Origin of the sequence: Pseudomonas sp. EL_65y_Pfl2_R96, assembly GCF_963970905.1 — a bacterium.
GTDB lineage: Bacteria > Pseudomonadota > Gammaproteobacteria > Pseudomonadales > Pseudomonadaceae > Aquipseudomonas.
The window spans coordinates 112,369-170,039 of the sequence record NZ_CAXAQH010000009.1 but is presented as its reverse complement, the minus strand read 5'-3'; the positions used below and the strand labels follow the sequence as shown (position 1 = coordinate 170,039).

46 protein-coding genes (1 of these 46 running past the window's edge) are annotated in these 57,671 nt (G+C 59.4%); 28 read left to right on the top strand and 18 right to left on the bottom strand.

Features of this window, described 5'->3' with window-relative positions:
• The 9 genes from AACY49_RS12585 to AACY49_RS12545 form a co-directional block, all read left to right on the top strand.
• On the top strand, window positions 1-182 hold the final stretch of the coding sequence (locus AACY49_RS12585; RefSeq protein ID WP_339524048.1) for a transporter substrate-binding domain-containing protein. 3,457 nt of this gene lie to the left of the window's left edge; 182 of the gene's 3,639 nt are visible here — the last part of the coding sequence; its start codon lies beyond the left edge, outside the window; the stop codon is at window positions 180-182.
• A 183-nt stretch (window positions 183-365) separates the two neighbouring features.
• Window positions 366-788 carry a hypothetical protein gene (locus tag AACY49_RS12580; RefSeq protein WP_339524046.1) on the top strand — a complete coding sequence of 141 codons (423 nt, stop codon included), beginning with the start codon at window positions 366-368 and terminating at the stop codon, window positions 786-788.
• Window positions 789-941: 153 nt separating this feature from the next.
• Window positions 942-1,358 (top strand): DUF4398 domain-containing protein, encoded by a 417-nt coding sequence (locus AACY49_RS12575; protein ID WP_339524044.1) that lies wholly within the window; start codon window positions 942-944, stop codon window positions 1,356-1,358.
• Between the two features lie 10 nt (window positions 1,359-1,368).
• Window positions 1,369-2,142, top strand: a complete 774-nt coding sequence (locus AACY49_RS12570) for an OmpA family protein (protein WP_339524042.1) — start codon at window positions 1,369-1,371, stop codon at window positions 2,140-2,142.
• Between the two features lie 293 nt (window positions 2,143-2,435).
• Complete coding sequence (locus AACY49_RS12565; RefSeq protein WP_339524040.1) at window positions 2,436-2,981, top strand: fimbrial protein; 546 nt, start codon at window positions 2,436-2,438, stop codon at window positions 2,979-2,981.
• A 111-nt stretch (window positions 2,982-3,092) separates the two neighbouring features.
• Window positions 3,093-3,794: a fimbria/pilus periplasmic chaperone gene (locus AACY49_RS12560; protein ID WP_339524039.1), complete on the top strand. Its 702-nt coding sequence runs from the start codon at window positions 3,093-3,095 to the stop codon at window positions 3,792-3,794.
• A gap of 34 nt (window positions 3,795-3,828) precedes the next feature.
• Window positions 3,829-6,426, top strand: a complete 2,598-nt coding sequence (locus tag AACY49_RS12555; RefSeq protein ID WP_339524038.1) for a fimbria/pilus outer membrane usher protein — start codon at window positions 3,829-3,831, stop codon at window positions 6,424-6,426.
• Window positions 6,426-7,526, top strand: a complete 1,101-nt coding sequence (locus tag AACY49_RS12550; protein ID WP_339524036.1) for a fimbrial protein — start codon at window positions 6,426-6,428, stop codon at window positions 7,524-7,526. The genes AACY49_RS12555 and AACY49_RS12550 overlap by 1 nt, the downstream gene beginning before the upstream one ends.
• A 953-nt stretch (window positions 7,527-8,479) precedes the next feature.
• On the top strand, window positions 8,480-9,673 hold the full coding sequence (locus tag AACY49_RS12545) for an EAL domain-containing response regulator (protein WP_339524065.1): 1,194 nt from the start codon (window positions 8,480-8,482) through the stop codon (window positions 9,671-9,673).
• On the opposite strand, the gene AACY49_RS12540 is transcribed toward AACY49_RS12545, so the two are convergent.
• A complete protein-coding gene (locus AACY49_RS12540) occupies window positions 9,604-9,960 on the bottom strand; it encodes an autotransporter outer membrane beta-barrel domain-containing protein (RefSeq protein WP_339524033.1) in 357 nt (118 codons plus the stop codon). The two genes, AACY49_RS12545 and AACY49_RS12540, sit on opposite strands and share 70 nt — an antisense overlap.
• Window positions 9,961-10,440: 480 nt before the next feature.
• On the opposite strand from AACY49_RS12540, the gene AACY49_RS12535 reads away from it, so the two are divergent.
• Window positions 10,441-11,364 carry a LysR family transcriptional regulator gene (locus AACY49_RS12535; protein ID WP_339524064.1) on the top strand — a complete coding sequence of 308 codons (924 nt, stop codon included), beginning with the start codon at window positions 10,441-10,443 and terminating at the stop codon, window positions 11,362-11,364.
• 109 nt (window positions 11,365-11,473) lie between these two features.
• Here AACY49_RS12535 and AACY49_RS12530 read toward each other — a convergent pair whose 3' ends face one another.
• From AACY49_RS12530 to AACY49_RS12520, 3 genes are all read right to left on the bottom strand, one after another.
• Window positions 11,474-12,202, bottom strand: a complete 729-nt coding sequence (locus AACY49_RS12530; protein WP_339524031.1) for an aspartate/glutamate racemase family protein — start codon at window positions 12,200-12,202, stop codon at window positions 11,474-11,476.
• Between the two features lie 13 nt (window positions 12,203-12,215).
• Window positions 12,216-13,757 (bottom strand): NCS1 family nucleobase:cation symporter-1, encoded by a 1,542-nt coding sequence (locus tag AACY49_RS12525; RefSeq protein ID WP_320391265.1) that lies wholly within the window; start codon window positions 13,755-13,757, stop codon window positions 12,216-12,218.
• A gap of 579 nt (window positions 13,758-14,336) precedes the next feature.
• Entirely contained in the window at window positions 14,337-15,077 is a 741-nt protein-coding gene (locus tag AACY49_RS12520) for a phosphoadenylyl-sulfate reductase (RefSeq protein ID WP_339524029.1), read from the bottom strand.
• A 173-nt stretch (window positions 15,078-15,250) separates the two neighbouring features.
• Here AACY49_RS12520 and thrH point away from each other — a divergent pair, with 173 nt between their 5' ends.
• Window positions 15,251-15,868, top strand: coding sequence for a bifunctional phosphoserine phosphatase/homoserine phosphotransferase ThrH (gene thrH, locus AACY49_RS12515; RefSeq protein WP_320391264.1), 618 nt, complete (start codon window positions 15,251-15,253; stop codon window positions 15,866-15,868).
• Between the two features lie 52 nt (window positions 15,869-15,920).
• On the opposite strand, the gene pabB is transcribed toward thrH, so the two are convergent.
• The 4 genes from pabB to rloA form a co-directional block, all read right to left on the bottom strand.
• Complete coding sequence (pabB, locus tag AACY49_RS12510; protein WP_339524027.1) at window positions 15,921-17,258, bottom strand: aminodeoxychorismate synthase component I; 1,338 nt, start codon at window positions 17,256-17,258, stop codon at window positions 15,921-15,923.
• A gap of 202 nt (window positions 17,259-17,460) precedes the next feature.
• Window positions 17,461-18,447 carry an alpha-L-glutamate ligase-like protein gene (locus tag AACY49_RS12505; RefSeq protein ID WP_339524025.1) on the bottom strand — a complete coding sequence of 329 codons (987 nt, stop codon included), beginning with the start codon at window positions 18,445-18,447 and terminating at the stop codon, window positions 17,461-17,463.
• Window positions 18,447-19,982, bottom strand: a complete 1,536-nt coding sequence (gene rloB / locus AACY49_RS12500) for an osmotic stress tolerance membrane protein RloB (RefSeq protein WP_339524023.1) — start codon at window positions 19,980-19,982, stop codon at window positions 18,447-18,449. Before rloB ends, AACY49_RS12505 begins: the two co-directional genes overlap by 1 nt.
• 5 nt (window positions 19,983-19,987) lie before the next feature.
• Window positions 19,988-20,524: a retropepsin-like aspartic peptidase RloA gene (gene rloA / locus AACY49_RS12495; protein ID WP_258696786.1), complete on the bottom strand. Its 537-nt coding sequence runs from the start codon at window positions 20,522-20,524 to the stop codon at window positions 19,988-19,990.
• A gap of 297 nt (window positions 20,525-20,821) precedes the next feature.
• Here rloA and AACY49_RS12490 point away from each other — a divergent pair, with 297 nt between their 5' ends.
• From AACY49_RS12490 to prpD, 6 genes are all read left to right on the top strand, one after another.
• Complete coding sequence (locus AACY49_RS12490) at window positions 20,822-21,544, top strand: GntR family transcriptional regulator (RefSeq protein ID WP_007902102.1); 723 nt, start codon at window positions 20,822-20,824, stop codon at window positions 21,542-21,544.
• Window positions 21,541-22,431 (top strand): methylisocitrate lyase, encoded by an 891-nt coding sequence (gene prpB / locus AACY49_RS12485; protein WP_339524021.1) that lies wholly within the window; start codon window positions 21,541-21,543, stop codon window positions 22,429-22,431. The genes AACY49_RS12490 and prpB overlap by 4 nt, the downstream gene beginning before the upstream one ends.
• Window positions 22,432-22,574: 143 nt before the next feature.
• Window positions 22,575-23,702 carry a bifunctional 2-methylcitrate synthase/citrate synthase gene (gene prpC, locus AACY49_RS12480; protein ID WP_320391259.1) on the top strand — a complete coding sequence of 376 codons (1,128 nt, stop codon included), beginning with the start codon at window positions 22,575-22,577 and terminating at the stop codon, window positions 23,700-23,702.
• A gap of 204 nt (window positions 23,703-23,906) precedes the next feature.
• Window positions 23,907-26,504, top strand: coding sequence for a Fe/S-dependent 2-methylisocitrate dehydratase AcnD (gene acnD / locus AACY49_RS12475; RefSeq protein ID WP_339524020.1), 2,598 nt, complete (start codon window positions 23,907-23,909; stop codon window positions 26,502-26,504).
• Window positions 26,505-26,555: 51 nt separating this feature from the next.
• Window positions 26,556-27,758: a 2-methylaconitate cis-trans isomerase PrpF gene (prpF, locus tag AACY49_RS12470; RefSeq protein ID WP_339524019.1), complete on the top strand. Its 1,203-nt coding sequence runs from the start codon at window positions 26,556-26,558 to the stop codon at window positions 27,756-27,758.
• A 203-nt stretch (window positions 27,759-27,961) separates the two neighbouring features.
• The gene (prpD, locus tag AACY49_RS12465) at window positions 27,962-29,446 is read left to right on the top strand and encodes a 2-methylcitrate dehydratase (protein ID WP_339524017.1); all 1,485 of its coding nucleotides are present in this window, start codon (window positions 27,962-27,964) and stop codon (window positions 29,444-29,446) included.
• 133 nt (window positions 29,447-29,579) lie between these two features.
• Here prpD and ppsR read toward each other — a convergent pair whose 3' ends face one another.
• On the bottom strand, window positions 29,580-30,398 hold the full coding sequence (gene ppsR, locus AACY49_RS12460; protein ID WP_258696780.1) for a posphoenolpyruvate synthetase regulatory kinase/phosphorylase PpsR: 819 nt from the start codon (window positions 30,396-30,398) through the stop codon (window positions 29,580-29,582).
• Window positions 30,399-30,572: 174 nt separating this feature from the next.
• Here ppsR and ppsA point away from each other — a divergent pair, with 174 nt between their 5' ends.
• The 8 genes from ppsA (at window position 30,573) to AACY49_RS12420 (ending at window position 38,710) form a co-directional block, all read left to right on the top strand.
• Window positions 30,573-32,948, top strand: coding sequence for a phosphoenolpyruvate synthase (gene ppsA / locus AACY49_RS12455; protein ID WP_339524014.1), 2,376 nt, complete (start codon window positions 30,573-30,575; stop codon window positions 32,946-32,948).
• 96 nt (window positions 32,949-33,044) lie between these two features.
• Window positions 33,045-34,034 (top strand): alpha/beta fold hydrolase, encoded by a 990-nt coding sequence (locus AACY49_RS12450; RefSeq protein WP_339524012.1) that lies wholly within the window; start codon window positions 33,045-33,047, stop codon window positions 34,032-34,034.
• Window positions 34,035-34,226: 192 nt separating this feature from the next.
• The gene (gene rraA, locus AACY49_RS12445) at window positions 34,227-34,718 is read left to right on the top strand and encodes a ribonuclease E activity regulator RraA (protein WP_258696777.1); all 492 of its coding nucleotides are present in this window, start codon (window positions 34,227-34,229) and stop codon (window positions 34,716-34,718) included.
• Window positions 34,719-34,756: 38 nt separating this feature from the next.
• Window positions 34,757-35,752 (top strand): zinc transporter ZntB, encoded by a 996-nt coding sequence (locus AACY49_RS12440; RefSeq protein ID WP_339524010.1) that lies wholly within the window; start codon window positions 34,757-34,759, stop codon window positions 35,750-35,752.
• Between the two features lie 63 nt (window positions 35,753-35,815).
• Window positions 35,816-36,064, top strand: coding sequence for a hypothetical protein (locus AACY49_RS12435; RefSeq protein WP_007940635.1), 249 nt, complete (start codon window positions 35,816-35,818; stop codon window positions 36,062-36,064).
• A 2-nt stretch (window positions 36,065-36,066) separates the two neighbouring features.
• A complete protein-coding gene (locus AACY49_RS12430; protein ID WP_007940637.1) occupies window positions 36,067-36,891 on the top strand; it encodes a mechanosensitive ion channel family protein in 825 nt (274 codons plus the stop codon).
• A gap of 86 nt (window positions 36,892-36,977) precedes the next feature.
• Window positions 36,978-37,568 carry an RNA polymerase sigma factor SigX gene (gene sigX / locus AACY49_RS12425; protein WP_017337463.1) on the top strand — a complete coding sequence of 197 codons (591 nt, stop codon included), beginning with the start codon at window positions 36,978-36,980 and terminating at the stop codon, window positions 37,566-37,568.
• 107 nt (window positions 37,569-37,675) lie between these two features.
• The gene (locus AACY49_RS12420) at window positions 37,676-38,710 is read left to right on the top strand and encodes an OmpA family protein (protein WP_258696775.1); all 1,035 of its coding nucleotides are present in this window, start codon (window positions 37,676-37,678) and stop codon (window positions 38,708-38,710) included.
• 168 nt (window positions 38,711-38,878) lie between these two features.
• On the opposite strand, the gene cobA is transcribed toward AACY49_RS12420, so the two are convergent.
• The 8 genes from cobA to AACY49_RS12380 all read right to left on the bottom strand — a co-directional run bounded on the left by cobA (window position 38,879) and on the right by AACY49_RS12380 (window position 50,617).
• Window positions 38,879-39,634 carry a uroporphyrinogen-III C-methyltransferase gene (gene cobA, locus AACY49_RS12415; protein WP_258696774.1) on the bottom strand — a complete coding sequence of 252 codons (756 nt, stop codon included), beginning with the start codon at window positions 39,632-39,634 and terminating at the stop codon, window positions 38,879-38,881.
• Window positions 39,635-39,644: 10 nt separating this feature from the next.
• Window positions 39,645-42,362, bottom strand: coding sequence for a nitrate reductase (locus tag AACY49_RS12410; RefSeq protein ID WP_339524005.1), 2,718 nt, complete (start codon window positions 42,360-42,362; stop codon window positions 39,645-39,647).
• Window positions 42,362-42,679: a nitrite reductase small subunit NirD gene (nirD, locus tag AACY49_RS12405; protein WP_339524003.1), complete on the bottom strand. Its 318-nt coding sequence runs from the start codon at window positions 42,677-42,679 to the stop codon at window positions 42,362-42,364. The genes AACY49_RS12410 and nirD overlap by 1 nt, the downstream gene beginning before the upstream one ends.
• Window positions 42,676-45,129 carry a nitrite reductase large subunit NirB gene (nirB, locus tag AACY49_RS12400; protein ID WP_339524001.1) on the bottom strand — a complete coding sequence of 818 codons (2,454 nt, stop codon included), beginning with the start codon at window positions 45,127-45,129 and terminating at the stop codon, window positions 42,676-42,678. Before nirB ends, nirD begins: the two co-directional genes overlap by 4 nt.
• Before the next feature lie 403 nt (window positions 45,130-45,532).
• Window positions 45,533-47,203 (bottom strand): bifunctional protein-serine/threonine kinase/phosphatase, encoded by a 1,671-nt coding sequence (locus AACY49_RS12395; protein ID WP_339523999.1) that lies wholly within the window; start codon window positions 47,201-47,203, stop codon window positions 45,533-45,535.
• A gap of 7 nt (window positions 47,204-47,210) precedes the next feature.
• On the bottom strand, window positions 47,211-48,422 hold the full coding sequence (locus AACY49_RS12390; protein WP_258696770.1) for a nitrate/nitrite transporter: 1,212 nt from the start codon (window positions 48,420-48,422) through the stop codon (window positions 47,211-47,213).
• A 392-nt stretch (window positions 48,423-48,814) separates the two neighbouring features.
• Window positions 48,815-49,390 carry an ANTAR domain-containing response regulator gene (locus tag AACY49_RS12385; RefSeq protein WP_007940646.1) on the bottom strand — a complete coding sequence of 192 codons (576 nt, stop codon included), beginning with the start codon at window positions 49,388-49,390 and terminating at the stop codon, window positions 48,815-48,817.
• 15 nt (window positions 49,391-49,405) lie between these two features.
• Window positions 49,406-50,617: a CmpA/NrtA family ABC transporter substrate-binding protein gene (locus tag AACY49_RS12380; RefSeq protein ID WP_339523994.1), complete on the bottom strand. Its 1,212-nt coding sequence runs from the start codon at window positions 50,615-50,617 to the stop codon at window positions 49,406-49,408.
• Between the two features lie 229 nt (window positions 50,618-50,846).
• Here AACY49_RS12380 and AACY49_RS12375 point away from each other — a divergent pair, with 229 nt between their 5' ends.
• Window positions 50,847-51,875, top strand: coding sequence for a quinone-dependent dihydroorotate dehydrogenase (locus AACY49_RS12375; RefSeq protein ID WP_339523992.1), 1,029 nt, complete (start codon window positions 50,847-50,849; stop codon window positions 51,873-51,875).
• Window positions 51,876-52,023: 148 nt separating this feature from the next.
• Here AACY49_RS12375 and rmf read toward each other — a convergent pair whose 3' ends face one another.
• Window positions 52,024-52,239 carry a ribosome modulation factor gene (rmf, locus tag AACY49_RS12370; protein WP_003223300.1) on the bottom strand — a complete coding sequence of 72 codons (216 nt, stop codon included), beginning with the start codon at window positions 52,237-52,239 and terminating at the stop codon, window positions 52,024-52,026.
• 530 nt (window positions 52,240-52,769) lie between these two features.
• Here rmf and rlmKL point away from each other — a divergent pair.
• Window positions 52,770-55,040, top strand: a complete 2,271-nt coding sequence (gene rlmKL, locus AACY49_RS12365; RefSeq protein WP_339523990.1) for a bifunctional 23S rRNA (guanine(2069)-N(7))-methyltransferase RlmK/23S rRNA (guanine(2445)-N(2))-methyltransferase RlmL — start codon at window positions 52,770-52,772, stop codon at window positions 55,038-55,040.
• A gap of 144 nt (window positions 55,041-55,184) precedes the next feature.
• Window positions 55,185-57,575, top strand: coding sequence for a sensor domain-containing diguanylate cyclase (locus AACY49_RS12360; protein ID WP_339523988.1), 2,391 nt, complete (start codon window positions 55,185-55,187; stop codon window positions 57,573-57,575).
• The last annotated feature ends 96 nt before the right edge of the window (window positions 57,576-57,671 follow it).

Here is a 57,671-nt window from a genome sequence, read left to right as displayed (position 1 = left end):
ATCTGGCCCACCGGGTCAAGGGTGGCGCGCGGATTATCAAGGCCAGCAGTCTGATTCATTGCTGCGAAACGCTGGAGGAGGCCTGCAATGGGCTCGACTCTGCGGTGTTGACCGAAGCGGTGGATGCGTTGCATCAGGCGATGGAGAAACTCGCGCAGCGTCTGGAGCCGCACTTCGAGTAAGGGGACTGTTGTCGCTGTCGTGAGTAAGCTCGTGCCCAATAGGCGCGACCTAGTGTTACAGCGCCAAGGCGTCAGTCGAGAAGATCTCTCTCTTTAGGAAACGTCCTACATAGTTGGGTAATGGCTTCGGATAGTTTGTTGGACATGTCGCATCTTGAGTGTCCAAACGAGGCTGTCGAGAACATGTCCACCCAGCTGAAAATATTGGTTGCCGATCCGCAGGGTGAGCAACGATCCCTCATTGAAAAAAATGTAAATACACTGGGCTATTACCGAGTTATGTCGGTGTCCTCTTTTCGCGAGTTGGTCACTCTGATTCGCTATTCTTCCGAGTCTCTTGAGCGCTTCGACCTGTTGATTCTGAACGCTGACCTGATGTCCGCGGTTGGGGTGGATGCGCGCGACTTCTGCCTAGGTAACCCACAGTTACGACATGTGCTGATTTATGAGTTGCACCGTGAGCATCATAGATCGAACACCTTCTCTGAGAGGCCTAGACAGCAGGTGCGTCTGATACGGACGCCAGACCGCAAAGCCCTTGTCGATTTTCTGCTGCTGATTGATCCGTCGTTCTCGGTGGCGCCTGCTCAATACTGGCTCAACTGATTTAACCCGATCCTCTAAAGCGCCCTGGTTCGTCACGGCAAGGAGTTCTATCGCCTACATAACAGCTTTTTCAAGGATTCACGTACTGAAAAAATGTGTACTCACTCGGGAAAAGTCCCGGAATTAATGTGGATTAATGGTCTGGAGCCGTTGATGACTATTCAACCTGTGTATCGCCGTTCGGGTAATTGGACGGCGCTGTTAGTGGTGACTTGGGCGCTGAGTGCTTGTGCCAATGTGCCTGCGCCTGATGATCAGATGGTGCTGTCGAGGAACGCCGTCAATCGCGCTGTGTCTGCTGAGGCAACGCAGTACGCGCCGCTGGAAATGAAAGCCGCTCAGGACAAGATGTTTCTGATGGAACGTGCCATGGGGGAGCGTAATTACGTTCAGGCACGGACTCTGGCCGAACAGATCGAAGTAGATGCCAACTTGGCCGAGCGCAAGGCTCGAGCAGTGAAGTGGCAGCAGCAATTGCAACAGTCCCGTGCCGGCATCCAAGTGCTGAAACAGGAAATGCTCCAGGCCCCGGACACGGGCTTCAACCCAACTGCCACCGACTCCGAGTAAGGATACGATCATGCGTAGTTCTATGATGCCCCCTGTTGTTTCCTTGTTGGCATTGATGATCGCTGGTTGCGCTGCGCCGCCGCTAAACAGCCACCTGCAGCAGGCCCGCGATCAGTTCAGTGCGTTGCAAGGCAAGCCAGCATCTCAGACGCTGGCGGCGCTGGAAACCAAGGACGCGTTCAATGCCCTGAACAAAGCTGATGCAGCGTCCAATATGGATCGTCGCGACCCAACCATCGATCAGTTGGCCTACCTAGCCACCCAGAAAATCGCCCTGGCCGAGCAGACTATTGTTGTCCGCGAGGCTGAGGTGGCACTGAAGAATATTGCTGCCGAGCGCACCCAGGTCCAGCTCGATGTGCGAACCCAGCAGCTCAAGGCGTTGCAGGCGATGAAGGCCAAACAGAGCCCGCGTGGGCAAGTGGTTACCTTCGGCGACGTACTGTTCGACACCGGCAAGGCTGATCTGAAATACGGCAGCCAGAGGCAGTTTCAACAACTGGCAGATTTCCTGGCCAGTAACCCGGAGCGTAAGGTCCGGGTAGAAGGTTTCACCGATGACATCGGTAGTGTGGAAGCCAATCAGCAACTATCAGAACGCCGCGCAGCGGCTGTGGCCTCGGCGCTGGTGCGGCTAGGTATCGATCGCCAACGCCTCAGCATCAAGGGTTACGGTGAGGAGTTCCCGATTGCGGACAATGGCAATGCCGAGTCGCGCCAGCACAATCGCCGGGTTGAGGTGATTGTTTCTAATGGGGCAGCAGTGGTAGGGACCCGCAACTGATCAGGCGTCTTATGTTGTTTTGAAGCCCGCTACCCATTTACCGGGATGCGGGCTTTTTAGTGGGCGTCAGTTTTGTAATACCTAAATCTGCCCTCGCCAAAAGACGCTGAAACGCTAGGAAATTTCCTACAAGTGGAAGGGAATGTGCCTACGTTGGCAACTGGGGCGAGAGACGACTATAGCTCCGTCGCCCAAGGCAGATGGTTTGATCTTATCCATGACGCATCCAGCGTCTGGCAAGCCATCGAGGCTTTCGCGATAGGTTTCAAAATTTTACTTTTTGGAGTTGTCTCATGAATCGCAAAGCCCTTGCTCTCGCCATACTGGTTTCCGCTACTGGTGCTCAGTTTGCCAATGCCGCCGATGGCACTATCAATTTTAACGGTGAGCTGGTTAACCAGACCTGCACCATCGCTGTTGACGGTGTGGTGACTCCAGCAGTTGCGACTGTAACTCTGCCAACCATCTCTACCAGTTTGTTGACAACTGCCGGCCAGGCCGAAGGCCGTACCGGTTTCAACATCCAGTTGACCGACTGCGTAGGTGCAGCTACTACCGCAGCCGCCTTCTTCAACTCGGGTTCGACTGTTGACCCGGTCAGCGGCAACCTGAACAACATGACCGGCACTGCGACCAACGTGCAACTGCAACTGGTCGACGCTCAAGGCGACACGATCATTAAGGCGGGTAACACCAACCAGAAGACCCAAACTACCCGTAACACCATTGATGGCACTGGCTCGGCCAACATGCCGTACGCCGTCCAGTACTTCGCTACCGGTGCTACCACTCCGGGTACCGTGGTTAGCTCCGTGACTTACAACGTCGACTACCAATAAGCCACGTCCACGGCAGCGCGCTCCCGTCCAGGCGGACAGGGGGGCGCCACCGTGTGGCTGATGAGGTGCATGATGATTTATGCAAAAACACTTCGCTGTGGTGTGTTGGCGATGCTTGTAGGCTTGGTCTGTTCCCAAGCCATGGCCGGTGTGGTGATCACCGGGACTCGACTGGTTTACCCGGCGGGTCAGAAAGAAATCACCGTCAAATTGAACAACAACGGTACTCGTCCGGCTCTGGTGCAATCCTGGGTTGACAGTGGTGATGTTGACTCCAGCCCTACCAGCTCGAAAGCACCGTTTGTGCTTTCGCCGCCGGTTTCGCGCATCGACCCGAGCAAGGGTCAAAGCCTACGCCTGATGTTTACCGGCGCAGCTTTACCGAACACTAAAGAGTCGGTGTTCTGGCTCAACGTGCTGGAGATCCCACCCAAGGCCGAAGGCCCGGTGGATCTGAATGTATTGCAGATGGCCTTCCGTTCGCGGATCAAGATTTTCTACCGCCCTGATGGCTTGCAGGGTAAGCCGACCGACGCCATCGAGCAGTTGCAATGGAAGCTGATCAAGGCTGATCAAGGCTTTGCTTTGCAGGCTTACAACCCGACGGCCTACCACGTTTCCCAAGTCGAGTTGACCTTGGTGGCCGGCAATCAGCGCTACACAAGCGAAGATGGCATGGTCGGCCCTGGCGAGAGCAAATCGTTTGCCGTACCCACACTCAAGGCCATGCCGGCAGCGGGCGCTCAAGTGCAATTCAACGCCATTAACGACTACGGCGCTTTATTGCCGACCCAGCAAGTTCTGAAGCCTTAACCCTTACGCGATCGGTCCAGCGCACGAGTAACCTATGACCACTTTATCCAGCCACGGGGCACCCCTGCGGGCTCAACCTCGCTTTGCCTCGAGTCCATTGACGGCCTTGATTCTCAAAGCCTTTGCGGTTGCGCCAGGGATTTTTGCAGCACAGGGTGCGTTGGCTGAAGACGTGCAGTTCAACGATGTGTTCCTGCCGGAAGACTCACGCAGCCTGGACCTGACCCAGTACCAGAAAGGCAACCCAGTGCTGCCAGGTGAGTACCGTGCCGACGTGGCAGTCAATGGCCGGTTGGTGAGCCGTCAGGATATTCGCATCAATGCAGAAGCTGATGGCAGCAGCCCGACCGTATGTGTCAACCGTGGGCTGTTGGAGTTGGTTGGAGTTGATTTGCGCAAGTTAAGCCCTGAGGCCACGCTGAGCCTGGAAAGCGGCAAGCAGTGCCTGGACCTGACGCAGTTGATTGAAGGCGCGAGTGCGAGCTTTTCGCCGTCCACACAGCAACTGGACCTGAGCATTCCTCAGATTGCCCTGCGTCGTGACGCCCGTGGTTACGTTAGCCCTGAATTGTGGGACCGTGGTGTGACCGCAGGTATCCTGAGCTATAACGTCAACGCCAATCACAACAAGACCCGTACCGGGAATTATGATTCGGCCTACATGGGCTTGAATGCTGGGTTCAACGTGAGTGACTGGCGCCTACGTCACAACGGTTCGCTGAGCTGGGACAAGTTTGGTGGCCGGGATTATCAGACGCTGAATACCTATGCCCAGCGTGATATCACGTCGCTCAAAAGCCAGCTGACAGTGGGTGAATCCAATACCAGCGGCGAGATTTTCGACACCGTGGCCTATCGTGGTGTGCAGTTGGGTACCGATGACCGGATGTTGTCCGAGTCCCAGCGCGGTTACGCGCCGGTGATCCGCGGTATTGCCCGTACCAGTGCTCGAGTGGCCGTGCGTCAGGCCGGCAACCTGCTGTACGAAACCACCGTGGCGCCGGGTGCTTTTGTCCTCGATGATCTGTACTCCACTGGTTACGGTGGTGATCTGGAAGTGACTGTCTACGAAGCCGACGGCAGCGAGCAGCGCTTTATTGTGCCTTATGCTTCAACCGCGCAATTGCTGCGTCCGGGGACTTCGCGCTTCAGCGTGACGGCTGGTGAGACGCGCAACAACTACGTCACCGAGCAGGCCAAAGTGCTGCAAGGCACCTATCAGCGTGGTCTGAACAATACCTTCACTGGTTTTGGTGGCACGCAAGTCAGCGACGACTACATGGCTGTGCTCAGCGGTCTGGCGTTCAGCACGCCGATCGGTGCCATGGCGGCGGACATCACCCACGCTCAGACCGATCTGCCGAGCGGTACAGCCAAAGGCCAGAGCCTGCGTTTGTCGTACAGTAAAAACATTCTAAGTACGGGCAGTAACTTCGCTGTGGCAGCCACGCGGTTCTCCACTGAGGGTTATTTGGATTTCAATAACGCAGTGCAACTGTTGGATGCGGAGCGTAGTGGCCTGGACACCAGCCTGTTTGGTCGTCCGCGCAGCCGTCTGTCGCTGACCGCTAACCAGAGCCTCGGTGATTGGGGCCAGGTCGCATTCAGTGGCTTTACCCAGAATTACTGGAACCTCCCAGGTAGCGATGTGCAGTACCAGTTCAGCTACAACAAGCAGGTCAATCAGGTCAGCTATGGCGTCAGCGCCAACCGCAGTCGCATTGGCCTGGGCGAAATGGAAAACAACCTGTTGTTCACCGTTAGCATGCCGCTGGAATTTGGCTCTACGGTCAATCGGCCGCAGCTGTCGGCACGGGTGATGCGCGATAACAATGGTAACTTCAGCGAGCAGGCGATCCTTAGTGGCACAGCTGGTGAAGACCGCCAGTACAACTATGGCGTGACCGCCGGTCACGAAGGCGCTAGCCGTACCAACAGCACTTCGGTGAATGGTCAGTACATCAGCCCTAAAGCCATTGTCGGCGGTACCCTGAGCCGCGGCGAGGGCTATGACAGCATGTCGCTCAATGCCAGCGGATCGGTGGTGGCTCACCCGGCCGGTGTGACCTTCACCCCGTATCGCGGTGAAACCGTGGCAGTGGTCAGCGCACCGGGTGCCGAAGGCGCGAAAGTCGTCGGCTTCCCAGGCCTCAAACTCGATGGTCGGGGCAATGCAGTGGTGCCGTACCTGCGCCCTTATGAACTCAACGAAGTGGCGATCGACCCGTTGGGTACTTCGCTGGACGTCGAGTTGACCGAAACCAGTCAGCAAGTCGCCCCGCGTGCCGGTGCCGTAGTGGCCCTTAAGTACGGCACCAGCAATGGACAAGCTCTGCTGCTCAATGTGAGCCTGGCTGACGGCAGTACGCTGCCGTTCGGGGCTGGGGTTGTGGATGACCGAGGTGTCTCGGTTGGTATCGTCGGGCAAGGCGGCCAGCTCTACGCCCGGGTCAAGGAAGATGCGCGCCGGCTGTTGATCAGCTGGGGTACCCAGGCTGACCAGCAATGCTCTTTGCCGCTGCCCCCGGGTAAAAGTGAAGGCAAGACCCTGCGCCAGGTGAACGCCGTGTGCGCCGCCGCGCAACCGGACAATCGCGTGGCGGCCGTGAGCGGCCCGCAGGAGATGAAGTGATGAATATGTCGAAGAAGTTGAAATTGAGTACGGCGGTGTTGGGGTTGTCGTCGATGGCGGGGATGGCGCTGGCGGACTGTCAGTTCACGCAAGGTGCACCTGCATTCAATACCATGCAATTATTGGGCGGCAACATTACCGTCGGACGTGACGTCCCCTTGGGGGCAGAAATTTATCGCCAGACCTTTCAAGTTCCGGCCAATTCTGCCATCACCTGCTCAATTGCAAGCGCAAATATCCAGCGTGTTCGCACCTTGCTGGTGACACCGTTGTCCTTGTCCGGCTGGTCGGGCTCACCTTGGGGCGGGCATGTTTACCAGACTGGAGTTCCGGGCATCGGCGTCGCAGTTTGGAACGCCGGTACCGCGATGCCGTTCACTCAGAATTACGGCAACTGTGGAGGCGGGACCGCCAACTGCAACTGGCCAAATGTTCAAAACGCGATGGCTTATGACTTGTCTTTTATCAAGATTGGTGAGGTGTCCCCCGGCACGATTCAGGGAGCCTCCCTGCCAACTATGGAACAGAAGTGGGTAAGCACTAATTCCCTTGATGTTCAACGAGTGAATGTCGCAGGCAGTCTGAATATCGTGTCGCGTACCTGTTCGACACCGGATGTGCAGGTGCCCATGGGTACCAGCATGCTCAACGAATTTTCTGGCCCGAACAGCTTCACGCCCTGGAAAGATTTCACCATTGCGTTGAATGACTGCCCAGCGTTCCACGGTTTCTACCGAGACACGGGCCCGCGTTGGCTGAACGATGGCACCACCAACAACTTGAATTCACGCAAGAACAACGTTCTGCAACTACGTCTGGACCCTACCCTTACGCCCATCAACCCGACCCAGGGCATTCTGAGTCTCAACCCCAGCGCTCCCGGCGACGCAGCGGCGGCCACAGGCGTGGGGGTACAGGTCGCCAACAACAGCGGCACCCCAATGCCTCTGGCCACCTTGAACGCCAGTGGTATCACACCGCAGGCTATTGAGGGGGCGAGCTACACCATTCCGCTGAAGGCTCGATACATCCAGACTGGAAGCAGTGTTACCGCTGGCCCGGCCAATGCGTCTGCGGTGTTCACTCTCAACTATCAATAACCATTGACTCGGAAAGCTCCTGCAGTGTTCAGGGGTTTCCCTGATATTAAATTGGCCATCAACCTCCTGATTCTCTGACTTTAAAGGAGTCGCCAATTTTTTTCCTCTGTCATTCGATGTTATCCGGAAAGCTATGGGATCTAACAGTTTATTAGCGTGAGCGAGGACTATTGCTATACCCGCTAAACCGAGGGGGTGTGTCTACCCGCCTCTGCTGTTTTTTCACTTCTGTCTGGGACATAGCAAAACATCCATTATATCCATATTGTCCAGGGCGCTATTTGATATGGCAAGTCGGGAGGGGAGTGGGTGTCTGCTTTTAAGTCTGATTTTTTATGTGCTTTATAATGTAAGTCGATCAGACCGTCCCCTACCGTCAAAAACAAAAAGCCACCGATGCAGAAAGCGACTGGTACGGCGACCTCGATAAGGCAGGACTGCTTCAGCCTGATTGGGGCGACAAAATCGAATATGCCCGTTACAGCTTTAACCAATACGAACAGCGGGACAGTCCAGAAAATCAAAGCATTTTTGACTACCAGGAAAAGGAGTGGAAGCACTTCAAATATACGCCGAAGCAGCACGGTTCATCGAGCAATCGCTTAGACAATGCACTGCATGTCGACTATGAAGGTGACGGCGATAATAGACAGACCCAAAAGAATAAAGATGGGCCGATCTGGCATCCTATCGTGTAAAGCCATCCTGCTCCCCATGTTGACTGGTTTCAGTGAGTTGGATGCAGCACCAGTATAGGTAACCTCCGTAGTACGACCGCGTCCGAGAAATCGACGCGGTTTTTTTTGCCTGTTTCATCGTACTCTGATCACGCATCTGACATTAGAAAATGGTTCTTGGGAAAAATCCTACAAAGATAAGGACGTTTCCTAGTCAGGTTGTTAGCGGTTTCTCGGACAATCCCTTCACCACTCGTCAATAAAGAGTCAAAATCCATGACTGCGCTCCCACTACGTGTACTGGTGCTTGAGGATCACTCCTTTCAGCGATCGGTCGCGGTCAACATGCTTCGCCAGCTTGGCTGTTGCGAGGTCTTCCAGGCAGCGGACGGTGCTCGCGCGCTGGAGATCCTGCAAGAGGTCGGCCCAGTGGATATTGCTTTGTGCGACTTGCGCATGGAGGGGATGGACGGCCTGGAATTTTTTCAGCATGTAGGTAAGTCCGGGTTGGTAGGCTCGATCATTATCAGCAGTTCGTTGTCGGTTGATCTGCGCCGAGCGGTGCAGCAGATCGTTTCTCTTCTGGGTCTGGAGTTGCTAGGGGATGTTGGTAAACCCGTCCAGTCGAGCGAGCTGGAAGCCTTGCTGAACAAGCGCCTGACTGCCTGTGCGGTGGAATTCGAGCCTCAGTCGGCCCCGCAGCTGGCGACTGAAGATGAGGTTCGTTGGGCGTTGAAGCAGCAGCAGTTACAGGCCTATTACCAGCCGAAGTTTAATTTGCTGACCGGTGAGGTTTGCGGGGTCGAGGTGTTGGCTCGCTGGATGCACCCACTCAAGGGCGTCGTGTCCCCGGCTGTGTTTATGCCGGTGCTGGAGCGCTGCGGGTTGCTGGATGAGCTGTTGTTTGGGCAGATGCATCAGGCGTTGCGCCTGCAACAGCAGGCCAAGGTACAGGGTATTAGTTTGAACATCGCCTTCAACTTGCAAGCGGTGCAATTGTCCAATAGCGAATTGACTACCCTTATCAAGGGAGTTTTGGCCCATCACGCGGCGCCGGGCTCCGGCCTGACGTTCGAACTTACTGAAAGCGGTTTGCTGGAGGCGCCGGCCACTAGTCTAGAGAGCCTGGTGCGCTTGCGGATGATGGGCTGCAAATTGTCGATCGATGATTTCGGTGCCGGTTTTTCATCCCTACAACGCCTGTGTCAGCTGCCGTTCAACGAAATCAAGCTCGACGCCGAGTTCGTCCGTACCCTAAAGCAGGAACCGCGTTGCCGGGCTGTGATTAGTAGCACCCTGGCCCTTGGTGAAAGTTTGGGGATGTCTGTGGTGATCGAAGGCATTGAGACACAAGAGCAATGTGAGCAGCTACTGGAGCTGGGCTGCAGTCAGGGGCAGGGTTACCTGTATGCCCGACCGATGAGTGGTCCAGATCTGTTGCGTTGGTTACCGATTTCATCCGCTGCGTGACAACTGCGTTGAATCGTTTTCCAATGTGGATGACCGATCTGCCAACTCACCCTAACACCCAGGTTTCCGCTGATACCGTCCAGTTCGTTACTGTCCAGATTAGTGTTGTAGTCTATTGCAAGGTAGACGCTGACCGTGGAGGACAGTTTGGCTACAACCCCCACACCAAGATCCGCCGTGGAGGACTTGTGTTCACTTTTGATGTGGTCGACGCTGTTATAGGTCACCGTGTCGTAACCTCCGAAGGTGCGCCAGGCATTGGCTCGCAGGTAAGGCTCGACGGGCATGTTTTGCACCAGATAGCGCCCCCTGATGCGCACACAACCGGCCCGTCCAGTAGTCCTGTAAATCGAATGACACATCAGCGATCCCGTCGTTCTGGTCGTCAAGCTCGATGCGTTGGCCTGATTGGGTGCAGGGGCGCTGACAGCGGGGGAAAAATGAGCGAGCGTACTGGGATTTTTCAACAGCTATCACAATGAGTAGCTGAGGGGGAGATGAGGCTTAGCTTAAATTCCCTCCCTACACCGTTTCCGATGACACTCCATAGAATTGTCAGCTTTATTTCCAAAACCTACAAAAGGTCCTGGCCATCTCGCAAGCGCCGAAGGCCGCTTACGCCCGGTAGTTAAACTGAAGGTTCAGTTTAGGCGGCGATAGCTCATTTCAATTTCTGGTGAATTCATTTTATTTTCTAATGATTACTGAAGTGAGGGTAGACCGTCATTGCTATAGTCTGTGTAAACCAAAAGTTTATAGTGATGCCTATGGAAGCCTTCAGCAGTATCGAATGCTTCGTGCGTAGCGCCGAGGTCGGCAGCTTCGCCGAAGCCGCGCGACGCTTGAGCCTGACGCCGGCAGCAGTGGGCAAGAGCGTCGCCAAGCTGGAGGCGCGACTGGGTGTGCGGCTCTTCCAGCGCAGCACGCGCAGCTTGACGCTCACCGAGGCCGGTCAGCTGTTTCTCGGCGAAGTCAGCGCCAGCCTGCACACGATCCAGAATGCCGTGGCCAACCTGGCCAGCGCCGAAGGACGCCCGGCGGGAACGCTGAAGGTCAGCATGGGCACGGTGTTCGGGCGTTTGTACATCGTACCGTTGCTCGGAGAGTTTCTGCGGCGCTTTCCGGCGATCAACCCGGACTGGCATTTCGACAACCGCCAGGTTGACCTGATCGGCCAGGGTTTCGATGCGGCGATTGGTGGCGGATTCGAGCTGCCCCAAGGCTTGGTGGCGCGCAAGCTGACGTCCGCTCATCGGGTGTTGGTGGCCTCAGCCGAGTACCTGGCGGGGCACGAGGCGATCGTCGAGCCCGACGACCTCAAGCACCACGATGGCATCTTGATACGGTCGCCGCAGACGGGGCGCGTGCGTTCCTGGCAGTTGACCAGCCGAACCCGGCAACACAGCCCGCTGACACTCAAGGCGCGGATGACCATGAGCGATTCGCAAGCCGCTTGTGCCGCGGCGGCCCAGGGTTTGGGCATCGCATTGGTCAGCATGCCGTTCGCCGTGGGCTATCTGGATGCCGAAACGTTGCAGCGGGTGTTGCCCGACTGGCATGTCGACGACGGCAACATCTCTATCTATTACGCCGAGCACAAACTGCTGCCGGGCAAGACCCGGGCGTTTGTCGATTTCATCATTGAGCAGTTTGCGGAGCAGGGGTTGGGGCAGCGATTTAGTGCGCTTTGAACCTGGCATAAGACCGAGGTGTGGCCATCGCGGGCAAGCCACGCTCCCACAGGGTGTTGTGCAAAACCCTGTGGGAGCGTGGCTTGCCCGCGATAAACGATAACGCGATCTACCGCCCCAACCGCCCCGGCCAACCAATAATGGTCTTCGGCCGAGGCGTCGCATACGTCCGCACTTTCGACGTCGACAACCCCAACCGCACCAGTGATTCGGCAATGGTCACCGCCGCCGTCACGCCATCCACCACCGGTACGCCGGTGCGCTGACGAATCTGTTCATCCAGCCCGGCCATGCCGCCACAGCCCAGGCAAATCACCTCGGCCTTGTCCTCGCTCACCGCCAATTCCGCCTGCCGGACAATCGCCTCCAGCGCACGCTCTGGATCGGATTCCAGCTCCAGTACCGCCAACCCGCTGGCCCGCACCGACGCGCAGCGGTCCCAGAGCCCGGACAATTTGAGGCGATCCTCGATCAGCGGCACGGTACGGTCCAGGGTGGTGACCACCGAGTAGGCATGGCCGAGGAACATCGCGGTGCTGGCGCCGGCATCGGTGATGTCCACCACCGGCACGTTGAGCAACTCCTGCAAACCTTCGCGACCGTGCTCGCCATACCCGGCCTGGATCACCGCATCGAAGGGCTGGTCGTAGGACATGACCCGATCCATCACCGCGATGGCGGCCAGGTAGCTTTCGAAATTGCCTTCGATGGAGTCGGCACCAAAATGCGGAGTCAGGCCGATGATTTGCGTGCCGGGCGAGGCCACGGATTGGGCTTGGCGGGCGATGGCCTGGGTGATGGATTCGGTGGTATTGACGTTGACCACGAGAATTCGCATGGGAAGTCCTTTATTAATGGCTGACATTATCGACCGCGATGGCTTCGCCGCTGACATCGGCGTAGTAGGGCTGCCGTTTGGCGATGATCAGGTAAAGCATCCCTGCAATTGCGGCGCCAATCAGCCAGGAGAACGGCGATACGTTGTCGAAACCTGGAGCCAGGGCCAGGACAATGGCGATCATGGCTGCCGGAATGAACGCCGCCACGGCACGCAGATTGACGCCATAGCTGTAGTAATAATCGCCATCGGGATCTTCGCTGTACAACTGCGGCACGTTGATCCGGCCTTTTCGTACCTGCCAGTAGTCGACCATGATCACCCCGTACAACGGGCCGAGCAGGGCGCCGAGGCCGGACAGGAAATACACGATCACCAGCGGGCTGTTGTAGAGGTTCCACGGCAGGATCAGCACCGCGATGGTTGCACTGATCAGCCCGGCGCGGCGGAAGGTCAGGTACTTGGGCGCCAGGTTGCTCAGGACGAAGGCCGGGGCCACGAAGTTGGCCATGATGTTCACTGCCACGGTGACAATCAGGAACGCCAGGCAACCGAGTACCAGAAAGAAGGTATTGGGAATCGACGCGATGATCTCCGTCGGGCTTTCGATGATCCGGCCATTGATCTGAAATTGCGCACCGCATAGCAGGACGGTGATCCCGGCGAACACCAGAATGTTGACGGGCAGGCCCCAGAAATTTCCGACCCGGATGGTCTTGCGGCAGGGCGAAGAGCGGGCGAAGTCGCAGAAGTTCAGGATCAACGTGCCGTAGATCGATAGCCACAAGGCGCCGCCGGCAAAGATGTTGCGCCACATCTCGCCGCCGGTCAGTGGTTCGCGAATCGACCAGGCAATGGTGGCGTTGGCCTGGAAGTACATCCACCCGGCGAGGGCGGCGACGGTCAGTAAAATCACCGGGCCGGCAAACGCCTCGTAACGTCGCACCATTTCCATGCCATAGGCCAGAATCGCCAACTGCACGAACCAGATCGCCACGAAACACACCCAGCCCAGGCTCGACAGCCCGAGGATCGAGTTATGGTCGTAATCGGCGAAGCCGGGATGCACCGCCGTCAGCAATACGCGAAAGACCACTGACGCCAGGTACGTCTGAATTCCAAACCAGGCAATGGCGATAATGGCGCGAATCAATGCAGGAATCTGCGCCCCATGGATGCCGAAACTGATGCGGCTGATCACCGGAAACGGCACACCGGTTTTCTGGCCCATGTAACCGGACAGGTTCATGAAGCAATACACCAGCGTCGCACCGATTCCCAGGGACAGCAGAATCTGCCAGCCGCCCAGGCCCAGTGCGTACAGGCCAATGGCGAAGGAGTAGTTGGCAATGTTGTGCACATCGTTTGTCCACAGGGCAAAGATGCTGTAACGACCCCAGCGCCGGCCTTCAGCCTTGGTCGGTGCCAGGTCCTTGTTGTGCAGGCGGGGGCTGAGCACGACGGGTGGCTGAAACGTTTGATCGTGAATGACAGACGTGGAAAGGGGGGAGGGCAGATCCAGCGCGATGTTGTTATCGGGGAGGCTAGTACGCATTCCGGCAGGCTCCTGAAGCTCGTTGCCGCGATGACTGTGCATGAGCGTGGGCTCGACAAATCTTCGTCGCGGGCGGGAGGGCATCCTTGGGTTACGGGGCATCTGCAGCCTGTACGGGATAGGGCGCTTCAGGCTTGCGGATCTAAAGTGTGTGTATGTTTCTGTATTTATTGTATACAAAACATGTGTTCACTTAAGCCAGATTTGTGCCAATCCCTGATCTATTAATTTCAGCGTTAATTTCGTTTTGTTATTGATTGAAGCTAAGTAGCTGAAAAAATGGCGATATAAATTGACCGATTGAACAGGTATTTATTTCGACGGAGATTTTCTGGAAATGATCGACTGAGGAAGTCAGGAGAGGGGGATGTAACTTTTTGGGGCTTTGAAACTAGAAGTGAACACAAATATGGCACTTATGGTGACATTTATGTGTACATAATTATTCTGGTTGACCCAGGATCAGTGTGGGAGCGGGCTTGCTCGCGAAGAGGCAGTCACGTTCAACACTGATGTTGACTGACAGTCCGCCTTCGCGAGCAAGCCCGCTCCCACAGGGGATTGCATAGGGCGAGGGGGTCAGGCCTTGGATTTGCTGATGATATTGCCCGCATGCAGCCCGCATTCTTTCTGCGTGGCTTCTTCCCACCACCAACGACCTTCGCGCTCATGCTGGTTCGGCAGCACTGGGCGGGTGCAAGGCTCGCAACCGATGCTGATGAACCCGCGCTCATGCAGGCTGTTGTACGGCAGCTCCAGCATGCGGATGTAGCCCCAGATCTCTTCGCTGGTCATCTGTGCCAGCGGGTTGAATTTGTACAGGGTGCGCTCCGGCGTGGAGAACGCGGTGTCGATTTCCAGCACCACGACGGCGCTGCGGGTGCCCGGGCTCTGGTCCCGACGCTGGCCGGTGGCCCAGGCGGTCACGCCAGACAGTTTGCGACGCAGCGGCTCGATCTTGCGAATGCCGCAGCACTCGCCATGGCCGTCCTTGTAGAAACTGAACAGGCCTTTTTCCTTCACGAAAGGTTCGAGTTTGGTGTAGTCCGGCGACACCACTTCGATGTCTATCTTGTAGTGCTCGCGCACCTGTTCGATGAAGCGGTAGGTCTCGGGGTGCAAGCGGCCGGTGTCGAGGCTGAACACTTTGACGTTTTTGTTCAGCTTCCAGGCCATGTCCACCAGCACCACATCCTCGGCGCCGCTGAAAGATATCCACAGGTCATCGCCGAACTCGGCAAACGCGAGTTTCAGGATGTCCTGAGCGGATTTGTTGGCATAGGTCGTGGCGAGTTCCACGACATCGAACGATGGGCTCATCAGGTCGGCTTCCTACAGGTCGGTGGCGCTGGGCGCTCTATATGTGCCTGATGGTAACAAAATCCTGCGGCGGCTGGTGTGCCCTCTGCGTTGCACAGAGGGAGGCTAGTCGCTAGAGTTCGGCAGTCCCTTTGCTCGCTCGACTCAATAAACAGTACAAATAGGAGTGTCTTGTGGAAATTGCCTGTCTGGATCTTGAAGGTGTGCTGGTCCCGGAAATCTGGATCGCCTTTGCCGAAAAAACCGGGATCGACTCCCTCAGGGCTACCACTCGGGACATTCCCGACTACGACGTGTTGATGAAGCAGCGCCTGCGGATTCTCGACGAGCACGGCCTGAAGCTTTCCGACATCCAGGAAGTGATCGCCACGCTCAAGCCCCTGGAGGGCGCCATCGAGTTCGTCGACTGGCTGCGTGAGCGTTTTCAGGTGGTGATTCTGTCAGACACCTTTTACGAATTTTCCCAGCCGCTGATGCGCCAGCTGGGCTTCCCGACTTTGCTTTGCCATCGCTTGATCACTGACGATGCCGGTCGGGTCACGGGCTATCAGTTGCGTCAGAAAGATCCCAAGCGTCAGTCGGTGTTGGCGTTCAAGAGCCTCTACTATCGGGTGATTGCGGCGGGCGACTCCTACAACGACACCACGATGCTGGGCGAGGCGGATGCCGGGATTCTGTTCCATGCGCCGGACAATGTGATTCGCGAGTTTCCACAGTTCCCGGCGGTGCACAGCTTTGCCGAGTTGAAGCAGGAATTCATCAAGGCTTCGAACCGCAACCTGAGCCTGTAAACCCGATCCTGTGGCGAGGGAGCTTGCTCCCTCGCCACATAAAAGTGCGGTATCAGAGGCTCTGCAACGTATCGAGCAACACCTTCACCTTGGTAATCGATTCCTGATACTCCGCCTGCCAATCCGAATCCGCGACGATCCCGCCGCCGCCCCAGCAGCACACCTGCCCATCCTTGACCAACAAACTGCGAATGGCGATGGAGCTGTCCATCTCCCCGCGCACGTCCAGGTACAGCAATGAACCGCAGTACAACCCACGACGGGTCGGTTCCAGCTCATCGATGATCTGCATGGCCCGAATCTTCGGCGCGCCGGTAATCGAACCGCCGGGGAAGCTGCCGGCGATCAGATCCAGCGCATCCTTGTCATCCGCCAGCTCGCCGGTAACGCTGCTCACCAGATGATGCACGTTCGGATAGCTTTCCAGACTGAACAGCTCCGGCACCCGCACCGAGCCGATGCGGCAGGTACGACCGAGGTCGTTGCGCAGCAGGTCGACGATCATCAGATTTTCCGCGCGGTCCTTGGGGCTGGCCAGCAGTTCGGCGGCGTTCGCCGCATCTTCAGCAGCGGTCAGCCCGCGGGGGCGGGTGCCTTTGATCGGGCGGGTTTCGACGTGGCGTTCGCTGACTTTGACGAAACGCTCCGGCGACAGGCTCAGCACGGCGCCGCCGTCGGGCAGGCTCTGGAAGCCGGAAAACGGTGTCGGGCACGCCGCCCGCAGCGCGCAATAGGCGGCCCACGGATCGCCCTGGCATTGCGCGCGAAAGCGCTGGGCGAAGTTGACCTGATAGCAGTCGCCGGCCTGGATGTACTGCTGAATGCGTTCGAGAGCCTGCCGATAGTCATCGGCGCTCAGGTCGGCGTTCATCGGGCCGTCCAGTTTGAAAGGCTGGACTTTCTGAGGTGCCGGTTGGGTGAACAGTTCGATCAGTCGCTGTCGTTCGCTGTCGATCAGCGTCGGGTGGAACACTAGTTGACTGGTGGCCAGGTGGTGATCGCTGATCAGTGCCCAGTCGTACAGCCCGAAACGTGCATCGGGCAAATGCAGGTCGTCCCGCGCCTGGCTCGGCAGGTGTTCCAGATGCCGGCCAAAGTCGTAGCTCAGGTAGCCGATCAGGCCACCGGCGAAAGGCAGGTCGACAGGAACAGTGGCTTCACCGAGTCGGGTCAGGTTGTCGCGAAGGCGTTGCAGGAAATGGCTGCCGCTTTCATTCGGTAATACAGCCAGTTGCTCCAGCGGCCAGGCGCTGAGCAGGTCATAACGCCCGCGCTCGGCGCTCGGCCGGCCGCTGTCGAGCAGCACGGCACCGGGGGCATGACAAATCGCCGCGAAGTACTCGGCGGGGTTGGCGCGATAGGGCAGCGGGTGTACGGAACAGGTCAACATGGGCGGGGCAGATCAGCCATCGAGGCGGGGGAGCGATTGTAGTCCTCTGCAGGATTTGCTCCTAGAGGGGATGTCGGGGATTGGCAGGTTGAGAGCTTTAGTGACTGTCAGTCAGCCATCGCGAGCAGGCTCGCTCCCACAGGGTTTAGCGCGGTCCTTGTGGGAGCGAGCCTGCTCGCGATGGCAGCACTTCGGTCTTGGATCAGCCCTCAACCGCTGGAATATGCCCAAACATTTCCTGAACGAACTCCACGCGTTCCTGCACCGTTTCGGTTATCCCGCGCGCTTTCAATTCTTCCAGTCGCGCTTCGATCGCGTGGGTGCGCAACGTCAATCCGCAATCGTTGGCAATCTGAATGTTCAACCCGGGCCGGGCGTTAAGCTCAAGAATCAGCGGGCCTTTTTCCTGGTCGAGCACCATGTCGACACCGATGTAACCCAGCCCGCACAGCTCATAACAGCCGGCGGCGAGTTTCATGAAGCCGTCCCAGTAGGGCAGTTGCACGCCGTCCACCGCGTTGGTGGTGTCCGGGTGTTTGTTGATGATGTTGTTCAGCCAGGTGCCGCGCAATGTCAGGCCGGTGGCCAGATCGACACCGACGCCGATGGCGCCCTGGTGCAGGTTGGCTTTGCCACCGGACTGGCGCGTTGGCAGGCGCAACATGGCCATCACCGGATAGCCCATCAGCACGATGATGCGGATGTCCGGCACGCCTTCATAGCTGATGCTTTTGAAGATCTGGTCCGGGGTCACGCGGTACTCGATCAATGCACGGTCACGGTGACCGCCCAGGGAATACAGGCCGGTCAGGATGCTGGAAATCTGATGCTCGATTTCCTCGTGGCTGATGATCTTGCCCGACACCGTGCGGTAACGGCCCTCGAAGCGGTCGGCGATCACCAGAATGCCATCACCGCCGGCGCCCTGGGCTGGTTTGACCACGAAATCGGTGCGCCCGCCAATGATCTCGCCGAGGTTGTCGATTTCCTTCTCGGTGGAGATCACGCCGTACAGCTCCGGCACGTGGATGCCGGCGGCGATGGCGCGCTCCTTGGTGATGATCTTGTCATCGACGATCGGGTACAGGCTGCGCTTGTTGTACTTGAGCACGTAGTCTGCGTTACGCCGATTGATCCCCATGATGCCCCGGGCCTCCAGGGCTTTCCAGGTCTTCCAGAGACCGAACATCAGGCGTCAGCCTCCTTCAGGAAAGCCTTGAAACGCACCAGTTCGGTCAGGCGGTAACCGCGATAGCGACCCATGGCCAGCATGAAGCCCACCAGAATCAGCAGGACCGCCGGGAAGGTGAACACGAAGTACACCAGCTCCGGCACGCTCATGATCAGGTGCGCCAGGGAGGCGGCGAACAGCGTGCCGATCGCCACTTTCATCGCGTGGCCGCCACCGCGCTCTTCCCAGGTGATCGACAGGCGTTCGATGGTCATGGTCAGAATCACCATCGGGAACAGCGCCACCGACAACCCGCGTTCCAGGCCGAGTTTGTGGCTGAACAGGCTGATCGCCGCGATCAGCACCACCACGAAGGTCAGCACCACCGACAGCCTAGGCAGCATTTGCAGCTTCAAGTGCTCAAGGTAGGAGCGCAGCGACAGCCCCAGCGCCGTGATGATGGTAAACAGCACGATGCCGAAGCCGAGCTGGGTTTCCCGGAAGGCGAGGGCGATCAGCACCGGGGTAAAGGTGCCGAGTGTCTGAATGCCGATCAGGTTGCGCAGGATCAGGATCACCAGCACGCCGATCGGGATCATCACCATGATCATGAAGGTCTGCTGGGTTTCCAGCGGCAGGCCGTACAGCGAGTAATCGAGGAAATTGGCGTCGGAGTTTTCGTCGGTCAGCTTGGCCAGGCGAATGGCGTTCATTTCGCTGTTGTTCAGGCTGAACGTGACGTTGGCTTTTTTGCCGCCATCGACGGTGATCAGGTTTTCATCGCCGGCCCACCACAGCAAACGGTCAGTGGGCAGGCCTTGTTCGCCGGTTTCCGGGTTGAAGTACAGCCAGTCGGTACCGTTGAAGCTGCGCAACCAGAGTTCAGGCATTTGCGGCTGATCGGCCACCAGGCGGATGGTGTGGACCTTTTCCACCGGCACGTGGGCGATGGACAGTACCAGCTCGACGATTTTGGCTTTGTTCACGGTGGACGGATCGCCCGCCAGCAGCAGTTTCACGTTGTCATCGTTGAGATTGTTGACGCGCTTGATGGCTTCGCCGATGAAGGTTTCGACGTCGGCCGAATGCTGGCGAATCGGTGCGAGCAGGGCTTCGGCAGCGATTTTTTCCGGGCCTTCGACGGCGATGCTGTCGCGGAAGGTCGGCCCTTTGACCTTGGATTTTTCGCCGCTGTAGCGCTTGGTCAGCACCAGACGGTAATAAAGGGTCTGGTTGCCTTTGGCCCGACGCGCCGACCAGGTGACCTTGCGGTTGCCGTCGACGCGGTTCACCGCCACACCGTAGTTATTGGAAATGAAACTCTCGTTGAGGCTCACATAGTCGCGGCTCAGCGGCGGCACGAACATCTGGATCTTGATCGGGTCTTTGGCGTTGGCGACGAACTCGACCTTGGCGTCGATGTTCCACAAGTCGTCCGTGGCGTCTTCGGTTACCGGAATTCCGAGCACGAAAATCTGATAGGCCGTAACTGAAATGCCCAGCACCACCAGGATGGCGATCAGCAATTTCAGGTGGAGGGTAAGAGAGCGCATTGGAATTACTCTGCGGTATGTGCGTCGGTGGCGCAGGCAGGTTTGCCAGCAGCGTATTTAAGACTTGGGTCAACCAGCGCGTCGAAGCGCTTGAGCGCCTCGGAGCCGATCAAGAGCGGGTATTGGAAGGCACTGCGGTCGGTCAAGTTCACTTCGATACTGCGTAAAGCCGAACCCATGCAAATATCCAGCTCGATGACCGGACGGGCGGTGTACTTCTTGCCTTCTTCCGGGTCGTAGTCGCCGGCCCGGCGCTTGATCTTGCTGACACGGGCCAGAGGTCGTTCGATCGGGTGCGAATGCGCGGCGTCGATGGCCAGATAGAAACGCACCCAGGATTCGCCATTGCGTTTGAAACGCTTGATGTCGCGGGCGCTCAACGAAGCGGTTTTCGCCCCAGTGTCGAGTTTGGCGGCGACTTCCAGGTTGATGCCGTCCAGCGAAGCGTACTCATTGAGGCCGTACACAGTCTTTTCCCCTGCCGCGGTGAAACCTGACAGGCCAAGAAGACAAAGGAATGTGGTGAAGAGCTTGAGTCTCATAAATCCTGATGCGCAGCGGTCCGTTCTTCAATTCAAGGCCCTGGCATTGCTGCACAAGCTCCCTCGTATGCCTGTCCACTTTTTATGACCGGCAATGCAGATGACAAGCAAATGCGGGCGGCATTCTAGCACGGTGGTTTTATGGCGCCAGCGCTGGCGGGCGGCTATAAACAGGGGTTCTGCTTCGTTATGGTGCAGCCAGTTATTAGACGATTGTCGACAATACCTATTTATCCTTTGACGTAACTGGTCTTATTCGCTAATTTTTGCCACATTGGTTTTCAAGGTGTCGACAATATGCTGGATCAACTCGATCCCCCAGTCACGGTACAGGACGACTCGGAGACACTTTCCGAAAATGTCTTCCGACGCATTCAGGCGGCTATCGTCAAGGGTGAGATCGCTCCGGGCAGCAAGATCTCCGAACCGGAGCTGGCGCGCACCTACGGCATCAGTCGCGGGCCGTTGCGTGAGGCGATTCACCGTCTGGAAGGCCAGCGCTTGCTGGTTCGCGTGCCGCACGTCGGGGCGCGGGTGGTGTCGCTGAGCCACGCCGAGCTGCTGGAGCTCTACGAAATTCGCGAATCCCTGGAAGGCATGGCCTGCCGTCTGGCGGCCGAACGCATGACGGTCGAAGAAATCGACGAACTGCGCCGGGTGCTCGAAACTCATGAGCGCGATGCGGCATTTCAGGCAGGCGTCGGCTATTACCAGCAGGAAGGCGATTTCGACTTTCATTACCGGATCATCCAGGGCAGCGGCAACCGCACCCTGACCCAGATGCTTTGTGGCGAGCTCTATCAGTTGGTGCGCATGTACCGCATCCAGTTTTCCACCACGCCCAATCGGCCGCGCCAGGCGTTTGCCGAGCATCACCGCATTCTTGATGCCATCGCCGACCGTGACGGTGAATTGGCCGAGTTGTTGATGCGCCGTCACATCGGCGCCTCCAAACGCAATATCGCCCGTCACTATCAGGACGGCGCTAACCCGACAGCCACTGAACGAGGTGAGTCATGAGTTCCAGCAAGAGCACTCCAGGCCAGCGTTTCCGCGATGCGGTCGCCAGCGAGCATCCGCTGCAAGTGGTAGGCACGATCAACGCCAACCACGCACTGCTGGCCAAGCGCGCCGGTTTCAAGGCGATTTACCTGTCGGGCGGCGGGGTGGCTGCCGGCTCCCTCGGCGTACCGGACCTGGGGATTACCGGCCTGGATGACGTGTTGACCGACGTGCGCCGTATCACCGACGTTTGCGACCTGCCGCTGCTGGTAGACGTGGACACCGGTTTCGGTTCCTCGGCGTTCAACGTCGCTCGTACCGTCAAGTCGATGATCAAGTTCGGCGCGGCGGCGATTCATATCGAAGACCAGGTCGGCGCCAAGCGCTGCGGCCATCGTCCTAATAAGGAGATCGTCTCGCAGCAGGAAATGGTCGACCGCATCAAGGCCGCCGTCGACGCGCGCACCGACGATAGCTTCGTGATCATGGCCCGCACCGACGCTTTGGCGGTGGAAGGTCTGGAGTCTGCGCTGGATCGCGCCGCCGCGTGCATCGAGGCCGGCGCCGACATGGTATTCCCGGAAGCGATCACTGAACTTGAAATGTACAAACTGTTCGCCAGCCGCGTGAAAGCGCCGATCCTGGCCAACATCACCGAGTTCGGCGCGACGCCGCTGTACACCACCGAGCAGCTCGCCGGTGCCGACGTGTCGTTGGTGCTGTACCCGCTGTCGGCGTTCCGCGCGATGAACAAGGCCGCGGAAAACGTCTACACCGCGATCCGCCGCGACGGCACGCAACAGAATGTCATCGACACCATGCAGACGCGCATGGAGCTTTACGATCGTATCGATTACCACACGTTCGAGCAGAAGCTCGATGCGTTGTTTGCCGCGAAGAAATAAAGATCAAGAGATCGCAGCCTTCGGCAGCTCCTACAGAGATGTCGTCAGGCTCGGTCAATGTAGGAGCTGCCGAAGGCTGCGATCTTTTCGGCATCACCCAAAAATTGCAGATTCCCTGACAAATTCAAAAACTGGAGACAGCAATGGCCGAAGCAAAAGTACTCAGTGGCGCCGGGCTCCGTGGCCAGGTGGCCGGGCAAACCGCACTGTCCACCGTGGGCCAGTCGGGCGCCGGCCTGACCTATCGCGGCTACGACGTTCGCGAACTGGCGGCTGACGCACAGTTCGAAGAGGTGGCCTATCTGCTGCTGTACGGCGAACTGCCGACCAAGGCGCAACTCGCTGCCTACACCCAGAAGCTGAGCAAACTGCGTGACCTGCCGCAAGCGCTCAAAGAAGTGCTGGAGCGCATCCCCGTCGACGCCCATCCGATGGACGTGATGCGCACCGGTTGCTCGTTTCTGGGCAACATCGAGCCCGAGCAAGACTTCACCGAGCAGCACGACAAAACCGACCGCCTGCTGGCCGCGTTCCCGGCGATCATGTGCTACTGGTATCGCTTCAGTCACGACGGCAAGCGCATCAACTGCGTGACCGACGAAGCCTGCATCGGCGGCCATTTCCTGCACCTGTTGCATGACAAGAAGCCGAGCGAGTTGCACGTCAAGGTGATGAACGTTTCGCTGATTCTCTACGCGGAACACGAGTTCAACGCCTCGACCTTCACCGCCCGGGTGTGTGCCTCGACCCTGTCGGATCTGTATTCCTGCATCACGGCGGCCATCGGCTCCCTGCGCGGCCCGCTGCACGGCGGCGCCAACGAAGCGGCGATGGAAATGATCGAACGCTTCTCGTCGCCTGAAGAGGCGGTCGAGGGCACCCTCGGCATGCTGGCGCGCAAGGACAAGATCATGGGCTTCGGCCACGCGATCTATAAAGACAACGATCCGCGCAATGAGGTGATCAAAGGCTGGTCGAAAAAACTCGCCGACGAAGTGGGCGACACCGTGCTGTTCCCGGTTTCCGAAGCCATCGACGCAACCATGTGGGAACAGAAGAAACTGTTCCCGAACGCCGATTTCTACCATGCCTCGACGTACCACTTCATGGGTATTCCGACCAAGTTGTTCACGCCGATTTTCGTCTGCTCGCGCCTGACCGGCTGGGCGGCCCACGTGTTCGAACAACGTGCCAACAACCGCATCATCCGTCCGAGCGCCGAGTACGTCGGCGTCGAACAGCGCAAGTTCGTGCCAATCGAACAACGCTGACCGGGAGGGCGCCGGCACAGGAACCGGAACAAAACGCAGATCCCTGTGGGAGCGGGCTTGCCCGCGATGACGGACTGACATCCAACATGGATGTCGACTGATACACCGCTATCGCGGGCAAGCCCGCTCCCACAGTGGATTGTGTTTGCTTCAATAGCTGCGCCAGGCCCCACCCTTTGAAACCACCGTGACCGAGTCCTGACGATGAACACAGAATTCCGCAAACCGCTGCCCGGCAGCCACCTGGATTATTTCGACGTCCGTGCGGCGGTCGATGCCATTACGCCTGGCGCCTACGACACCCTGCCGTACACCTCCCGCGTGCTGGCGGAAAACCTTGTGCGTCGCTGCGACCCGGCCACGCTCACCGAATCCCTGAAGCAATTCATCGAGCGCAAACGCGACCTCGACTTCCCGTGGTTTCCGGCCCGCGTGGTGTGCCACGACATTCTGGGGCAGACCGCCCTGGTGGACCTCGCCGGCCTGCGCGACGCCATCGCCCTGCAAGGCGGTGATCCGGCGCAAGTGAACCCGGTGGTGCCGACGCAACTGATCGTCGACCACTCCCTGGCTGTTGAGCGCGGAGGCTTCGATCCTGAGGCGTTCGAAAAGAACCGCGCCATCGAAGACCGTCGCAATGAAGACCGTTTCCACTTCATCAACTGGACCAAAAAGGCGTTCAAGAACGTCGACGTGATCCCGCCGGGCAACGGGATCATGCACCAGATCAACCTGGAGAAAATGTCGCCGGTGATCCAGGTGCGTGACGGCGTGGCCTTCCCTGATACCTGCGTCGGCACCGACAGTCACACCCCGCACGTCGATGCGCTGGGCGTGATCGCCATTGGTGTTGGTGGTCTGGAAGCGGAAAGCGTGATGCTCGGTCGCGCATCGTGGATGCGTCTGCCGGAAAGTGTCGGCGTCGAGCTCACTGGCAAGCTGCAACCGGGCATCACCGCCACCGACATGGTGCTGGCGCTGACCGAATACCTGCGCAAACAAAAAGTCGTCGGCGCGTGGCTGGAATTCTTCGGCGAAGGCGCATCAAACCTGACCCTGGGCGACCGCGCGACCATCTCCAACATGGCTCCGGAATACGGCGCCACGGCGGCGATGTTCTACATCGACCAGCAGACCATCGACTACCTGAAACTCACCGGCCGTGAAGACGAGCAGGTGCAATTGGTCGAGAACTACGCCAAGACCACGGGCCTGTGGGCCGACAGCCTCAAAGGCGCGCAATACGAGCGCGGGTTGAGCTTCGACCTGTCCTCGGTGGTGCGCAACATGGCAGGTCCAAGCAACCCGCACGCCCGTGTCGCCACGTCCGATCTCGCGGCGCAAGGCATCTCCGGCCAGTGGGACGACGTGCCCGGCCAAATGCCGGACGGCGCGGTGATCATCGCCGCCATCACCAGTTGCACCAACACCAGCAACCCGCGCAACGTCATTGCCGCAGGCCTGCTGGCGCGCAATGCCAACAAACTCGGGCTGGCCCGCAAACCGTGGGTTAAATCGTCCCTGGCGCCGGGCTCGAAAACTGTGGCGCTGTACCTGGACGAAGCGGGCCTGACCACCGAGCTGGAGCAACTCGGCTTCGGCGTCGTGGCTTTCGCCTGCACCACGTGCAATGGCATGTCCGGCGCGCTGGACCCGGTGATCCAGCAAGAAATCATCGACCGCGATCTGTATGCCACCGCAGTGCTGTCCGGTAACCGCAACTTCGACGGGCGGATTCACCCGTACGCCAAGAACGCGTTCCTCGCTTCGCCGCCGTTGGTAGTGGCTTACGCCATCGCTGGCACCATCCGTTTCGACATCGAAAAAGATGTGCTGGGCCTGGACGCGAACGGCAAGGAAATCCGCCTGAAAGACATCTGGCCGAGCGACGAAGAGATCGACGCGGTGGTGAAAGCTTCGGTCAAGCCGGAGCAGTTCCGTCAGGTTTATATTCCGATGTTCGCCATCCACGAAGACACCGGTCCGAAGGTCACGCCGCTGTATGACTGGCGCGAGATGAGCACCTACATCCGCCGTCCGCCGTACTGGGAGGGCGCGCTGGCCGGGGCGCGTCCGCTCAAGGGCATGCGCCCCTTGGCGGTGCTGCCGGACAACATCACCACCGATCACCTGTCGCCGTCCAACGCGATCATGCTCGACAGCGCGGCGGGCGAATACCTGGCGAAAATGGGCCTGCCGGAAGAGGACTTCAACTCCTACGCCACGCACCGTGGCGACCACTTGACCGCGCAACGCGCAACCTTCGCCAACCCGAAACTGTTCAACGAAATGGTTCAGGAAAACGGCAAGGTCAAGCAGGGTTCTCTCGCTCGCGTCGAGCCGGAAGGCAAAGTGATGCGCATGTGGGAAGCCATCGAAACCTACATGGAACGCAAGCAGCCGCTGATCATTATTGCTGGCGCGGACTACGGCCAGGGTTCGTCCCGGGACTGGGCGGCCAAAGGCGTGCGCCTGGCGGGTGTGGAAGCGATTGCCGCTGAAGGTTTCGAGCGTATCCACCGCACCAACCTGGTGGGCATGGGCGTGTTGCCGCTGGAGTTCAAACCGGGCACCGACCGCAAGACATTGGGCATCGATGGCAGCGAAACCTACGACGTGATCGGTGAGCGCACCCCGCGCGCCGAACTGACGCTGGTGATCAACCGCAAGAACGGCGAGCGCGTCGAAGTGCCGGTGACCTGCCGCCTCGACACCGCCGAAGAAGTCTCGATCTACGAGGCCGGCGGCGTGTTGCAGCGTTTCGCTCAAGACTTCCTCGAAGAATCGGCGGTTGCCGTTTAACACGACGAGCCGCGCGGGATCTTGAGTCCCGCGCTGGCCTACAGGATCAATATGGCTCACGCATCTCAAATTGCACCGCAGATCAAGATCCCCGCCACCTATATGCGTGGCGGCACCAGCAAAGGCGTGTTCTTCAGCCTGCAAGACTTGCCCGAAGCGGCACAAATTCCAGGGCCGGCTCGCGATGCGTTATTGCTGCGGGTGATCGGAAGCCCCGATCCGTACGAAAAGCAAATCGACGGCATGGGTGGTGCGACATCCAGCACCAGCAAAACCGTGATCTTGTCGAAAAGCATCAAGGCCGATCACGACGTCGATTACCTGTTCGGTCAGGTCTCCATCGACAAGCCCTTCGTCGATTGGAGCGGTAACTGCGGCAACCTGTCGGCGGCGGTCGGTTCGTTCGCCATCAGCAACGGCCTGGTGGACGCCAGCCGCATTCCGCACAACGGTGTGGCGGTAGTGCGCGTGTGGCAGGCCAACATTGGCAAGACCATCATCGCCCATGTGCCGATCACCAACGGTGAGGTCCAGGAAACCGGCGACTTCGAACTCGACGGCGTGACTTTTCCGGCGGCCGAAGTGCAGCTCGAATTCATGGAGCCGGCGGCGGAAGAAGAGGGGGGCGGTGGTTCGATGTTCCCCACCGGCAATCTGGTGGATGACCTCGAAGTGCCGGGCGTCGGTACGCTCAAGGCCACCCTGATCAACGCCGGCATCCCGACGATTTTCATCAACGCCGAAGACATCGGCTACACCGGCACCGAGTTGCAGGGCGCGATCAACGGCGACCTGAAAGCCCTGGCGATGTTCGAAACCATCCGCGCTTACGGCGCGCTGCGCATGGGGCTGATCCAGCACCTGGACGAAGCGGCCAAGCGTCAGCACACGCCGAAGGTGGCGTTCGTCGCCACGCCGGCGGATTACGTAGCCTCCAGCGGCAAGGCGATTGCGGCAACCGACGTCGATTTGCTGGTGCGCGCGCTGTCCATGGGCAAACTGCACCACGCGATGATGGGCACGGCAGCGGTGGCCATCGGCACGGCGGCGGCGATTTCCGGCACGCTGGTCAACCTGGCGGCGGGCGGCATCGAGCGCAACGCTGTACGCTTCGGTCATCCGTCCGGCACCTTGCGCGTGGGCGCAGAGGCCAGCCAGGTGAACGGCGAGTGGACCGTGAAAAAAGCCATCATGAGCCGCAGTGCGCGGGTGTTGATGGAAGGTTACGTCCGTGTGCCGGGTGATTCTTTCTAATCCCGACACAGAGCCAATGTGGGAGCGAGCCTGCTCGCGAAGAGGCCATGACATTCAGCATCAATGTTGCCTGTCACACCACCTTCGCGAGCAGGCTCGCTCCCACAGTTGATCTCGATTACCAAAATAAGAAAGTAGCGACTGACTGAGATTTAACCTGAACCGAGGTCCCATCAGCGAACCACTGACCGAGTGAATCGAACATGAGCGCCAACGTCGACCTGAACGACCGCCCCGACTACGACACGGTCCTGCAGGACATCGCCAACTACGTCCTAAATTTCAAAATCCAATCTTCAGAGGCGCTTGATACCGCCCGCAACTGCCTGATGGACACCCTCGGCTGCGGTCTGTTGGCCCTGCGTTTTCCCGAGTGCACCAAACACCTGGGGCCGATCGTCGAAGGCACGGTCGTGCCTTTCGGTGCTCGCGTGCCGGGTACGAGTTATCGTCTCGATCCGGTCAAGGCCGCGTGGGACATCGGTTGCATCGTCCGCTGGCTCGATTACAACGACACCTGGCTCGCTGCTGAATGGGGGCATCCGTCCGACAACCTGGGCGGTATTCTCGCGGTGGCCGATCACCTGTCGCAAAAATATTTGGCCAATGGCGACGCACCGTTGACCGTTCGCGCAGTGCTGGAAGCCATGATCATGGCTCACGAGATTCAAGGTGTTATCGCCCTGGAAAATTCGTTCAACCGCGTAGGCCTCGATCACGTGATTCTGGTGAAAGTCGCCTCGACCGCCGTCACCGCCAAACTCATGGGCGCCAACCGCGAGCAACTGCTGTCGGCGTTGTCCCACGCGTTTGCCGACGGCCAGGCGCTGCGCACTTACCGGCATGCGCCGAATGCCGGGTCGCGAAAGTCCTGGGCGGCAGGGGATGCGTCCAGCCGTGGTGTGCGTCTGGCGGACATCGCTATGCGTGGTGAAATGGGCATCCCCGGCGTACTGACCGCCAAACAATGGGGGTTCTACGATGTGCTGTTCAGCCACACCAACAACGACCTGGCGCTCAAGCCTGAAGACAAACGTGCCTTCAGCTTTTCCCGGCCGTTCGGCAGCTACGTGATGGAAAACGTGCTGTTCAAGATCAGCTTTCCCGCCGAGTTCCATGCGCAAACGGCCTGCGAGGCCGCCGTCACCCTGCACCCGCTGGTCAGAAACCGCCTGCACGAAATCGACAAAATTGTCATCACCACCCACGAATCGGCGATCCGCATCATCTCCAAGGTCGGCCCTCTGGCCAATGCCGCGGACCGCGATCACTGCATTCAGTACATGACCGCCGTACCGCTGGCCTTCGGCAATCTGGTGGCCGAGCGGTACGAAGACGATTTCCACGTCGCACATCCGATAATCGACGTGCTGCGCGACAAAATGGTCATCGTCGAAGACCCGCGCTTCACTCGCGAATACCTGGAGCCGGACAAACGCTCCATCGCCAATGCGCTGCAGGTGTTTTTCAAGGACGGCTCCAGCACCGAAAACGTGGTAGTGGAGTACCCGATTGGCCATCGTCGTCGCCGCACCGATGGTATCCCGCTGCTGGAAGACAAGTTCAAGGCCAATCTGGCAACGCGCTTCACGGCTCAGCGAAGTGCCGAGATCTTTGCGTTGTGCAAGGACCAGGTTGCGCTTGAGGCAACGCCGGTGAACCGGTTTGTGGATTTGTTTGTAATTTGAGGGACCGCGTTATCGTTCAATCGCGGGCAAGCCCGCTCCCACAGGTTCTCCATTGTTTGCAAATGTTGCATTCAACACAGAACCCTGTGGGAGCGGGCTTGCCCGCGATGGCGGTGGAACAGGCGCCGAGAATCTACTTGAACCGCCGCTCCACACCTTTCTCCACCAGAATCTTCGCCGAGATCTCTTCCACCGAGAAATGCGTGGAATTGATGTGGGGAATGTTCTCGCGTCGAAACAGATTCTCCACCTCGCGCACTTCGAATTCGCACTGGGCGTAGCTCGAGTAGCGGCTGTTGGGCTTGCGTTCGTTGCGGATGGCGGTGAGGCGGTCCGGGTCGATGGTCAGGCCGAACAGCTTGTGCTGATGGGCGCGCAGGGCGGTCGGCAGTTGCAGGCGCTCCATGTCGTCTTCGGTCAGCGGGTAATTGGCCGCGCGGATACCGAATTGCATGGCCATGTACAAACACGTCGGTGTTTTGCCGCATCGCGACACGCCTACTAGTATCAGGTCAGCTTTGTCGTAATAGTGGGTGCGGGCGCCATCGTCATTGTCGAGGGCGAAGTTCACCGCCTCGATCCGCTCCATGTAATTGGAGTTGCCACCGATGGAGTGGGATTTGCCGACGGTATAGGAAGAATGCTCGGTCAGTTCCTGTTCAAGGGGCGCCAGGAAGGTCGAGAAAATGTCGATCATGAAACCATTCGAGGTCGCGAGGATCTCACGAATGTCCTGATTGACAATAGTGTCGAAAATAATCGGACGAAAACCATCGTTTTCGGCGGCTTTGTTGATTTGTTGTACCATGGCCCGCGCTTTATCCGCGTTGTCGATGTAGGGCCGCGTGATTTTGCTGAAGGTAATGTTTTCGAACTGCGCCAGCAGGCTTTGGCCGAGGGTTTCGGCGGTAATGCCCGTGCCATCGGAGATAAAGAAAGCAGATCGTTTCATTTGCACCTTGGGCCTTAAGCTAGTGACGATTCTTGGATATAGTAGGCGCGATTTGTCGGCCGCCAATGGCCCGCATTCTCACTTATTTTCCAGGTCCAGGCCATACAGCCGGCAAATGCTCCCCCGAGTCGCCGGCTTCTGAGCTTTTCCAACACAGTTAGTGGAGAGATCACCTTGGTAGAGTACGTAGTTTCCCTCGATAAGCTCGGCGTCCATGATGTAGAGCATGTGGGGGGCAAGAACGCATCCCTGGGCGAGATGATCAGTAACCTTGCAGGTGCCGGTGTATCGGTGCCCGGTGGCTTCGCCACGACAGCTCAGGCTTATCGTGATTTTCTGGAACTGAGCGGCCTGAACGATCAGATCCACGCTGCCCTCGACGCCCTGGACGTCGATGATGTAAACGCCCTTGCCAAGACCGGCGCCCAGATCCGTCAATGGATCATGGAAGCCGAGTTCCCCGAGAAGCTCAACGCCGAGATCCGCACCGCGTTCGCCACGCTGTCGGCCGGCAACCCTGACATGGCCGTGGCCGTGCGCTCTTCCGCTACCGCCGAAGACCTGCCGGACGCTTCCTTCGCCGGTCAGCAGGAAACCTTCCTGAACATCCGTGGTGTCGAAAACGTCATTCGCGCCGCCAAGGAAGTGTTCGCTTCCCTGTTCAACGACCGTGCGATTTCCTACCGCGTCCACCAGGGCTTCGATCACAAGCTGGTTGCCCTGTCGGCCGGCGTGCAGCGCATGGTCCGCTCCGAAACCGGCACCGCCGGCGTGATGTTCACCCTCGATACCGAATCGGGCTTCCGTGACGTGGTGTTCATCACCGGCGCCTACGGCCTGGGTGAAACCGTCGTACAAGGCGCGGTGAACCCGGATGAGTTCTACGTCCACAAAGGCACGCTGGAAGCCGGTCGGCCGGCCATTCTGCGTCGCAACCTGGGCAGCAAAGCCATCAAGATGATTTACGGCGAAGTGGCCACGGCCGGTAAATCGGTCAAGACCATCGACGTGGACAAAGCCGATCGCTCGCGTTTCTGCCTGAGCGACGCCGAAGTCAGCGAGCTGGCCAAACAAGCGATGATCATCGAGAAGCACTACAAGTGCCCGATGGACATCGAATGGGCCAAAGACGGTGACGACGGCAAGCTGTACATCGTTCAAGCTCGCCCTGAAACCGTGAAGAGCCGCACCCAGGCCAACGTCATGGAACGTTACCTGTTGAAAGAGACCGGCACCGTGCTGGTTGAAGGTCGCGCCATCGGCCAGCGTATCGGCGCTGGCAAGGTGCGGATCATCAAGGACGTGTCCGAGATGGACAAAGTCCAGCCGGGCGACGTTCTGGTTTCCGACATGACCGACCCGGACTGGGAACCGGTCATGAAGCGCGCCAGCGCCATCGTCACCAACCGTGGCGGCCGTACCTGCCACGCGGCGATCATCGCTCGCGAGCTGGGCATCCCGGCAGTGGTCGGTTGCGGCAACGCCACCCAGCTGTTGAAAGACGGCCAGGGCGTGACCGTTTCCTGCGCTGAAGGCGACACCGGTTACATCTTCGAAGGCGAGCTTGGTTTCGACATCAAGAAAAACTCCGTGGATGCCATGCCGGATCTGCCGTTCAAGATCATGATGAACGTCGGCAACCCGGACCGCGCCTTCGACTTCGCGCAGCTGCCGAACGCCGGTGTGGGCCTGGCCCGTCTGGAATTCATCATCAACCGCATGATCGGTGTGCACCCCAAAGCACTGTTGAACTACGACGGCCTGCCGCAGGAAATCAAGGACAGCGTCGACAAGCGCATTGCCGGTTACAACGACCCGGTCGGCTTCTACGTCGAGAAACTGGTCGAGGGCATCAGCACCCTGGCGGCAGCGTTCTGGCCGAAAAAGGTCATCGTGCGTCTGTCGGACTTCAAGTCCAACGAATACGCGAACCTGATCGGCGGCAAACTCTACGAGCCGGAAGAAGAGAACCCGATGCTGGGCTTCCGAGGCGCTTCGCGTTACATCAGCGAATCGTTCCGTGACTGCTTCGAGCTCGAATGCCGCGCGCTCAAGCGCGTGCGTAACGAGATGGGCCTGACCAACGTTGAAATCATGGTGCCGTTCGTTCGTACTCTGGGCGAAGCGAGCCAGGTGGTCGATCTGCTGGCCGAAAACGGTCTGGCCCGTGGCGACAACGGTCTGCGCGTGATCATGATGTGCGAACTGCCGTCCAACGCGATCCTGGCTGAAGAGTTCCTCGAGTTCTTCGACGGCTTCTCCATCGGCTCCAACGACCTGACCCAGCTCACCCTGGGCCTGGACCGTGACTCCGGGATCATCGCGCACCTGTTCGACGAGCGTAATCCTGCGGTCAAGAAGCTGCTGGCCAACGCAATTCAGGCTTGCAACAAGGCGGGCAAATACATCGGCATTTGCGGTCAGGGCCCTTCGGACCACCCGGACCTGGCCAAGTGGCTGATGGAGCAGGGCATCGAAAGCGTTTCGTTGAACCCCGATTCCGTACTGGAAACCTGGTTCTTCCTGGCTGAAGGTCAGGCTTCGGCCTGATGTGTTGAGTGAAGAGGCCTGTCGGTGACTGGCCTCTTTAGGATTCAAGTAGGGCGGGCTCCATCTGGATGCCGCCCTTTTTTGTGCAAGAGCATTATGCAAAGCAGCAGCAACCTATTTCCTGTCGCCCTGATCAGCGCCGAGCGGCGCGGCGATCTGAGCGAAGACGTCTATCGTTTGAAACCCGGCAACAGCCCCGACGGCACCGTCGAACTGGCTGTGACGCGCCTGGGCCTGGCCGACGAGCCAGCGGTGCGTGGCGTGCCGGTGATTCTGTTGCACGGCAGCTTTTCCAATCGACGGTTCTGGTTCTCTCCCAAAGGTCTGGGCCTGGGCGCTTATCTGACGCGCCTGGGATTTGATGTGTGGATTCCGGAAATGCGCGGTCACGGCTTGTCTCAGCGCAATCAGGGCTATCGTCAGAACCGTGTCGCCGACTATGCGCGTTACGATTTGCCGGCCATTGGCGCGTTCGTGCGCGAGCAAAGCGGCCAGGTCCCACACTGGATCGGTCACTCGCTGGGTGGCATTACACTGGCGGCGGCGCTGGGTGGGGAATACATCGGCGAGCCTGTTGTTGCGTCTGCGGCGTTCTTCGGCACGCAGGTCAGCCGCACCTACTGGCCGTTGAAGTTTCCTCCGGTGGAGTGGAGCGGACGCTTCATTCTCAAGCGGTTTGCCCAGCTGTCGGGTTCACGGCTCAAGCGCGGCCCGGAGGACGAGCCGATAGGCCTGGCCTTGGAAAGCATGCGCTGGTACGGCCTGTTTGGCCGTTTTGGCGATGCCGACAAAGACTGGTGGGCGGGTTTGGCCGAGGTTCAGTTGCCGGTGCTGGCCGTGAGCGCCGCGGGCGATCATCAGGACCCGACGTGGGCCTGCCACAAGCTGTTCGATCAGGTCGGCTCCGAGCACAAGCAATTCATCGCCCTTGGCCGCGAGCAAGGCTTTGGCGATAATTTCGGTCATGTGGAAATGCTGGTCAGCAAGGCTGCGCAGACTGAAGTCTGGCCGTTGGTGGCGCGTTGGCTGGCGGATCAACAGACGCCTTTGCTGGGTGGTAAGCCGGATTTGGCCACAGCGATTTGAGCTTGATGCTCTAAAAAGGGCATTTGGCTCTGATCGGCTTGCGGCTAAGATGTGACGAATTGAGCAGTTCTGGTCACTTTTGATGGCCGATTCGGCCGCTATGTTCGTGCAAACGGAGCGATTTACAGCCGTCCAGCCTCGGCCCGAGTATGCTGCATACTCGATTGTCTTCCTTTTTACAGGAGTTTCTCGATGAACCATTACCTCACGCCTGACCTGTGCGATGCCTACCCGGAGCTGGTGCAGGTGCTGGAACCGATGTTCAGCAATTTTGGCGGCCGTGATTCTTTCGGCGGCGAAATCGTGACCGTCAAATGTTTCGAAGATAACTCGCTGGTCAAGGAGCAAGTCGAGCTCAAGGGCAACGGTAAGGTGCTGGTGGTCGACGGTGGCGGTTCCCTGCGCCGCGCGCTGCTGGGCGACATGCTGGCCGAGAAAGCCGCGAAGAACGGGTGGGAAGGGCTGGTGATCTACGGTTGCATCCGCGACGTCGACGTCATTGCGCAAACCGATCTGGGGGTTCAGGCCCTGGCCAGTCATCCGATGAAAACCGACAGGCGCGGTGTTGGTGAACTCAACGTTGCCGTGACCTTCGCAGGCGTGACCTTTCACCCGGGCCACTACGTTTATGCGGACAACAATGGCGTGATCATCTCGCCAAGCCCGCTTGCGATGCCTGAATAAAGCACTGCCAGCTTTTTGTTTCAAGAATAGGGGTGAGGATGTTCGAGGAAGAAAACGCGCAGTGGGGGCTGGTGCATGCCCTGGTGCTGGATGGTAAAGGCGGTGCGCGTTCGATAGCCCGGACTGAACTCGATGACTTGCAGCTGCAGGCCCATGAAAGCCTGTGGCTGCACTGGGATCGCAGCCACCCGCAAACCCAGACCTGGCTGCGTAAATCCAGCGGTTTGAGTGAATTCAGTTGCGACTTGTTGCTGGAAGAGAACACCCGGCCGCGTCTCTTGCCGCTGCCGGACTCCGAACTGCTGCTGTTTCTGCGCGGGATCAACCTGAACCCGGGCGCGGAGCCGGAAGACATGGTCTCGGTGCGGATCTTCGGTTCGGCGCGGCGTGTGATTTCCTTGCGTCTGCGGCCGCTGCGCGCCACCGATGAGTTGTTGGTGCAGCTAACCGAAGGCAAAGGGCCGAGAACCGCCTCCGAACTCATCCTTTATATGGCGCAATACCTCACCCACAAGGTGCAGGATCTGGTCGGTTGCCTCTCGGAAATCGTCGATGAGGAAGAAGAAAAGCTGGATGCCGACGAACGGTATACACCCGAGCATGGGGCCGTTTTGCAGATCCGTCGCAGGGCGGCTGCGCTGAAGCGTTTTCTGGCGCCGCAGCGGGATATTTTCGGTCAGCTGACGCGGATAAAACTGCCGTGGTTCGCCGAAGACGATGGCGATTACTGGAACGAATTGAACAACAGCCTGACCCGTTATCTCGAGGAGCTGGAATTGACCCGGGAGCGCGTGGGGCTGGTGCTGGAGGCCGAAGACCGGCGTCTGACCGTGCGCATGAACCGCACGATGTACCGCTTCGGGATCATCACCGGGATCTTTTTGCCGATGAGTTTTCTGACCGGTCTTTTGGGTATCAACGTAGGCGGCATTCCGTTCTCCACCAACCCTTATGGCTTCCTGATCGCCTGCTTGCTGGCAGGCTCGGTAGCGCTGGCGCAGTGGTGGCTATTCCGACGTTTGCGCTGGTTCTGACGATGAGTCATGTGACCCGACCAAATTTGACCGCGTCTTTCACAGATATCACGAGAGGTGCGTATGCACGATCCGTTTGAACAGTCTTTGCGTGACATGCTCAAAGCCTCGCCGTCCAGCCGTGACGACGATGCCTGCCTGGGTCGCGTGCTGAAAACCGCCAACCGTCAGGTCGGTGCCGGCGATCTGTTCAGCCTGCTGGGCCGTTGGCTGCCCGCGCTGATGATCGCCCTGAATAACGGATCGGCCCATGTCGCGCCGGTTTCTCGTCTGCGCAAACCTACCGCTCGCACTGCTGATAAGGCTGATTGAATATGGAACTTGACCTCTGGACTCAGAGCCTCGTCACTGCAATGACTGCGTTGTGGACCAAAGTTGCGAACTTCATTCCGAACCTGTTCGGCGCACTGGTTGTGCTGCTGCTGGGTTTTGTCGTGGCCAAGCTGCTGGACACGCTGCTCTCCAAATTGCTCGCCAAACTGGGCCTCGATCGCCTGATGGGCGGTACCGGGCTGACCAAGTTGCTGTCTCGTGCCGGCCTCCAGGTACCTATCTCGACCCTGATCGGAAAAATCGTATATTGGTTTGTTCTGCTGATTTTTCTGGTTTCTGCCGCAGAATCCCTTGGCCTTGAGCGAGTTTCGGCTACGCTGGACATGTTGGCGCTGTATGTGCCGAAAGTATTCGGCGCGGCGCTGGTGCTGCTAGTAGGTGTCTTGCTGGCGCAACTGGCCAATGGGCTGGTGCGTGGCGCGGCAGAAGGCGTGGGGCTGGATTACGCCGCGGGCCTGGGGCGGATTGCCCAGGGCCTGGTGATCATCATCAGTATTTCGGTTGCGATCAGCCAGTTGGAGGTCAAGACAGACCTGCTTAACCACGTGATCGTGATCGTCTTGATTACCGTTGGTCTGGCGGTTGCGCTGGCCATGGGGTTGGGAAGCCGGGAAATTGCCGGTCAGATTCTTGCGGGAATCTATGTGCGTGAGTTGTATCAGGTTGGGCAACAAGTACGAGTTGGCGAGGTCGAAGGTCAGATCGAAGAGATCGGGACGGTGAAAACCACCGTGCTGACCGACGAGGGTGAGCTAGTCTCTCTCTCGAATCGGATTCTCCTGGAGCAGCATGTGAGTAGCCGCTAACCCGGCAAATCCTGCTAATGTATGCCGCCGCAAAATGCCCTGAGGGGCTGCGGCGGACATTGACCTGACTGTCGGCCCGACTTGTTTTGAATAAAGCTCAATCGCTCTCCACGCGCTACGACCCCCGCGAGCTCTCTGATGAGGAGTTGGTCGCGCGCTCGCACACCGAGCTGTTTCACGTAACGCGCGCCTATGAAGAACTGATGCGGCGTTACCAGCGAACATTATTTAACGTTTGTGCACGATATCTGGGGAACGATCGTGATGCAGATGATGTCTGTCAGGAAGTGATGTTGAAGGTGCTGTACGGCCTGAAGAACTTCGAGGGCAAATCGAAGTTCAAGACGTGGCTCTACAGCATCACGTACAACGAGTGCATCACGCAGTATCGGAAAGAACGGCGAAAGCGTCGCTTGATGGACGCTTTGAGTCTGGACCCCCTCGAGGAAGCGTCTGAAGAAAAGGCGCCGAAACCCGAGGAGAAGGGCGGACTTGATCGCTGGCTGGTGTATGTGAACCCGATTGACCGTGAAATTCTGGTGCTACGATTTGTCGCAGAGCTGGAGTTTCAGGAGATCGCAGACATCATGCACATGGGTTTGAGTGCGACAAAAATGCGGTACAAGCGCGCTCTAGACAAATTGCGTGAGAAATTTGCAGGCATTGCTGAAACTTAGTTCGGCGCAAATTTCTCTTGCGTGTAGGCAAGTTCTGATAGACTTGCCGCCGAGTTGTCCCCCGGTTTGCGGGACTGCTTCACAATCACCAGATGGGGATTTAACGGATGAAACTGAAAAACACCTTGGGCTTGGCCATTGGTACTCTCATTGCCGCCACTTCGTTCGGCGCTCTGGCACAAGGCCAAGGCGCAGTTGAAATCGAAGGCTTCGCCAAGAAAGAACAGTACGACAGCGATCGTGACTTCAAGAACAACGGCAACCTGTTCGGCGCTTCTGTCGGCTACTTCATTACTGACGACGTTGAAGTGCGTCTGGCCTACGACGAAGTGCACAACGTGCGCTCCGACGACGGTCGTAACATCAAGGGCGCGGACACCGCTCTGGATGCTTTGTACCACTTCAACAACCCGGGCGACATGATCCGTCCTTACGTTTCCGCAGGTTTCTCGGACCAGAGCATTGGCCAGAACGGCGGTGGCGGTCGTAACCGTTCCACTTTCGCCAACGTTGGCGGCGGTGCCAAGTTGTACTTCACCGAGAACTTCTACGCCCGTGCCGGCGTTGAAGCTCAGTACAACATCGACCAGGGCGACACCGAGTGGGCTCCAAGCGTCGGTATCGGTGTGAACTTCGGTGGCGGCTCCAAGCCTGCTGCTGCTCCAGTTCCAGCACCAGCTGAAGTTTGCTCCGACAGCGACAACGATGGCGTTTGCGACAACGTTGACAAGTGCCCGGACACCCCGGCCAACGTAACTGTTGACGCTGATGGCTGCCCAGCAGTTGCTGAAGTTGTTCGTGTTGAGCTGGACGTGAAATTCGACTTCAACAAGTCGGTAGTCAAGCCTAACAGCTACGGCGACATCAAGAACCTGGCTGACTTCATGAAGCAGTACCCATCCACCACTACTGTTGTTGAAGGTCACACTGACTCCGTCGGTCCTGACGCTTACAACCAGAAACTGTCCGAGCGCCGTGCAAACGCCGTTAAGCAAGTTCTGACCAACCAGTACGGTGTTCAATCGTCCCGCGTTCAGTCTGTTGGCTACGGCGAATCCCGCCCAGTAGCTGACAACGCCACTGACGCTGGCCGTGCTGTAAACCGTCGCGTAGAAGCGAAGGTTGAAGCTAACGCTAAGTAATTAGCTCGCAGCTCTGGAAAAGCCCGGCTCAGGCCGGGCTTTTCTTTGTCTGCGATTTGGGTTTCAGCGAGGGTTTTCGGTGTTTCGTAAAGATCGCAGCCTTCGGCAGCTCCTACAGGGATCGCATTTCAAATGTAGGAGCTGCCGAAGGCTGCGATCTTTTAGTTTCTACAGGGATGAGAACCGAACCAATGCAGGCTGCGATCTTTTGATCTCATCACAGGCCGCCACAGCGCCGATTACCAGGATCGCCGGGCTTTTCAGCTGGAAGCTATGGGCATCGTCCTCCATGGCTGTCAGGTCGCTCCGACATTCCCGTTGGTGCGGCAGGGAAGCATTTTCGATCATCGCCACGGGTGTATTGGCAGCCATACCGCCGGCCAGCAGTTGCTCGCGAATTTCACTGAGCTTCGCCACGCCCATGTAGATCACCAGCGTGGTGCCCCCTTGAGCCAGGGCCTGCCAATTCAGGGTGCTGTCATCCTGAGTGTGCGCCGTGACCAGTGTCACGCCACGCGCGACGCCCCTCAGCGTCAGCGGAATATCGCATTGTGTCGCGCCAGCAAGACCCGCCGTGATGCCATTGACCAGCTCAACCTCGACACCGCGCTCACGTAGCCACTGTGCTTCTTCACCGCCACGCCCGAAGATGCACGGATCGCCACCCTTGAGGCGCACCACGCATTTGCCGTGGCGGGTATAGCGCAACATCAGGCGATGAATGAATGCCTGAGGCGTGGAGCGACAGCCGCCGCGCTTACCCACAGGAATAATTCGCGCGCTCGGGCAATGCTCCAGTACCGCGTCATTGACCAGATCGTCGATCAGCACCACGTCCGCTTCGCGCAACGCTCGAACCGCCTTGAGGGTCAGCAATTCAGGGTCGCCGGGACCCGCACCCACCAGCCAGACTTTTGCGCTCATAGTGTTTTCCTCACGAGATGACGGCGACTGGCTGCGCGGTGGCGGCCAGTAAACGCTTGATTTCCGGAACGCAGGAACCGCATTGCGTGCCGCAGCCCAATTCTTGTTTTAAACCCTGCAAGTCCAGGCCACGGCCAATGCCGGCACAGACTGCGCTCTGGCTGACGTTCATGCAGTTGCACAGGGTTTTGGTGCCGGATGTCGGACCGCCAGCGTTGCCCGGTGGTGCGCTCAAGGGCGCCAGCAGCCAACGGCGCAGTTGTTCGTCGGCGCGACCTTCAAGCCACAGGCTTTGCAGCCAGTGCTGGGCGAGGGTTTCACCGGCCAGGCGAATCGCGGTGATCCGACCGTTCTCGATGCGCACCCGTTTGCCGATCGAACGCCGGGGATCGTCGTAGGCCAATACCGGGCCCTCGTTGAGGCCCAGGCATTGATCGATATCACGCAACAGTTGCGGATCGGGTGCGGTGGCGCTGGCGGCGCGTATCAGCAGCGCAGGACGTTCACGACCGGCCAGGCTGAGGCTGGCGTAGGAAAACGCCTCACAGAGCGGTCGTAGCGTCTCTAAATGCTGTTGAACATCACCCTCTATCAGGGCGAAAAGCTGCCAAGGCAATTGCACTGGCTCGAGGCGCACACCGCTGTGTTTGAGTTCCGGTTGTTTCGACAACGGATCGAAGGCGGGAAGAGTGAGGGTATTCACACCACCCTTGAGAAAGCGATCACCCCAATGCATCGGCAGAAAGGCCTGGCCCGGACGTACGCTGTCGTCGCTGCTGACCGGCACGATGACCGACCCCCGGCGACTTTTCAGATTGATCAGATCGCCAGGTTGCAGGCGATGCCGGCGCAGCTCATCCGGGTGCAGGCTCAACACAGCTTCGCTGACATGGCCGAATAACTGCGCGGCGGTGCCGGTGCGGCTCATGCCGTGCCATTGATCGCGCAGGCGGCCTGTGATCAGGGTCAGTGGGAACCGCGCATCGCGCTGCTCCTTGGCGGCGCGATACGGGTCGGTCACGAACTGTGCACGCCCGCTGGCGGTCGGGAAAACCCCGTCGAGGTACAGCCGCGCCGTGCCTTCGCGGGCACCGGCGGGGAAGGGCCACTGCTGCGGACCGAGCCGGTCGATCAACTCATGGCTGATCCCGGACAGATCGAGGTCGCGGCCGCGAGTCAGGAGTTTGTATTCGTCGAAGACTTGCGCCGGGGTTTCAAAGGCAAACAGGCTGGTGGCTCCAGGGCACAGATGTTTTTCCAGACGCTGTGCGAAATCCACGGTGATCGCCCAGTCGGAACGCGCTTCACCGGGTGCGCCGATGGCCCGACGGACGTGGGAAATGCGCCGCTCGGAGTTGGTGACCGTGCCGTCCTTTTCGCCCCAACTGGCGGCGGGCAGCAGCAGGTCGGCGAACGCGGCGGTTTCGGTGGTGTGGAAGGCTTCCTGCAACACCACGAACGGGCAGGCTTGCAGTGCCTCGCGCACAGCGGTCTGGTCCGGCATTGACTGGGCAGGGTTGGTGCAGGCGATCCACAGGGCTTTGATCTTGCCGCTGCGCATCTGCTCGAACAGTTCGATGGCCGTGAGCCCGGCGTGCTCGGGCAGTTGATCGACACCCCAGTAGGCAGCTACTTCTGCGCGGTGTTCGGCATTGGCCGCTTCGCGATGGCCTGGCAGCAGGTTCGACAAACTGCCAGTTTCCCGGCCACCCATGGCATTCGGCTGACCCGTCAGCGAGAAAGGTCCTGCACCGGGCCGGCCAATTTGCCCGGTAGCTAGGTGCAGGTTGATCAGCGCGCTGTTCTTCGCGCTACCGGCGGTGGACTGGTTCAACCCCATGCACCACAGCGACAGAAAGCTCGGTGACGTGCCAACCCATTCCGCGCATTGCTGCAATTGCTCGACGCTGATGCCACAGAGCTGCGAAACCATTGCCGGGGTGTAATCGCGCACCAGGCTTTTCAGCTCGGCCAGGCCTTCGGTGTGAGCCTTGATGAAGTCGCGGTCAATCCAGTCTTCCCACAGCAGCAAGTGCAAAATCCCATGGAACAAGGCGACATCGGTACCGGGCAGAATCGCCAGGTGCAGGTCAGCCAGATCGCAAGTGTCGGTGCGCCGTGGGTCGATGACGATGACTTTCATCTGCGGCCGGCGGGATTTTGCTTCTTCCAGGCGACGAAACAGGATCGGGTGGGCGTAGGCCATGTTGCTGCCGACGATCATCACGCAGTCGCTCAATTCCAGGTCTTCGTAGTTGCAGGGCGGCGCATCGGCACCGAGGCTGCGCTTGTAGCCGACCACCGCCGAAGACATGCACAGCCGTGAATTGCTGTCGATGTTGTTGGTGCCCACCAGCGCCCGCGCCAGTTTGTTGAAGGCGTAGTAATCCTCGGTCAGCAATTGCCCGGAGATGTAGAACGCGACGCTGTCCGGGCCGTGCTCGGCAATTGTTTGGGCGAATACGCTGGCGGCGTGATCGAGAGCCGTGTCCCAGTCGGTACGGCTGCGGGCCAGGCCTTTGCCCAAGCGCAGTTCCGGGTACAACGCCCGTGCCTTCAAGTCGCCGGTCAGATGCAGGGTCGAACCTTTACTGCACAACTTGCCGAAGTTGGCCGGGTGCGCCGGATCGCCGCTGACGCCGAGGATGCGCTCGCCGTCGTGCTCGATCAGCACGCCGCAGCCGACTCCGCAATAGCAGCAGGTGGAGGCGGTGATTTGACGGTCCATCAGCTTGCTTCCCGCAGGGCCAGCAGCACCCGGCCATTCTCGACCCGTGCCGAGTGATGGTGGGCGCAGCCGATATCCGGAGCCTGGGCCTCGCCGGTTTCCAGGTCGATCTGCCAGTTGTGCAGCGGGCAGGCCACCCGTTTGCCGTAGATCAAACCCTGGGACAGCGGCCCGCCCTTGTGCGGGCAGCGGTCGTCGAGGGCGAAAACCTCATCGTCGCTCGTACGAAAAATCGCGATGTTACCTTTCGGGCCCGCGATGATCCGCGAGCCAAGGGTGTTGATCTCTTCCAGTGCGCAGATATCCAGCCAGTTCATACCGACACCTCCAGGTTCTTCACGGGAATGACCTCGAATTCTTTTTTCAGCAGCGGCTGTTCGAGGCGTTCTTTCCACGGGTCCTGTTCAAACGACAGGGAGAATTGCAGGCGTTCGTTGAGTGCCTTGCGCCGTACCGGGTCTTCCAGCACGGCTTTCTTGATGTGTTCCATGCCGACCCGTTGCAGGTAATGCACGGTGCGCTCGAGGTAGAAGGCTTCTTCGCGATACAACTGCAGGAACGCGCCGTTGTATTCGCGCACTTCCTCGGCGGTTTTCAGCTTGACGAAGAACTCCGCGACTTCGGTTTTGATCCCGCCATTGCCACCGATGTACATCTCCCAGCCGGAGTCCACGCCGATAATTCCGACGTCCTTGATTCCCGCTTCCGAGCAGTTGCGTGGGCAACCGGAGACGGCCAGTTTCACTTTGTGCGGCGACCACATGTTGAACAGGTCGTGCTCAAGCTCGATGCCCAGTTGCGTGGAGTTCTGGGTGCCGAAGCGGCAGAACTCGCTGCCGACGCAGGTTTTAACGGTGCGGATGGATTTGCCGTAGGCGTGGCCGGACGGCATGTCCAGATCCTTCCAGACCCCTGGCAAGTCCTGCTTTTTAATCCCCAGCAAGTCGATGCGCTGGCCGCCGGTGACCTTGACCATCGGCACGTTGTACTTGTCGGCCACGTCGGCAATGCGGCGCAGCTCCGAAGGATTGGTCACACCGCCCCACATCCGCGGGACTACAGAGTAAGTGCCGTCTTTCTGAATGTTGGCGTGGGCGCGTTCGTTGATCAGGCGCGATTGTGGATCGTCCTTGGCTTCGCCCGGCCAGGTGGAAATCAGGTAGTAGTTGAGGGCCGGACGGCACGTGGCGCAACCGTTCGGGGTGCGCCAGTTTAAATAAGTCATGGTGCCGAAGAGGGTCAGCAGGTGCTGGTCGCGGATGGCCTGGCGGATTTGCCCATGGTTGAGGTCGCTGCAACCGCAGATGGCTTTTTCGCTTTTCGGTTTGACGTCCGCCGCACCGCCCACGGTGTTGATCAGGATCTGCTCGACGAGGCCGGCGCATGAGCCACAAGAACTGGCGGCCTTGGTGTGTTTCTTCACGTCATCGACGCTGAACAGACCGTGTTCCTGAATGGCTTTGACGATGGTGCCTTTGCACACGCCGTTGCAGCCGCAGACTTCGGCGGTGTCGGCCATGCTCATGGCTTTGTCCTGACCTTGATGTCCTACGTCGCCGAGGGCGTTTTCGCCGAACATCAGGTGATCGCGGATCTCGCCGATGCCATGGTTCTCACGGATCTGCCGGAAATACCAACCACCATCTGCCGTATCGCCGTACAGACAGGCCCCGACCAGCACGTCATCCTTGATCACCAGTTTTTTGTAGACCCCACCGATCGGGTCGGAGAGGGTGATGGTTTCGGTGCCTTCGCCGCCCATGAAGTCACCGGCGGAAAACAGGTCGATGCCGGTGACTTTCAATTTGGTCGACGTCACCGAACCCTTGTAGGTGGCGAAGCCCAGTTGGGCGAGGTGGTTGGCGCACACCTTGGCTTGTTCGAACAGTGGCGCGACCAGGCCGTAGGCAATGCCACGGTGGCTGGCGCATTCGCCGATGGCGTAGACCCGAGGGTCATAGGTTTGCATCGTGTCGTTGACCAGAATCCCGCGGTTGCAAGGGATGCCGGATTTCTCCGCGAGCTCGGTGTTGGGACGAATGCCGGCGGCCATCACCACCAGATCGGCGGGGATGATGTCGCCGTTCTTGAACTGCACCGAGCCGACCCGGCCATTGCCGGCGTCGTGCAGGGCCTGGGTCTGTTCGCACAGGCGGAAATGCAGGCCGCGGGCTTCCAGAGCGGTTTGCAGGAGTTGGCCGCTGGTTTTGTCCAGTTGCCGTTCCAGCAGCCATTCGCCGATGTGCACCACGGTGACGTGCATGCCGCGCAGCATCAGGCCGTTGGCGGCTTCAAGGCCCAGCAGGCCGCCGCCGATGACCACGGCGTGCTTGTGGGTCTTGGCGGTGTCGATCATCGCCTGGGTGTCGGCGATGTCGCGGTAGCCGATCACGCCCTGCAAGGTATTGCCGGGGATCGGCAGGATGAACGGGGTCGAGCCGGTGGCGATCAGCAGGCGGTCGTATTCGGCCTCGGTGCCGTCTTCGGCGATGACCCGGCGTTTGACCCGGTCGATCTCCACCACTTTGCGGTTGAGCAGCAGCTTGATGTTGTTGTCCAGGTACCAGTCCAGATCGTTGAGCACGATCTCTTCGAATGTCTGTTCGCCGGCCAGTACGGGGGACAGCAGGATACGGTTGTAGTTGGTATGAGGTTCGGCGCCGAAGACCGTGATGTCGTACAGCTCATTACTCAGCTTGAGCAGTTCTTCCAGGGTACGAACCCCGGCCATGCCGTTGCCGATCATCACCAGTTTTAGTTTTTTCATCAGGTTCTCCGGGGAGCTCGGGCCTGCCTCATCAGGGCATTCAGGCCTTGCTCGACAAAATTTTGCGCAAACAAAAAAAGGCGTCCCGCTAGTTAACTAGCGAGGACGCCTTTGTCCTTGTCCCGTTCTCTCGGGCAGCGCAGCCTTCTACGTTGAAGGCCGGGCTTTATGTATGTTGGGAAAGGTAATGCAGTGGTTGTGCCAAGTCGCACAAATGCCGAACTTATGGGCTCTCAGCGTGGGATGAGGGTGTTTGCGTGCACCGGTTCAAGGCGCTATGCCCGGTTATGAAGCAAAAAAGTCAAAAGATCGCAGCCTGCGGCAGCTCCTACGGGAGATCGTGGGCACCTGTAGGCGCTGCCGAAGGCTGCGATCTTTTGATCTTTTGGGGGCAGTGAAAAACTCAACCATGAAACAGCAAAAACAGCAGCACCAGATTCACCAGCAACGACACCAGCGCCAACGTCCGCCAGACCTTCAACGGCTCGCGCTCCAGTAACGGTCTGGGGCGCACGCTCAAGCTGCGTCGTTCCCCTTGTTCCAGCACCAGCAACCATTCTTCCGCCGTTTCAAAGCGCTGATCCGGAGCCGCCGCCACCGCGCGCTCCAGGCTTTGTGCGATCCATTCCGGCAGGTCGGGCCGGTAGCGACTGGCGCTGACCGGCACACCAAAGCGTGGACGCTGGAACGCTTCGATTTCGCCGTAGGGATAATGCCCGGTGAGCAGGTAATACAAGGTCACGCCGACCGCATACAGATCCTGTTGCGGTGTCGGCGGGTCACCTCGAAAGGCTTCCGGCGCGATATAGCTGGGCGTTCCGGGCAGGGCGAAGGCTTGATCCTCGGACAGTCCGGGGCAGTAGGCGAGGCCGAAATCCAGCAGGCGCAGCTCGCCGTCGTCCCCCAGCAGCAGATTCTCCGGTTTGATATCGCGATGCAGAATCTGCCGTCGATGCAGCATGCCGACCGCCCGCAGCAGGCGTTCGGCCAGATCCTGCCATTGAGCCAATGGCAGCGTTGCGACACGCTCATGCAGCTCAGCCAGGGTAGACCCGGAATATTCACGCATCACGTAGTACAAATGCTGACGCTGACTGGCGGCATGGACTTCAGGGAAATGCCGCCCGGCCACACGCTTGAGAAACCATTCCTCCGACAACAATGCCTGCCCGGCCCGGTGATCGTCACGTAGAGCGCCGGGCAAGGTTTTCAGCAGCCAACGCTGTTGTTGTGCGTCGCGCACCCGGTAGAGCAGCGATTGCTGGCTCTGGCCGAGGATCCCTTCGACCTGCCAGCCTTCGAAGGTCTGGCCCGGTTTCAGCGCAGGCGGGAGTGGCCATTGCTGCAAGTGAATCAGCGCGTCGCCAATGCTGGTTTCACCCAAGGCATCGACCCGCACCAGCAGGGCGCTGGCGTTGTCCTGACTGCCGGCCAGGTGCGCCGCGCTGACCAGTGTCTGCGCGGCACTGTCCAGGTCAGGTTGATCGCGCAGAATCGCCGCAATAGCCGTGTCGCCCAGCACGGCCCAGATGCCATCGCTGAGCAGCACGAAACTCTCGTTCAGGCGCAGTTCGCCATCGAGAAAATCCAGCACCAGATGTTGATCCAGCCCCAAGGCCCGCTTGAGCACGTGCTGCATGCCCGGCTGGTCCCAGACGTGATCTTCGCTCACCCGTTGCAGCGTGTCGGCGTGCCAGCGATAAACCCGGCAATCGCCCACATGAGCCAGCGTGAAACGCCTGCCGCGCATCACCAAGGCACTGACCGTGGTCAGCAGCGGTTGCCCGCCACCGTTAGCCTGCAACCAACGATTTTGCGCCAGTAGCAGACGGTCCAATGCCTGGGCGACACCCCAAGTTTCCGGGGTGGCGTAGTAGTCCAGCGCCAGGGCCTGCAAGGTCGAACGGGCCGCGAGCCCGCCATCGGCACATTGGCTGACGCCGTCGGCGATGGCGAACAGGTAACCCTTGCTTGCCGCCAGCGCCGGGGCCGGAGTGACCAGGCGCAGAGCGTCCTGGTTCTCCTCGCGGGGGCCGATGGCGCTGTGTTCGGCGAAGCTCAGTTGCAGGCTCATTCAGTCCTCACACCCGTGCAGCGGTGACGGCTGCCGAACCCCAAGTGGTTCTCCAGCGACGTTTCACACCGTGCAGACCGAACCAGGCAAGTACGCCAAGGCTGGCGAACAACCACAAGGCCATTTGATAGCTGCCAGTGCTTTGCTTGATCGCGCCCATGCCAGCCGCCAGTGCAAAGCCACCGATGCCGCCGGCCATGCCGATCAACCCGGTCATTACACCGATCTCCCGACGAAAACGCTGCGGGACCAGCTGGAATACGGCACCGTTGCCTGCACCCAAACCGAGCATGGTGCAGACGAAAAGCGCCAATGCGGCGTAGGAACTTGGCAGATTGAAACCCACCGTCGCGATGCAGATCGCTGCCACGGTGTACATCGCCAGCAAGGTGCGAATCCCGCCGAAGCGATCTGCCAGTGCGCCGCCCAAAGGACGCATCAGGCTGCCACCGAACACGCAAGCTGCAGTGTAGTAGCCGGCGGTCACCGGGCTCAGGCCGTACTGGTCGTTGAAGTAGCCGGGCAGGGCGCTGGCCAGACCGATGAAGCCACCGAAGGTCACGCTGTAGAAAAACATGAACCACCAGCTGTCGCGGTCGCCCAAGGCCTTCAAGTAGTCGGACATGGACTTGGCTTTCGGGCGCTCAGGCGCATTCTTGGCCAGCCAGTAGAAGACGATCAGGGTCAGGATCAGCGGGATCAGGGCGAAGCCGAACACATTGCTCCAGCCAAATGCGGCAGCCAGCACTGGGGCGATCAGCGCAGCGAGCACGGTGCCCGAGTTACCGGCACCGGCGATGCCCATGGCTTTGCCTTGATGCTGGGGCGGATACCATTGCGAGGCCAATGGCAGGGCGACGGCGAAGGACGCACCGGCCATGCCGAGGAACAGGCCCAGCAACAGCGCCTGCTCGTAACTGTGAATCCCGAGTTTCCAGGCGACTAACAGGGCGCAGATGACGATCACCTGGCCGATTATCCCGGCGGTCTTTGGCGACAGGCGATCAGCCAGCAGGCCCATCGCAAAGCGCAACACGGCCCCGGCCAGAATTGGCGTGGCCACCATCAGCCCGCGCTGTTGGGTGGTCAGGTGCAGGTCAGCGGCGATCTGCACCGCCATTGGGCCGAGCAGATACCAGACCATGAAGCTCAGATCGAAATAGAGGAAGGCTGCGAACAGGGTCGGGGTATGGCCGGATTTCCAGAAGCTTGAATTCATCGCGCACCTCAGCTGTCAGGCGTATCAAGAAGGAGTCATGAGCTTGCAGGTGGGGCGCCGCAACGGCCGCACCACCAGCCCCGGTCTCTGGGGCCAAAACGGAAAAACGCCGCTACCCGATCCGCCAGGGGGCGAATGAGGTGAGCGACGTCTTTGTCGTAGGTGGGGCAACCGCCGTTGGTTACCTTGCAGGGATTTACTTAGCGAGATTTGTGCCAACAATCGGTGGTTGTGGCTATAGAGGTCGTTGTGGCGAGGGAGCTTGCTCCCGCTCGGCTGCGAAGCAGTCGTAAATCCTGCCCCCGTGTTGTGTTTGATTTACCGGGTTGGCTGGTTTTGGGGCCGCTTCGCAGCCCAGCGGGAGCAAGCTCCCTCGCCACAGAGGTAAGGCTTCAGCCAAGCAACTCACTCATGGCAATAATCTGCTCCGCCACCTGTATCAGCTTCTGCTGGCGGCTCATGGCCTGGCGGCGCATCAGGGTGTAGGCCTCTTCTTCGTTGCAGTCCTTCATCTTCATCAGCAGCCCCTTGGCCAGCTCGATGCGCTTGCGCTCGGCCAGTTGCTGGTCGCGGGCGTGCAGTTGCGCGCGCAGGGCCTGGTCGCTTTCAAAGCGCGCCATGGCCACGTCGAGAATCGGCTGCAAGCGTTGTGCGTGAATGCCTTCGACGATGTAGGCACTGACGCCAGACTTGATCGCCTGGCGCATCACGCCGGGGTCGTGCTCGTCGGTAAACATCACGATCGGCCGTGGTTGGTCGCGGGTGACCAGCACCACTTGCTCCATCACGTCGCGGCTCGGTGACTCGGTATCGATCAGGATTACGTCCGGGCGCACCGTTTCGACGCGCGCGGGCAGGTCAATGGTCAAGCCGGATTCATCGATGACCTCGAACCCGGCCTCGATCAGGGCCGCTTTCAGACGCCCGACTTTCTTCGCGGTGTCGTTGATCAGCAGGATACGCAACATATTCGCAGGCTCCTGTCAGCGGCTGGCGAGAAGGGGAGCGCTGTCGCTCATGGCGTGCAGCGTGAAGCTGCGGGCATAGCCGGCCGGGTCCGAGCCGTCCCAGACTTTGCCGTCGATCAGTTGACTGCTGCGCATTTCCTGACTCCGGGCGGGCACACCGATAGCGGTGGCGGCCTCACGGTATAAGTCTAGTTGCTGGACCTGACGGGCCACGCCGAGGTAATCCGGGTCGTCACGCAGCAACCCCCAGCGACGGAACTGGGTCATGAACCACATGCCGTCGGACAAATACGGCAGGTTGACCTCGCCACCGCCATGGAAACGCATCGCGTGCGGGTCTTGCCAGCGATTACCCAAACCGTCTGCGTAGTCACCGAGCAAGCGTGGTTCGATGCAGTCGAACGGGGCATCCAGGTATTCAGGGGCGCTCAACAGTTGCGCGGTGCTGCAGCGATTTTCGCGGCTGGCTTCGATGAACCGGCTCGCTTCGAGGATCGCCATTACCAAGGCCCGGGCGGTGTTGGGGTATTGTTCGACGAAGGCGCGGGTGCAGCCGAGGACTTTTTCCGGGTGATCGGGCCAGAGGGTCTGGGTGGTGGCCATCGTAAACCCGAGGTTCTGCTGCACTGCGCTGGCGGCCCATGGCTCACCGACGCAGAAGCCGTCAATGCGCCCGGCTTGCAGGTGCGCGACCATTTGCGGCGGCGGCACCACCACGCTGTCGACATCCTGCAACGGATGAATGCCCTGGCTCGCCAACCAGTAATACAGCCACATGGCGTGGGTGCCCGTGGGAAATGTCTGGGCGAAGGTCAGTTTTGGGCGACTTTGGTGCACGTGCCGATCCAGTGCTTCAGGACTGGTCACGCCCAGGGCCTGCAAGCCGTGGGAGAGGTTGATGCTCTGGCCGTTCTGGTTCAGGCCCATGAGCACGGCCATGTCGGTGGACGCTACGCCGCCGATGCCCAGGTGCACGGCGTAGATCAGGCCGTACAGGCTGTGGGCGGCGTCGAGTTCGCCGCTGACCAGTTTGTCCCGCAGGTTGGCCCACGACGATTGGCGCTTGAGGTTCAGGGTCAGGCCATAGGGCTGGGCGAAGCCCTGGGTGGCGGCGACCACCACTGAGGCGCAGTCGCTCAGGGCCATGAAGCCGAGGTTGATTGCGGTTTTTTCCGGGGCATCGCTGCCGTTGACCCAGGCCAGTGGGCCGGCTAATGGTTCGTTCATCGATTTCGCACCTTCCAAAAAAAAGCGTCGTCCCAAGGCCCTTGCGTGCGCAAAGCCGGGTGACGACGCCATTGTCCTTCCACTCATTCCGTCGTTGGCATGAGTGCTGATGCCTGTAACGGTGCAAGGCATATGCCATCGCTGGCTGATTTTGTCGCGTGCCTCGCCTGTGGAGCCGATGCACGGCTATAATCGCCGCCTCTCATCGTCAACCGAGTCAAGCCTGCCCATGTACACCCTGGCCCGTCAGCTGCTGTTCAAACTTTCCCCGGAAACCTCCCACGATCTGTCCCTGGACCTGATCGGCGCGGGCGGGCGTTTGGGCCTCAACGGCTTGCTGTGCAAGGCACCGGCGAAACTGCCGGTGACGGTCATGGGCCTGGAGTTTCCGAACCCGGTGGGGCTGGCGGCCGGTCTGGACAAGAACGGCGCGGCAATCGACGGGTTTGCCCAATTGGGTTTCGGTTTCGTCGAAATCGGCACCATTACCCCGCGCCCGCAACCGGGAAACCCGAAACCACGGATTTTCCGCTTGCCGCAAGCCGAGGCGATCATCAACCGCATGGGTTTCAACAACCTCGGCGTCGATCACTTGCTCGCTCGCGTGGCGGCGACCAAGTACAAGGGCGTGTTGGGCATCAACATCGGCAAGAACTTCGATACTCCGGTTGAACGTGCGGTCGACGATTACCTGATCTGCCTGGACAAGGTCTACGCCCACGCCAGCTACGTGACGGTCAACGTCAGCTCACCGAACACCCCGGGCCTGCGCAGCCTGCAATTCGGCGACTCGCTCAAGCAATTGCTCGCCGACCTGGCCACGCGCCGGGCGGAACTTGCCCAGCGCCACGGCAAGCATGTTCCGCTGGCGATCAAGATCGCGCCGGACATGACCGATGAAGAAACCGTTCAAGTCGCCCAGGCATTGATCGAAACCGGGATGGACGCCGTGATCGCCACCAATACCACCCTGAGCCGCGTCGGCGTCGAAGGCTTGGAACATGGTGATGAGGCGGGCGGGTTGTCCGGTGCTCCGGTTCGCGAAAAGAGCACCCACACCGTGAAGGTGCTGGCCGCGGAACTGGCCGGTCGCTTGCCGATCATCGCCGTGGGCGGCATTACCGAAGGCCATCACGCGGCTGAAAAAATCGCTGCGGGTGCGAGCCTGGTGCAGATCTACTCCGGCTTTATCTATAAAGGCCCGGCGCTGATTCGTGAATCGGTGGATGCCATCGCCGCCCTGCGCTCCCACAGATAATGTGTTTGCAGCTCGAGATTGAGTTTCTGGCAGGCATAAAAAAGGGCTCCTCGAAGGAGCCCCTGGGCCGAAGCCCGCCGTCCGGATGGGACGTGCGTGGTTAAGTCGTTACGTAATCAGATTGTCGTGTCGGAGTGTGTGCCCTGTATTAGCCGACGGCGTGAAGTTCGTTGAGTCTGTGGATTCCCGCAGTGCCGGTCATACCGTCCCAATTGTCGCCGCGTCCTTCTCGCCAGCCATTGATCCAGGCTTGGCGTACCGACGGTAGAGTAAAAGGGCAAAGCTCACGGGATTTACCACCAACGCCATATTGATATCCGCGCAAAAATGCTCTTTCCAACGGATCACGCTTAAGTCTTCTCATAGGGTGTTGCCCTCACTTGTTGACTGTATTTATCGCGTCGACCTCAATCGAGGTCAGGCAGAAAAACTCTGCCGTTGGTGGCTCGCTGCCGGCGTCGCGAGCCAAGGTGTTGACGCCGTTGCGACGTCAACCTGAGTTGAGTTCTAACCAATGCGTCACATCGAGGGAATGATCGTTTTGTCATAAGAACGTAACCATAAAGATGCTATGGCCATAAGTAACACGATATTTGTCCCGTGTTTATTGGCCAAACCCCGGTATGATCGGCCCTGCGCAGGGTGATGGGGTTGGGCCTTTAACGAGAATGACACCCGTTGCTCTTGGGGACTATTCGACGAAGGGTCGACTTATGACATTTTGTTGCATCAACTTTTTTATCTGCCCTGGCATCTAAGCTCTTTTAACCCGAGCAGTCAGTGTGGGACGGCACACCTTCGTGCCACGCGGGCGCTCTTTTAGAAAAGCGCCTGATTGAAAACCGGATCGGCAATGCGTTGCCGGTTCACTTAGCTAAAGGCTCTGGAATTACCATGTCCGATCGTTTCGAACTCTTCCTCACTTGCCCCAAAGGCCTTGAAGGCCTGCTCATCGAGGAAGCCGTCGGGCTTGGCCTTGAAGACGCACGCGAGCACACCTCGGCTGTGCGCGGCATGGCCACCATGGAAACCGCTTATCGCCTGTGCCTGTGGTCGCGTCTGGCGAACCGGGTGCTGCTGGTGCTCAAGCGCTTCCCGATGAAAGACGCCGAAGACCTCTACCACGGCGTGCTGGACATCGAGTGGCAAGACCACATGCTCAATGATGGCACCCTGGCTGTCGAATTCAGCGGTCACGGTTCGGGCATCGATAACACCCACTTCGGCGCCTTGAAGGTCAAGGATGCGATCGTCGATAAACTGCGCACTCCACAAGGTGATCGCCCGTCCATCGACAAGCTCAACCCGGACCTGCGCATTCACCTGCGCCTGGACCGTGGCGAAGCGATTCTGTCCCTCGACCTTTCCGGCCATAGCCTGCACCAGCGCGGTTATCGCTTGCAGCAGGGCGCGGCGCCGCTGAAGGAAAACCTCGCGGCGGCGATTCTGATCCGTTCCGGCTGGCCACGGATTGCCGCCGATGGCGGCGCGTTGGCTGACCCGATGTGCGGTGTCGGCACGTTCCTGGTAGAAGCCGCCATGATCGCCGCCGACATGGCGCCGAACCTGCGTCGCGAGCAATGGGGCTTCACCGCCTGGCTCGGTCACGTGCCGGCGCTGTGGAAAAAGCTCCACGAAGAAGCCACCGAACGCGCCGCGGCCGGCCTGGCCAAGCCACCGCTGTGGATTCGCGGTTACGAAGCCGACCCACGGCTGATTCAACCGGGCCGCAACAACGTGGAACGTGCCGGTCTGAGCGAGTGGATCAAGATCTACCAGGGCGAAGTGGCGACTTTCGAGCCGCGCCCGGACCAGAACCAGAAAGGCCTGGTGATCTGCAATCCTCCGTACGGTGAGCGTCTGGGCGACGAGGCGAGCCTGCTTTACCTCTATCAGAACCTCGGCGAGCGTCTGCGTCAGGCTTGCCTGAACTGGGAAGCAGCGGTGTTCACTGGCGCCCCGGACCTGGGCAAGCGCATGGGCATCCGCAGCCACAAGCAGTATTCGTTCTGGAACGGCGCCTTGCCGTGCAAGTTGCTACTGATCAAGGTCACGCCGGACCAGTTCGTCACCGGCGAGCGTCGCACCCCGGAACAGCGCCAGATCGAGCGTGAACAGGCTGAGTCCGATGCACCGTCGAACATCGAAGCGCCGGGCAAGTACGAGAAGTACAACAAGAACGGCAACCCGATCAAACCGGCACCGGTGGTGGTCGAGCAGCCGCGCCTGAGCGAAGGCGGGCAGATGTTTGCCAACCGTCTGCAAAAGAACGTCAAGGCGCTGGGCAAGTGGGTCAAGCGTGAAGGCATCGACTGCTACCGCGTTTACGATGCCGACATGCCGGAATATTCCATGGCCATCGACCTGTATCACGACTGGGTCCACGTTCAGGAATACGCCGCGCCGAAATCCATCGACCCGGAAAAAGCCTCGGCGCGGATGTTCGATGCCCTGGCGGCAATCCCGCAAGCGTTGAACATCGACAAGAGCCGCGTGGTGGTCAAACGTCGTGAGCGTCAGAGCGGCACCAAGCAGTACGAACGCCAGAGCGCTCAGGGCAAGTTCAACGAGGTCAACGAAGGCGGTGTGAAGCTGTTGGTGAACCTCACCGACTACCTCGACACCGGGCTGTTCCTCGACCACCGGCCGATGCGCATGCGGATCCAGAAAGAGGCGGCCGGCAAGCGCTTCCTCAACCTGTATTGCTACACCGCGACCGCCAGCGTGCATGCGGCCAAGGGCGGCGCGCGCAGCACCACCAGCGTCGACCTGTCGAAAACCTACCTGGACTGGGCGCGGCGCAACCTGTCGCTGAACGGTTTCTCCGACAAGAACCGTCTGGAGCAGGGCGATGTGATGGCCTGGCTCGACGCCTGCCGTGAAGAGTACGACCTGATCTTCATCGACCCGCCGACCTTCTCCAACTCCAAGCGGATGGAAGGGATCTTCGACGTTCAGCGTGACCAGGTGCAGTTGATCGACCTGGCCATGGCGCGGCTCGCGCCGGGCGGGGTGTTGTACTTCTCCAACAACTTCCGCAAGTTCGCGCTTGAGGAAAACCTCACCGAGCGTTATGCCGTTGAAGAAATCACCACCCAGACCATCGATCCGGATTTCGCCCGCAATGGCAAGATCCACCGTGCCTGGAAAATCACTGCTCGCTGACACTTGAGCACGATTGGATCCACAGAGCCTTGATTTTTAAAGGCTCTTGGGTTCTTTCAGTGCTGGTCAAATTAGTGGCTAATAGCTATAACTCATCCCACGGCCAATGGGCTTTTCCGGCACCTGGCGTTTTGAGCTGTCTCTATGTCGTTGCACGCCGTGCGCCCCAAGATCCTGGGTTTTATCCGCGAAGATGTTTCGGCCTGGCTGGTCGCACTGCTGGTATTGCTCGTGGGCGGGATTCTCACGGGTTTGCTGGCCTGGGCGACGCTCAATCAGTTTCACCAGCAATTGCAGCAACGTTTCCAGTTGCTCGCCAGTGAACGTTACAGCCGTATCGAAGAGCGTTTCGAAGATCAGGAGCAGCGCCTCGACGGCCTGCGGCGGTTCTTCGCCAATTCCGAGTCGGTGTCCCGCGAGGAATTCGACGGGTACGCCAAACCTCTTTTGCGTCGCACCCAGGCCTACTCTTGGGCACCGCGGGTTTCCGGCACCGAACGGCCAATGCTTGAGCGCGCCGTGCGTGAAGAAGGCTTCAACGATTTTACCTTTCGCGAACTCAACGCCGACGGCCAGTTGCAACAGGCCGGCGAGCGGGGCGAGTACGTGCCGGTGCTCTATACCCAAACCCAGAGCCGACTGCCCACGCAGCTGGGTTACGACCTGCTGGCCCAGCCCCTGCGTCGTTCGACCCTGGAACGGGCCGATCGCAATGGCAGCATGGCCGTGTCGCAACCGTTGCATCTGGCAGGCATCGAGCCCGCCTATTCGCGAGGCGTGTTGCTGGTGGCGCCGGTCAACCGTCAGAAAACCCCGAGCGCCGTATCCGACGGATATGTCATGGCGGTGATCAGCATGCGCCAGCTGCTGGCGGATGGGCTGCCGGAAGACGATCATGACTTTCTCTCGGTGGGCATCCTCGACTTATCCACCGATGATCGGCACGGAGTGTTGTACGAGTCGAGCAACACGGCAGGGGCCAGTGACTTGTCCTCCACGCGATTGCTGCGTCTGGCGGACCACGAATATCAAGTGGATATGCGGCCCAGCATCGCGTTCCTGCAAGCCAACCATTCTTCGGTGACCAGCCTGGTGGTGCTCGGCGGTTTGCTCAGTCTGCTGCTCACTGTGTTGCTCTATGTGTTGGTCAGCCAGCGCCAACGGGCGCTGCAGGTGGTGGAACAGCGGACCCAGGAACTACGCTCCCGGGAGCAAGAGTTGCGCGGCACTCATGGCCAGTTACGCGGTGTGCTGAATGCCGCGACTCAGGTGGCAATCATCGCCACCGACCTGCGTGGGATCATCAGCACCTTCAACGCCGGTGCAGAGCACATGCTCGGTTACTCCAGTGCACAGGCCGTGGGCCACATGACCCTGGAAAACCTGCACCTGCCCCGGGAACTCGAGGCGCGGTCGGCGGAGTTGAGCGCGCGCTATGGCAAGCCGATCCCGACGTGTCAGGCGATGCTGGTCGAAGGCGGGGAAGAGGGCGGTCACGAAGCCCGGGAGTGGACGCTGGTCCGCCACGACGGCAGTCACTTGGCGGTGAACATGCTGGCGACCCCGGTTCTCGACGAGCAAGGCTTGTGGGTCGGGCACCTGGCGATCTGTATCGACATCACCGAGCGCAAGCGCGTCCACGAAGCCCTGGCGGCACGGGACCTGTTGTTGAAGAAACTCAGCGCCCATGTGCCCGGCGGGATTTACCAGTTCAAGATGGAATTCGATGGGCGCTTCAGCGTGATCTACGCCAGCGACGGTATGCGCGATATCTATGAACTCGAGCCGGATGTGCTGCTGCGCAATGCCGAAGCGGTGTTCGCGCGGATTCATCCTCAGGACGCACGTCGGGTCCGCGCTTCGATCCTGGCCTCGGCTGACACCCTCAGCCCCTGGCGTGAAGAGTACCGCGTGCAATTGCCCGAGCGTGGCCTGCGCTGGGTCCGCGGCGAAGCGACTCCGGAGGAACTGCCCGGTGGTGGCGTGCTGTGGCATGGCTACATTTCCGACATCTCTGACCTGAAGCGCGTGGAAGAGGAATTGCGCGCACTGTCAGTGACCGACTCCCTGACCGGGATTCATAACCGCCGCTACTTCCAGGAGCGCCTGACCACCGAAATGGCTCGAGTCGAGCGTGGCGGGGGCGAGTTGTCGGTGATCATGCTCGACATCGATCACTTCAAGCGCATCAATGACCAGCACGGTCATGCCGTGGGCGATCGCGTGTTGCAGGCGGTGTGTCAGCGCATTGGCGGTCGCCTGCGACGCACCGATGTGTTCTGCCGCCTGGGGGGCGAAGAGTTCATGGTGCTCTGTCCAGATATCGACGGCATACGGGCTCATGGATTAGCCGTGGAGTTGTGGCAAGGGTTGCGCAGTGCGCCGATCGACGAGGTCGGGATCGTCACCGCGAGTTTCGGGATTGCCAGCTGGAAGGCCGGAGAGGGCGCGGATGCGTTGCTGTTGCGGGCGGATTCGGGGGTTTATGCGGCGAAGCAGGCGGGCCGGGATCGGGTTGAGGGGCAGATGAATTAACCCAGGCTGCATGCAATCCCTGTGGGAGCGAGCCTATGTGGCGAGGGGGCTTGTGATCGTTCCCACGCTCTGCGTGGGAATGCCTCAATGGACGCT

Coding starts and splice junctions, on each gene's coding strand:
- AACY49_RS12580 (WP_339524046.1), top strand. CDS start 366: ATGTCCACCCAGCTGAAAATATTGGTTGCCGATCCGCAGGGTGAGCAA.
- AACY49_RS12575 (WP_339524044.1), top strand. CDS start 942: ATGACTATTCAACCTGTGTATCGCCGTTCGGGTAATTGGACGGCGCTG.
- AACY49_RS12570 (WP_339524042.1), top strand. CDS start 1,369: ATGCGTAGTTCTATGATGCCCCCTGTTGTTTCCTTGTTGGCATTGATG.
- AACY49_RS12565 (WP_339524040.1), top strand. CDS start 2,436: ATGAATCGCAAAGCCCTTGCTCTCGCCATACTGGTTTCCGCTACTGGT.
- AACY49_RS12560 (WP_339524039.1), top strand. CDS start 3,093: ATGCTTGTAGGCTTGGTCTGTTCCCAAGCCATGGCCGGTGTGGTGATC.
- AACY49_RS12555 (WP_339524038.1), top strand. CDS start 3,829: ATGACCACTTTATCCAGCCACGGGGCACCCCTGCGGGCTCAACCTCGC.
- AACY49_RS12550 (WP_339524036.1), top strand. CDS start 6,426: ATGAATATGTCGAAGAAGTTGAAATTGAGTACGGCGGTGTTGGGGTTG.
- AACY49_RS12545 (WP_339524065.1), top strand. CDS start 8,480: ATGACTGCGCTCCCACTACGTGTACTGGTGCTTGAGGATCACTCCTTT.
- AACY49_RS12540 (WP_339524033.1), bottom strand. CDS start 9,960: ATGCCCGTCGAGCCTTACCTGCGAGCCAATGCCTGGCGCACCTTCGGA.
- AACY49_RS12535 (WP_339524064.1), top strand. CDS start 10,441: ATGGAAGCCTTCAGCAGTATCGAATGCTTCGTGCGTAGCGCCGAGGTC.
- AACY49_RS12530 (WP_339524031.1), bottom strand. CDS start 12,202: ATGCGAATTCTCGTGGTCAACGTCAATACCACCGAATCCATCACCCAG.
- AACY49_RS12525 (WP_320391265.1), bottom strand. CDS start 13,757: ATGCGTACTAGCCTCCCCGATAACAACATCGCGCTGGATCTGCCCTCC.
- AACY49_RS12520 (WP_339524029.1), bottom strand. CDS start 15,077: ATGAGCCCATCGTTCGATGTCGTGGAACTCGCCACGACCTATGCCAAC.
- pabB (WP_339524027.1), bottom strand. CDS start 17,258: ATGTTGACCTGTTCCGTACACCCGCTGCCCTATCGCGCCAACCCCGCC.
- AACY49_RS12505 (WP_339524025.1), bottom strand. CDS start 18,447: ATGTTCGGTCTCTGGAAGACCTGGAAAGCCCTGGAGGCCCGGGGCATC.
- rloB (WP_339524023.1), bottom strand. CDS start 19,982: ATGCGCTCTCTTACCCTCCACCTGAAATTGCTGATCGCCATCCTGGTG.
- rloA (WP_258696786.1), bottom strand. CDS start 20,524: ATGAGACTCAAGCTCTTCACCACATTCCTTTGTCTTCTTGGCCTGTCA.
- AACY49_RS12490 (WP_007902102.1), top strand. CDS start 20,822: ATGCTGGATCAACTCGATCCCCCAGTCACGGTACAGGACGACTCGGAG.
- prpB (WP_339524021.1), top strand. CDS start 21,541: ATGAGTTCCAGCAAGAGCACTCCAGGCCAGCGTTTCCGCGATGCGGTC.
- prpC (WP_320391259.1), top strand. CDS start 22,575: ATGGCCGAAGCAAAAGTACTCAGTGGCGCCGGGCTCCGTGGCCAGGTG.
- acnD (WP_339524020.1), top strand. CDS start 23,907: ATGAACACAGAATTCCGCAAACCGCTGCCCGGCAGCCACCTGGATTAT.
- prpF (WP_339524019.1), top strand. CDS start 26,556: ATGGCTCACGCATCTCAAATTGCACCGCAGATCAAGATCCCCGCCACC.
- prpD (WP_339524017.1), top strand. CDS start 27,962: ATGAGCGCCAACGTCGACCTGAACGACCGCCCCGACTACGACACGGTC.
- ppsR (WP_258696780.1), bottom strand. CDS start 30,398: ATGAAACGATCTGCTTTCTTTATCTCCGATGGCACGGGCATTACCGCC.
- AACY49_RS12450 (WP_339524012.1), top strand. CDS start 33,045: ATGCAAAGCAGCAGCAACCTATTTCCTGTCGCCCTGATCAGCGCCGAG.
- rraA (WP_258696777.1), top strand. CDS start 34,227: ATGAACCATTACCTCACGCCTGACCTGTGCGATGCCTACCCGGAGCTG.
- AACY49_RS12440 (WP_339524010.1), top strand. CDS start 34,757: ATGTTCGAGGAAGAAAACGCGCAGTGGGGGCTGGTGCATGCCCTGGTG.
- AACY49_RS12435 (WP_007940635.1), top strand. CDS start 35,816: ATGCACGATCCGTTTGAACAGTCTTTGCGTGACATGCTCAAAGCCTCG.
- AACY49_RS12430 (WP_007940637.1), top strand. CDS start 36,067: ATGGAACTTGACCTCTGGACTCAGAGCCTCGTCACTGCAATGACTGCG.
- AACY49_RS12420 (WP_258696775.1), top strand. CDS start 37,676: ATGAAACTGAAAAACACCTTGGGCTTGGCCATTGGTACTCTCATTGCC.
- cobA (WP_258696774.1), bottom strand. CDS start 39,634: ATGAGCGCAAAAGTCTGGCTGGTGGGTGCGGGTCCCGGCGACCCTGAA.
- AACY49_RS12410 (WP_339524005.1), bottom strand. CDS start 42,362: ATGGACCGTCAAATCACCGCCTCCACCTGCTGCTATTGCGGAGTCGGC.
- nirD (WP_339524003.1), bottom strand. CDS start 42,679: ATGAACTGGCTGGATATCTGCGCACTGGAAGAGATCAACACCCTTGGC.
- nirB (WP_339524001.1), bottom strand. CDS start 45,129: ATGAAAAAACTAAAACTGGTGATGATCGGCAACGGCATGGCCGGGGTT.
- AACY49_RS12395 (WP_339523999.1), bottom strand. CDS start 47,203: ATGAGCCTGCAACTGAGCTTCGCCGAACACAGCGCCATCGGCCCCCGC.
- AACY49_RS12390 (WP_258696770.1), bottom strand. CDS start 48,422: ATGAATTCAAGCTTCTGGAAATCCGGCCATACCCCGACCCTGTTCGCA.
- AACY49_RS12385 (WP_007940646.1), bottom strand. CDS start 49,390: ATGTTGCGTATCCTGCTGATCAACGACACCGCGAAGAAAGTCGGGCGT.
- AACY49_RS12380 (WP_339523994.1), bottom strand. CDS start 50,617: ATGAACGAACCATTAGCCGGCCCACTGGCCTGGGTCAACGGCAGCGAT.
- AACY49_RS12375 (WP_339523992.1), top strand. CDS start 50,847: ATGTACACCCTGGCCCGTCAGCTGCTGTTCAAACTTTCCCCGGAAACC.
- rmf (WP_003223300.1), bottom strand. CDS start 52,239: ATGAGAAGACTTAAGCGTGATCCGTTGGAAAGAGCATTTTTGCGCGGA.
- rlmKL (WP_339523990.1), top strand. CDS start 52,770: ATGTCCGATCGTTTCGAACTCTTCCTCACTTGCCCCAAAGGCCTTGAA.
- AACY49_RS12360 (WP_339523988.1), top strand. CDS start 55,185: ATGTCGTTGCACGCCGTGCGCCCCAAGATCCTGGGTTTTATCCGCGAA.